Raw genomic sequence first — 54,728 nt, 5'->3', positions numbered from 1 at the left:
GCAGTCTGCGGTTCTCCGCTGCACAATCCACCGATTCAGCCGGGGTTGCCGCGCCGGATTGTTTATGAGCGCGGACCCAGCCGCGCAGAGTTTCCTTACTCATTCCGAGCTCGACAGCGATGCGGGTGATCGTACCGCGAGACGTGTCAGGGTCAGCTTGCGCGTGCAGCACCAGTTCGATGGCGCGCTGCTTCAACTTAAGGCGTGTACTTCGAGGGCATGTGTAGGGCTCCTTTTCCACATTCCCACCCTCCATTAAACCTGGGGCAAACCACCTACCAACTAGAGAGTGTCCGTTTGTTTGTGTGCGGGGGCTTGGTTTACAAGTAGTTGGCGAACCGGTCTGGGTAGGCCACGGATAGTTGGTTGATGGCTTGTTTCCACCCTGAGGTTTTCGCCCCTTCAATATAGCCGTTGCAGTCGATTGCCCGCTTCGCTTTTTTCGCGCGTTGGGCGGCGCGTTTGTCCTCGATGTTGCAGACCATCAACCACAGCGTCTTCAACGCCGCAGCATCCGTGGGGAATTGGCCACGGTTGCGGGTCGCTTTCCGCAGCTCAGCGTTAAGCGACTCGATGGCATTGGTGGTGTAGAGCACCCGGCGAGCTGCAGGCGGGAACTGCAGAAACGGTATAAACCTCTCCCACGCATCACGCCAGACCTTCACCGACTGGGGGTACTTCCGCCCCAGTTCCGAGGCTTCGAAGGCATCGAGGGCGGCGCAAGCGGCGTCCTCGTTCGGTGCGGTGTAGACCTGCCGCAGCGCGCTGGATACAGATTTGCGGTCCTTATAGGACACCCACCTGTTGGCGGCCCGGATCAGGTGCACGATGCAGGTTTGTACCATCGAGTTCGGCCAGGTCGCTTCCACGGCCTCAGGCAGGCCTTTGAGCCCGTCGCAGCAGACGATGAACACGTCATTGACTCCACGGTTCGCCAGGTCCGCGCACACGGATGCCCAGAATGCAGCCCCTTCATTGTCGGCGATCCATAGTCCCAGGATGTGTTTGGTCCCGTCGATGTCGATGCCAACAGCCATGTAGCAGGCTTTATTGACCACCCGGTGACCGTCGCGGATTTTCACCCGCAGCGCGTCGAGGAAAATGACCGGGTAGAACTCATCGAGCTGACGGTTTTGCCACACCATCACCTCATCGAGGACCGCATCGGTGATGGTACTGATGGTATCCGGGCTGATGTCCACCCCCAGGGTCGATGCCAGGTGGTGCTGGATATCGCGTACCGTCATTCCGCCGGCGTAGAGCGAGACGATCATGTCATCGAGCTCTGTCAGCCGGCGTGCCCCTTTCGGCACCATGACCGGGTGAAACGTGCCCGCTCTATCCCGAGGCACTGTGATGTCCACCGGGCCGTAGCCGGTGCCCACAGTTTTGGTGTACGACCCGTTGCGGTGATTGTCACCGTTTGAGGGGCTTACCTGGGCTTTGGCCGCGCGATCTGAGTGCCCGTACCCCAAATGGGCGTCCATCTCCGCCTGCAGACCCGCGTTGATCGAGGCTTGCAATAGACCTTTGACCAGGTCGCTGGCATCGTCGACGGAGGTTGATAGCTCGCCGATCAGTGCGGCGATTTCCGGGTTTTCCATCAGCTTCGCGCTGATCTCGTTGACCCTGCTCGGGTCATGGCCTTTCTTCGGTGACACGGTAGTCATTATCAGTGAAACTCCTTCTGGATCAGAGCCTCACACACAAACTTCCTGACACCCTCTACCAACTACGCGGATTGCCCCTACCTACTACACGGAAACGGCAGTCAACGCCGCGACCTGTTCAACAGTGGTCAGACCAAGGCTTCGCAGTGCTTGGTTCGCTCGTGAAATCGCGCGGTGCGAGCATCCGAGCTGGTGTTCAATCTGGCGGTAAGAACACTGCCGAATCAGCAGCGTCATCACCGCACGGTAATCCGTCATAAGCGGACTCCTTCCAGTACGAGCCGCACCCGAGTGGTGCGGCTACCGGAAGTATCACCTTGAGCGCTTTGAGCTGCTACCGGATACTCACTGAAGCGCTACCGGAAAGCCACGACGCTGCTACCAAATAGCCGGTCGCAACACGAAGTCCAGCACCCGAGGTAATGGAAAGGCGAGCGGCGACGCTGCTGATGAGCTCGATGCGCGGAGCTTCGCGGGTGAAGAGGAGTGAGTATGGTCGCGAACCGTCACGCTTTTGTTGCGCCTCTAGATTGGCGTCGCCGCCTTCACGGGGCTCAGTGATTGTAGCGCGCCCAGCCCAGTAGGTCTTTTGTACTCCGCGGGAGGGAGCATGCGCAGGGTAAAATGCGATCGTCGGTTGTTGTGACACTGCACCGGCGGCATAGTCGCAAGCCCGACATCCACGATCGACTCCGTCAGCGCATTGTCATAGGCATCACCCACGCTGCAGACCTGCGGCGCGATCTCCTGCACGGCTACGTTGTCGGTGAATTCCACCGCCGTGTACTTAACCGCCGGCACCCGAGTGGTGGGTTCGGTCGCATTCCCACAACGCCAGGCGCAGCGGGGCGAGCACCAGTTCCACCCCGCGAAAGGTCTGGGCATGACAGCCGACGATGAAGGCGACACACATCCGGTTGCCGGGCTTGGGCGGTGACATCCCTTTTGGGCAGACCCGGGGCACTCACCCCGGGCCCCAGGAATCGTTATGCGGGGTTTTATCCGGCGCCTGGAGATACCGTCCATCCCGGCTACTCACGTCAAACGGTTAACGGCCCAGTGCGCCACCGAGTAACCCTGTCGGCGCCGGTAGAACCCCGTCACAACCTGCGCGCCTTGCGTACGCAGGCACCACACGCTGGCTCGACGGCGAAGAAGCCGATGGCGTTTTTCAGTATCTCCTCAGCCGCCCGCAGCCGGGTCACTTCCTTATTCCTCCTCGGTGGTGACACCGGGCGCGTGGTCGGCGTCGACCTCAGCCTGCTGAACCCAATTACGCAGCGTTTCTCGGAAAAACTCCCATCTAATCACCATGGCCATTGACGCCGCAGCCAGCAAACGGGAATCAACACGGCGCTGCCGGACCAGCCGCACGGGCCGACCCGTGAACTCGAGGTCGTAAGACTTCTTCACGGCGCTGTTCCTTCCCCATTGGAAGGCGGCAAAAACCATGACGGTTCAGTTCGAGGCGTTGCCCCCGCAGGCCGTTAATCAAGCAATTGTGCGCGCCACCCCGACCGCCGCCGCTCGCTGACAAATGTCACACAGAACTCGTGACAAGCATCTCTACCGGCGGAAACGCCACACAGGCACGCTGGTAAACATGAGCAACGACATTGAAGTAGACAAACTCACGCGAAAGTACGGCGACTACACCGCCGTGGACTCGATCAGTTTCTCGGTCCACCCCGGAGAGGTCTTCGGCCTGCTAGGTACAAACGGGGCGGGCAAAACGTCAGCTCTCGAGGTAGTGGAGGGTCTGGCCAAAGCTGACGGGGGCAGAGTGCGTATCAACGGAATGGACCCCTACCAGCAGCACGCCAAGGTGCGCCCGCGCCTGGGGATCATGCTGCAATCGGGAGGGCTGCCACAGGCGCTGACGGTAAAGGAATCGCTGGCAATGTGGGCGGGCACCTGCTCTACGCCGCGACCGGTTGGCGAAGTCATGGATGAAGTGGAGCTAAGCCACCGCGACGACGTCACGGTGGGCGCGCTTTCCGGGGGAGAGCAGCGCCGCCTCGATTTGGCGTGTGCGCTGCTCGGCGAACCTAGCGTGCTCTTCCTCGACGAGCCGAACATGCTCAAGGGAGATACCTACTGTGCGCGCCCTCAGCCTATCGGATATGACTCGGCAGCGTAAGCGGTCGGAAAGCTTGACGCGATAGAGAAAGCCTTGGCCCCGCCAAGCATGCGTGAGCTGAACTGGAGCCGATCAGGAGGCAGCGACCATCCCTCGCATCCACAGTTCTGTTGATGTCGACTCCCGCGCCTGGAACTATGGTTTCTGTTGTGAGAGGCGTGGATAAGTGTTATGCGTGATAGTCGGCGGCTATACGCCGTGCGCAGCAGTCAATCCGGCTCGCGCGAGGTTCTAAGTCACAGCTCCATCTATCGCGGTGGAGCGCTTGTAGAGTGGGCCTCCCTCACCAAGCCCGTCACCGCACGTCTCGCGTCTGTATTGGCGGAAGAAGGACAGCTCCCACTGTCAACTCCGGTGAGCGATCTAGTGCCTGAACTGACCGGCCTCAATGCAACTTTGCAAGACTTGATCTTTCATCGCTCAGGACTGCCGCATATTCATCCCGGCGCGCGGTCGTGGTTGCTGCATGATCCTTATGGGGAGGTTGACGCTTCGACACTCTTAACTAGCCTGACCGCCTTGGATAGGCCGGTGAGTCCGTCGGGCTTCGCGTATTCGAACGTTGGATACGCACTGCTTGGAATCGCTATCGAGCGCGCAATGGCGACTGATTGGTTTACCCTCGTTCGTGATTTTGTGCTACTTCCTCATCGGTATCCAACGGTGACGGTCACACCGGAAAGCGGTCAGCCCCTCGCCTCCAGGCTGCTTGGGCTACCTCGTCGTCCTTGGGCAATCTCGACAAGCGCCTATCGCCCCGCGGGAGGGCTATGGTCCACGACGGACGATTTAGTGAGATTCGCAGAAGACTCGTTGGAGTTGGAATCGCGGATTGGCTGGTTTGTGCTGCGCAGGGGCGTTGTGTACCACACGGGACAGGGGCGCGATTCCGGTTCATGCATTGTCGTGGACTTCGAACGCAGAGTCTCAGGCACGGCGCATGCAATGCTTCGAGGGCCGAACGCCACCAAGGAGTATCTCGTAAAGGCGCTGTGGTCCGACATTGCTAAGGATGCGAGCAATCCCTCCAGAAGAAGGATGAGACGCGCGCCACAAGATCCATAGTTCTGTGGATGATGACGAGGGCCAGGCTCCGTAGCCTATGGGTATCGGGGTTGCTCGCAAGGCTTCCCGATAGGCCATCAGCCGACTGACGGACAAAGGAGATCGATCATGAGGAACAACATCACCAAGTTCGCTGACGAAGCGGACCTTCAGCAGGTCGGGTCGCTCTACGGTGACAGCGAGCCGGTGCTCGCAACCATCATCACCACGACGATCACGGCGACGACCGCCACCACCGCAACGACGGCCGCCGGCTACCACAGCTCCCGGCCGGACGAGGTGATGGCAGGCATCGATGAGGACGCCCCCGTCTCGGAGATGCTCGCCGCCCGCAAGGACGCGATGCTCGTCTGAGCCTCGTCCCCCAAGGGAGTCGGACCCCATATCATCAAGGGGTTCGGCTCCCTTTCCGCGTGAGATCTGAACCGTGCGTGGCGGCATCGGCAATCGGCAACGTGGGCGGTATGAAGCCGAGTTCGATAGCTTTGACAACCGCATGAGTTCGATTCCGCGCATCGAGCTTCCGCCGGAGGTTGAGCAGGTGGGTGTGGACCGTCGCGGGAGTGACGAAGAGTTCGGTGGCGATATCAGTATCCGACAGGCCCGCTGACAAGAGGGCGAGCACCTGAACCTCGCGTGGCGACAGATGAGGAGACCCGTCGGCGGCTCTTGCTGTCCGTGCCGCAGAGGCAGCGAGAATTCGCCGTGAGAGGTACCTGCCTGGTTTAGCTATCGCGTAGACAGCGCTTGTGAGTTCAGCTGCGTCCACAGGAAGACCAATGACCGCTGCCGCGCCGTCATGAAGTGCGTCGACCGCGTAGGTCGGGTCGGCGCAAGCCACAATGACGGGATGCGCGTCAACGACCCGTGAGGCTGCGGTGTGCTTCTGTCTGGTTTGGCAGAAAGTGGCGTAGTCGGCTAGGACAGCATCGATGCCAATGTACTCGTCGCCTTTTCGGACGACGATGGTCTCGCCATCAGGAAGGGCGATCCGGGATGGCAGGATGATGCTATCCGCCTCGGAGTCGAGAATCAACACGGTGATCATGGTGCTCCGTCACGTTCAGTCCGGAGTGTGTAAACCGACACGAAGTTACGGCTGTGTTCGGTGACTGGTGACCGATCGAAGTCGGCGTAACGGTGCGTGAGCTGGAGGCCGGCGGACTCGGCCACGAGATCGAGTTCGCGTGGCGTGAGCCAGTGGCTTTCCTCAGTAATGGTATCGATGCGGTCGGGCCTGGAGACGGCATGGATCTGGGTGACCCTGCACTCGCGACGGTCGGTGATCACTGTGTCGGTCAGCAGCATGGATGGCGCCAGTGGCACCGTTACGGAGAACGGCGACTGTCGTTCCAGATAGACTTGGGGGTCGTATGTCTCGATGACGAGCTTGCCTGTCTGGGTGAGGTTGTTCGCTGCCTGGGTGATGACGCGACGCTGCTCGTCGAGAGCTGGAAGCATGAAGAGCGTGTTGGTGAGGATGAGGACGATGTCGAACTGCTCTGATATCACCGTGCTGCGGAAGTCGCCGTGGACACCTGTGACGGGCAGCCCCTGAATGCGAGATGAGAGCACATCGAGCATCGCGACGGAGGAGTCGATGCCGGCCACCTCATACCCGGAACGGGCCATCGGGAGCGCGAGGCGTCCGGTTCCGATGCCGTACTCAAGCACGCGGGCTGCCGCTGGGTCGAGCTGACGACAGAAATCCGGAAGCAGATGGACGTCACTGCGACCGGCGTACATGAGATCGTAGACGTCGATGAGTTCGTCACCATAGCTCCCGGTTGACGGGTCTGCTGTGGTCATGATGCCACCTCGATTCGGTGGAGGTCGGATAAGAACAAGGGGTCAGGGATCACTGTCGGCTCGTACTCGGCGGCCCGAATGATGAGGAACTGCACCCTCCTGGCCTCTTCTGGGGCCACGACTTGATGCGTGACGACGTTCAAGAGCGCGAGGTAGGCCGGGGTGATTTTCATTGAGGCCAGGTTCTTCGCGGCTTTCGTCGTCTGGATCAGCTCGCTGACGGCATCGAAGAGGCCCTTCTCGCTTCGCCGATGGGGTGCCCAGATGAGGTGAAGCAGCGAGCGTCGTTGTGAGAAGCCGATTTCCTGCCAGGGGGTCAGTTCCTCCTCGAGTTCGTGCCGATAGAGAAGGTGATACTCATGCTCGGCCGGTGCCGGGGCGAAGAATCGCCAGTCCGGTACGTAGAGCCCGGTCGGGTCAACTCGACGCACGAGCTTCTCGCCCCTGCCGAGTTGGACGGCGATCGTCGCGGCGGCCCAGATCGTGACCGGCGCGGCGAACAAGATTGTGGATAGGCGTCCGCGCTGGCTGGCTGTTGCGGTGTTCATGACGTCTCCTTCTGCTGTGGGACCATCGACAAGATCGCGCCTGCGGTCTTGCCAGCGTGGAAGGGGTTCATGACGATGCCTTGATGGGTGGCTTCTGGGACGATGTGATGTCGACCGACAGCGCTCAGGGCCGCGAGTTCGCGCTGCAATACCCTATGTGAAGGGTCATCGTAGGCGACCGAACCAGCAGTGAGTACTGTCAGCGGAGTACCGTCCAGGCGATGGTTCGCGGCGTCAGGCGCCCATGCGCGTGTGCTCTGGTCAACCTCGGCCAATGCGGCCCGCATGCCTCGTGGGCTTGTCGCCATGCGGTATGTGAGCTCGTCGTATGGCGGGGGAAGCATCTCGACGTCCGTCCCGGCGATGTCCGGACGAGGGTGTCGGTGTGCCCGGCGGAGCTGGTGCCGCAAGTTCCTCAACGCTTCTCGCTGGCGAGATGAGCGGAGGTGCTGCTCGGGGTGAGTGCAATCGATGAACACGACTCCGGCAATCTGCTTCGGGAATCGTCCAGCGAATGACAGTGCGAGCAGTCCACCTACCGAGTGAGCTACGAGTACGACGGGAGCGGTCGTAACGGAACCGATTAGTTCGCTAAGTAGAGCTGCCTGTGCCTCGCTGTTCAGGGGGCCTCGCGCCGGTGGAGACCATCCGACGCCTGGGCGGTCGTAGGCGAGTGAGCTGACCCCGTTTCCTGCGAGGATTCTCTGTACGGTGACCCATTCGGTGCAGGGGCAGCCGAGGGCGGATTCGAAGACGACTTTCGGGGTGCTGCCGCCTGGTTCGAGGTGAGTGAGGACATGCACGGAGCGGCCTGTCACAGTTACGAATGCACCTGGAAGAGGGGAGGCCGGGGCGGTTGGATCGAGACGAGGGGTCATTGCTGGTTACTTTCGTGATTGCTCTTGCCATGCCTGGCGGAGGAACGCTGCGTTGTGTTCGACGTGGGGGTATGTGCCGAGAAACGCCCAGAAGAACCGATTGAGGCCCATGAAGCGCGCGTTGCCGACATGGAAACCTGCGGCGACGAGGAACTGTGCTCGCCGTGCGACGGGCGGCAGGGCGAGGATGATGGGGAAGATGGTCTCGGCCACGATCACGGACCACGCCAAGGTCAGCCGTGCCCACCGATGACGGTGGACGAACTGATACAGCCACTCGTCGCCGTACGTCTTGGTCCGGAAGATCCCTTCGATCGCAGAGCCGTCGCGCCATACGGGTGACCGCAACTTCGCGACGCCGGCTGAGAAGTAGGACAGCACGCTTTGGAACGCCACGAACCCCGACATCACGTCTTGCTGTTGAGGCGTCAGGCGCGGAGTCTCAGCGATGGCCGTCGATGCTGCGGAGATGAAGGACATCTGATCCGAGCCATCGGAGCCGTAGGAGGATCGGTAGCTCTTCACGAGCAAAAGGCCTGAGAGGGCGAACAATGACACGAGGCGTGACTTGGATCGACGAGGCGCGACGATCACCCCGAGTGAAGCCAGGGCACGTGCGCCAACTAACCAGCGGTATCGGGGGTGTCCAAGAGTTCTCAGCGGCTTTTCGAGCTTCGGGTGACTCAACGTTCGAAAGGCGGTGCGTCGAATAGGCCAGGAGAACAGACCTGTGTCGCTCATCTCCCGTGAGCGGGAAAACTCTTCGGCGGCGCTGATGAACGTGCCGACGGCGGTGATCCTGCTCCCCGCCGAGAAAGCGCGGGCCGTGTCTGATACGGGGTCGCGATGAGGGCTCTTGGTGAACATGTGCTTGCTCCGATCTTGAGAATTAGCGGCGGGGCTCCCAACGGAAGAGCTGACTTGCGACGACGAACGCGACGAAGACCCAGGCCAGCGTCGGCAAAAGGAGGGCGAGCATTGAGGCTGGTTCGATGCCATTCCAGGACGCGATCACCAGCTCCGTGAGCGCGCCACCGGGGATGAGCCGCTTGACCATGAGAAGGTCCTCGGTCCCGGTGAAGGCGATCCACATGGCGACACCGACGGTGATGATGAAGACCGGCAGAGAGGTCACTTGCGCGTGATCGGGCGAGTTCGTGAATCCCGACGTGGCCACGGCCAATCCGAGGAAGAGCGCTTCGATGGTCACGACGCAGAGGATGAGTCCGACGAAGTTGGCGGGCATCTGGTCGATCAGTGCCAACGCGGCAAGAATGACGGCGAGTTGGACGACGTTGATCACGACCAAAGGCACCAGTATACCGGCGACAATTCCGGCGTCCCCAGCCGCTGTGGAACGAAGCCGCTTGAGGAAGAGGGTCTGGCGTCGCGACGCCAGGGTGGTGGTCGCGGTGATGTACGTGCCCATCGCTGGGACGACGACGGTGACCAGTGCTGCCACGACGGCTGAACCTCCGAAGTTGTCTCGTGTGGCAATTAACACGACAGCGAAGAATAGGGGCACGAGCACCGCGGTGGCCGCTACAAGGCGGTTTCGGAAGAACTGGGTCAGTTCACTGAGAGCAATAGCGCGCATTCTAGGCTCCTTTGTTTCGTCGGTCAGTCGTTCAGGGCGCGGAAGACGTCGTCAAGGCTGGTGGGACCCGCTGCGAGGTCGTCGAAAGCAATGGAGCGTTCGGCGGCCCAATTGAGCAGTAGGTGGAGATCCCGTTGCAAATCCTGGGTCTCAATCACCCACGCGGATTCGCCAGCCGAGTCGCGGCGAACGGCTCCCCTCGGTGTGGCGGTGCCGGGTGGGAGGCGGAAGGTAATGGTGGCCGGCAGCATCTGCGTGAGTTCGGTGACGGTGCCTTCCATGCGCAACTGGCCTCGATGCATCACACCGATTCGGTCGGCATACTGTTGGGCTTCTTCGAGGTAGTGTGTGGTCAGGACGATCGTTGTTCCGCCGTGGCGCATCTGCGTGACGGCAGCCCACAGGGCGTCACGCGCGTGGATATCCAACGCGGTGGTCGGCTCGTCGAGAAAGATCAAGTCAGGGCTGCCGAATATCGCGGTTGCGAAATCCAATCGACGCTTTTCACCACCAGAAAGCTGAGCGACCTTCGAGGTGCGTTTCGCCGTGAGATCTGCGACAGCGAGAACGCGATCCAAATCATCGCTGCGGCGAGTGAGGCGGCCAATGAGACGGACGGTCTCACTGACAGTAAGGTCAGGAGCGAATCCGCTTTCTTGAAGCATGATCCCGACTCTCGGCCGCACACGCCGCCGATCAGTGGGATCGAGGCCGAAGACTCTCACCGTACCGCGTGAGGGTTTCCGGTGCCCCTCAATCGTTTCGAGGGTTGAGGTCTTTCCCGCCCCATTCGTTCCGAGCAGCGCGTACAATTCGCCCGGCGCGACCGACAGGGTTATGTCTCGAACTGCCTCATAAGAACCGTAGCTGACGGCGAGATCATTGATTTCAATCACTGGTTTTTCACCCATGCCACTACCTAACTTCGGAAGTCGCTAGTTCGACAGTTCTGCGGCGTCACCAATAATGAGTGACATCCGCGACTCACGGAAGTGACGCAGCGTCACTGTTGCTGCCGGGAAGATCGACATAGGGTAAAGATGCCCTAACGCCCCGGTTGTCTGAAAGGAACGTACTCATGAGAGCTATTCAGTATTTACTCGCGCTTGTAATCATTGCAGCAGGCGTCATCAGCACCATCATGTTGTTAGAGCTGATTCCCGCGACGCGGGACCTGCTACCGGGTTGGGTCGCGGACTGGCTTCCGAGTTTCGACAGCCCTGGCGCAGCCTGGCTGATTGCCGCCGCTGTGACTGTTATCGTCGCAGCCGCGTTCGCCTCATGGGCACTGCAGCAGACCATTGAGCGGCAGAAATCAGTCCAACAGTGAAGGGCAGCCATCAACGATGAGCCGTAGGGAATCGACCCCACTGGCTCGTATGCGGTCGATCGCCACCCTGACCTTTGTGGTGGCCGTGGGAATCGCGGCTGGCGTCCTGATCGTGGTTGGGTCCACGACAATATGGCAGCCGCTGATAGCCGCCCCGAGTATTGCCGTGGCAGTCTGGGAGGCGGCCAGATGGCATACCCCCCTGAATTTACGGGTGGCGATGATTGGCCTCGTCGTCACCGAAATAACCTGGCTTTTTGGCGCGCTATTCACTCTTGGGCCGGTGTTTGCCTTAGGTTTCTGCGTAGTGGGTGCCGTGACAATTTCCAAACTCCCCCGGTGGCAAGGCCCCGCCGCTGGTCTGCTCATGGTTGTCGTCCTCGCTACTGGCCTACTCACCCTTATCGGCGGGCCGGAGGTCTCCGGCCCATATTTGCTTATCGCCATCGGTGGAGCCGCTCTATTTACTGTCGTATTCTGCCTTAACGCAACCGCATGGCGGCTGTTCACCGAGCTCGACGCGAAGCGGCAGACCGAGGTTGAACTGGCTTTGATGAAAGAACGCGTCCGGTTCGCAAGCGACCTGCACGATATCCAGGGTCACACGCTACATGTGGTCAAACTGAAAACAGCACTGGCCCAGAAACTCGTCGGCGAGGATCCATCGCGAGTAGACAAGGAACTCCGACAGGTACAGGAGCTGATTTCCGAGACGATATCGCAGACGAATACGTTAGCGTACGGCAACAGACGTCTGACTCTTTCCGCCGAGATTGAAAACGCTAAAAATCTTTTCGAAGCAGCGGGTATCCGCGTAAATGTCAATCAAGTGGAAAAAATACGTGGTGAGTTCGAGGAACCAATGAGTCTAGTTCTGCGCGAGGCGACGACTAACATCTTGCGACACGCCGAAGCCCGGTCCGTAGGGATTGTGCTGAATCGGGCTTCCATCGCAATCACAAACGACGGGTGTGCCCCCGGGCCAGCACCGCAGTTGCGTGGGCTAGCGGCACTGAGAACGCGCGTTCGTGAACGGGGCGGAGAGATGGAGATAGCAAAGTGCGGGAGGTCGTTTGTCACTGCTGCTACGTTCCCCGGCACTGAGAAAGGGTGAAAAATGACCACGCGTATCGTCCTCGCCGATGATGAGAACCTACTGCGCAGCGCCCTCGCTGCCATCCTCCCGCTCGAATCGGACATAACGGTTGTCGCGGAGGCTTCTGACGGCAGCGAAGCCGTAGCCGTGACCCTGCAGCATCGACCCGATGTACTCGTCATCGACATGGAGATGCCAACGATGGACGGGCTCGACGCGACAGAAGCGATACTAGCGGAATGCCCGGAGCAGACGATCCTCATGCTGACTCGCCACGCGCGACCAGGCATCCTTCGCAAAGCACTTGCCTTGGGTGTGCGCGGATTCGTGAGCAAAGCTGCGGAACCCGCACAGATAGGCGAGGTTGTGCAAGCCCTTCATCAAGGACGCCGCTGGATAGACCCTGAAGTGTCCGCGTTAGCAGTCATGGATGACTGTCCGCTGACCGAACGGGAAATTGACGTGCTCAGAGAAACCACCGAAGGGTATTCGGTCGCTGAAATTTCCTCTCGGCTGCACCTAGCAGAAGGTACGGTGCGCAATTATCTATCCCGCGCGATGCAGAAGACACACGCGGCCACACGTCACGAGGCTGCGCGTTATGCCCGGGAGCATGATTGGCTATAACCATGGCTGCCGGTACCGAACTTCAGTAGGCTGGGTCGCCTGGTGGAGCATCCTGGCGGTGCTCGATTCGGCGTGGCCCGTTCTGTAGCACGCGATAGAGAACTTGGCTTGACAAAGCTGCCATCGCGAAGCCCAACGCGCTCGTTACGACAATTCTCATCCACGTCGTCGGACTTCCAGAGCCGCCGACAACGTACACGGAGATCGTGAACGCTACCAGACCCAGCAGCGCCACAACTAGGTGAAAGTAGCGCATTCCTCCGCCCTGCTCCTCCGGCGTGGCGTCTCGTCGATCGAGAAATATCGCAATGAAGAGCATCGGCACCACCTGGATAGTTACGACGAACAAATCCATGCGCGCTCCTCCCCGTCATGCGGCCGATTTGTCGATACGCTGGCTGTTATGGTCCAACTGATGCTCGCTGACAATCGGCATGACCCCGATGTAGACTGCGCATTGATGCCGCATGATGCGCCCGGTACTGCAGCGCCGCAGTCGTCGGCGTTCGCAGAGCACCATGGTGTCACTCCGCGGAAAAGATAACGTCGCGAAGCAACCCAACCATACACGCGGTCCTGCGCATGTCGGACTCCAGGCAGGCGGTAGAATCGGGAGAACAGCGAAATCCCAAGCGCGGCATCTAGCGCGATGTTGATGGAACCGGCACCACCGTATCGACCAGTACCTGAGATTGCCCACGCCGCGTTCTGGACATCCGGCGGGGTGAGGTCGAACTGATCCAGCACTCCGTCACGTTGAAACGGATGGACTGTGACCCGCCCATTACGATCGAGGCGCTTGATCGCGAGTACGGCGCGTGTGCAAAAACCGCACTGGCCATCGAATACCAAATCAACAGCCGTCATCTCGCCATCACCTTCGGTCCTCAGATGGTACTTGTATCGATGCTCTGATGATATCGCCGGGACGGCGGGGGCACATCCACCATCTTATGGATAGGGCGCAGCGTGCTCTGAAGGCTCACGGACACCCGACTCTTAGGGTCTTAGACTGCCCGCATCGGTCTTAAGGAGGCGGGGCGTGGCTCGGCATCGGAGAAGGAAAAGGCGTGCTCCTCCGAGGCCACGTGACCTCTGCACCGACACCGGGAAGCGGCAGTATGACGACCACGGTGACGCAGCGCATGTCGCGCTGTGGCGGTCGCGTATGCGGGCCCGTTGCGGATCTATGAGTGCCCGTCCTGCGGGTCGTGGCACCTGACTGCCGTTTCCGTGTAGTTGGTAGGGGCAATCTGCGTAGTTGGTAGGGGTTTTCCGGATAGGTGGTAGGGATCCTCTTTTTCGGTCATTTTTGTAGATGACGTCGGCTCAATCTGTGTCGGGGTGTCACCACTTTCTGACTGCAAGGAGGGCCTTTATGGCCAACTTCAGAGACATCATGGCGATGTGTTTGAGCGGAGCGAGCTATGCAGCCATCTCTGCTGCCTTGGAGTGCTCCAACAGGGATATCGCCCCAATGCCAGCTTCCCGGTCCCATACCAGCCGGTCGGGCACGGCTTTGAAGTCACGCTCGATGAGCTGTCACATCCCAGGGTTACGTCCGTTAGCGTGGTGTATCTGTGACTGTCGGTGAGGGGCCTCATGAATGTGTGAGGCGGCCACCGCAGTACCTTTCGAATCAATTCCAACATCTCCTCGAAAGGAATAACCGCGATGGCCGCTGGACCCAATCATATCGACCCGACCGCCTACCTTGATGAGCTGCTCACCCAAGCATCCCCAGATCAGACACACGTCAGATGCTGCAGGACTTCATCAACCAGATCCTTGTCCACCCAAGCAGACAGCGTCTGCGGGGCTGACTACGCCACAGTCAGCGACACCCGCACCAAGGACCTGACCCATCCCAGCTATCAGATCATCAGTTGTGCGAGTCGGAAGCAGACAGGCTGCGGCGAATCGGGAATGCGATGCCGCCATCACCAGCACCGGGAATGGCCGGTGCACACCGCTCGCATCGGGCAACCCGCCGGCGGCAAAAGTCAGGTCACACTGGATTTCACGCCCGGGAAGATGGGTAAGCGTGTCCACGGGGTCTGCGGGAAGATACTCGGGTCGGATCCGGGCAATGTTTTTGCGCAGCCACGATTCTGACCCAGTCCACCCAACGCGTTGTCCGATGACTTTTGCGTTAAGACGTGGAGTTTCAGCCAGCAACGCACGTACTTGTGGTTCAAAGGCGGCGAAACTCGTGGCTCTAGCCCGACGCGGCGGGTACTTCAAACGCGAATCCGAAGCGAGTGCCCGCTCGAAAGTCTTCTTCGCGCAACCAACCTCGTTGGCGATCTTGCGTATCGATAAACCCTGCCCACGCAGGTAACGGATCTGTGCCCATTGGTCCAAAGAAATCACCCATCCAATCTTTTTCGGATGGGCTACTTTCCGGAGAGCGTTTTGGGCTACTTTTCAAAGAGCGCTGACATCGCCCCCGGCACGACGCGCAACTACCTCTCCTCCGCAATGAGCAAGGTGGGCGCCCACAACCGCTACGAGGCCTACACCCTGGCCCGGGACAGGGGCTGGGTGTAGGCCTCGGGTGCCCACAGCATCTTGGGCCGACGGACTCCTAGGAGGACAGCGGCAGGAAGACCTTGACGGCCTTGAAGATGCCGCTGAAGATCTTCACGATGATGCCGAAGATATCCTCGAACTTCTTGGTACCGGTGGTGGACTCGTCCCAGCCGAAGAACTTGTCGGAGGAGCCGGCGGAGGAGGACTTCTTCTCCCCGGGCTTTTCGCTGCTGCCGCTGCCGGCGCCGTTGTCGGTGTCAGCGCCGGTCTCGGTGCCGGCTGTCTCGGAGGTGAGGGCGGGGTTACCGCTCTCGTCTTCCTGCGCGTTCGCGACGGCCGCGCCGCTGACTGCGATGGTGGATGCGGTGGCGATGGCCAGGAGGGCCTTCTGGATCTTCATGGTGTCTCTCCAGGAATCGGGTGGTCTCTGAAATGTCTTCGGCCCCGCATGTGCAGTGCCGGAACGGAACATTAATGCCGCCTGTGGCGCCAAGGAAGAGGGTTGAGCCCGCGGGGGTGGAGACGAAAGTAGACGATCGGGGCAACGGCGCAGCTGCCGCCGCCCCACGGACTCCGCGGTGCGGGTGTGCACCGAAGGGGAATGGGAGCCCGGAACAGGGTCGGGGGGCCTCACACCAGACACACATTTTGTCGTTTAACCCAAGAAAAATCGGCCGCCATCGTGGCGACCGATTCGGATCGTGCCCGGGGGGGGACTTGAACCCCCACGTTCTTGCGAACACTGGCACCTGAAGCCAGCGCGTCTGCCAATTCCGCCACCCGGGCGGGCGACTTGATTAATATAGCACCCGGCCAGGACGAACTACCAAATCCCATGCCCATCGCGCTTTTTTCGCCGGGGTGGGGTACCTGGTTGTGCCTCGACCCGGCGCTTTCGTCTATGTCGATGGGCGTCGCCCATCTATACTGTCTTGGTTATTGACCGCTCGCGCGGCTGTGAAGATCGTCGATCCGGGTCGTCAGGAAGTGTGGAAGGAGGTGCGGGCCAATGTCATTCATGGACAGGCTGGCCAAACTGGACAGTTCGATGCAGCGCGGCCTGGACAACAGCATGGCCGCGATCTTCGGCGGCAAGGTTGTGCCGGCGGAGATCGAAGAGCTGGTGAAGCAGGAAGCGCAAGACAGCGTCGTCCTGACGGACCAGGACGACCTTCTTGTCCCGAATGTGTACGCGGTCGGGGTGTCCTCGAAGGACCTGGAGAACCTCTCCCAAAGCCCGGACCTTCCCTCGCAGCTGGCGGACCAGCTGACGCGTTACGTGCGCAACCAAGGCTGGTTTCTGGGCGGCCCGGTGGTCGTGCGCGTCGCGGAGGAGTCCGGTCTGCGGACCGGGCAGTTGCGGGTGTCGTCGTACATCGACGCCGCCCCCGACGTCCCCAACGGCTTCGACGCGATCTTTGCGGAACCGACACATGACAACGAGATCGCGGCCGACGCCGGCCGCGAAGAGGAGGATGACATGTCCGACCCCACCACCTCTGGCGAGCCGACAGTAAGCCTGCTGCTCCAAGACGGCTCGTCGCGCACCTACCTCGTGCGCGAGGGTTCCAACATCATCGGCCGCTCCAACGACGCGGACTTCCGCCTCCCCGACACCGGCGTGTCCCGCCAGCACGCGGAGATCACGTGGGACGGCGAGTCCGCCGTTCTGGTCGACCTGCAGTCCACCAACGGCACGACCGTCAACGACGAACCGGTGGAGAACTGGCTGCTTGCCGACGGCGACGTCATCACCGTCGGCCACTCCCACATCGAGGTGCGTATCGTCGAGCCGCAGAAGGGCCTCGCCTCGGACGCGGGCCTCAACCCCGACGACGTGGCCTACCCGAGCACCGAGATGTTCCGCGGCCCGCTCCCGGGCCAGCGAGAATCGTAAGGAGACGCATGGATTCAGCGATCATCCTCGGCTCCCGCTTCGGGCTGCTCATCCTTCTCTGGCTGTTCATCCTGCTCGTCTTGTGGGGCGTGCGCCGAGACGTGTCGGCGGCGTCTGGGGCGCGTCGACAAGCAACTGCGTCTGCCCCCGTTACAAGGGACAAGGCGCGGCAGATCGTGGTGGCCGAGGGCCCGCTGCGGGGCTCGCACATGAGCATCGCCAGCGTCGAGGACATCACCCTCGGGCGCGCCGACACCAACGACTTCGTGCTCGGCGACGACTACGCCTCATCGCGACACGCCCGGCTGTTCCGCCGCGGCAGCGAATGGTTCGTCGAGGACCTCGACTCGCGCAACGGCACCTTCGTCCAGGGAACCCGCATTGACCAGCCAGAACGCGTTTCCGTGGGCACGGATATCAAGATGGGCCGCACGATTGTGAGGTTGATGCCATGAGCCTGAAGCTCAACTACACCGCCATCTCCGACCGGGGCCTGGTGCGCGGCAACAACGAGGACTCGGCCTACGCGGGCCCGCACCTTCTCGTGCTTGCCGACGGCATGGGCGGCCACGCCGCCGGGGAGGTCGCCTCGCAGCTCATGGTGGAGCACATGGAGCACCTCGACCGGGACCCCGCCGACGCCGACGTCCTCGCGCTGCTCGGCGCGGCCGCCGAGGACGCCAACGCCGCGATCGCCGGCTCCGTCGACGACAACCCCGCCCAAGAGGGCATGGGCACCACCCTGACCGCCCTCATGTTCAACGGCACCGAGGTCGGGCTCATCCACGTCGGCGACTCCCGGGGCTACATGCTTCGCGACGCCACCTTGAGCCAAATCACCGAGGACGACACCTTCGTGCAGTCCCTGGTCAACGAAGGCCGCCTCGACCCGGAGGACGTGTCCACGCACCCGCAGAAATCGCTGATCCTCAAGGCCTACACAGGTCGCCCCGTCGACCCGCACCTGGAGATGATCCCGGTGCGCGCGGGCGACCGTTTCTTGCTGTGCTCCGACGGCCTGTCCGACCCCGTGACCGCCTCCACCATCGAGGAGGCGCTGCGCCACGGCACCCCCGAGGCTGCCGCGCAGCGCCTCATCGAGCTAGCGCTGCGCTCCGGCGGGCCCGACAACATCACGGTGATCGTCGCCGACGTTGTCGATACCGCCCAGGACAACGCCCCTCAGCTCCCCACCGCGGCCGCCGTCGCCGGCGCCCTCGCGCCCGACATCGAACCGACCCACCCCGACTCGGCCGCCAGCCGCGCGGCAGCCCTCACCAGCGCGGCCGCCGCCCCCGCCCCGGCGGTGAACGCGGCCACGTACACGGGCCGGCGCACCGCGTCGGATGACGGGGGCTCGGCCAGCTCCGCCAGCGAGGACGCTGGCGACGACGAGGAGCCCCGCCGACGCCGCTCCCCCTGGCCCTGGGTCGTCGCGCTGCTCGCCGTCGCCATCGTCGGCGTCGGCGTCGTCGCCTGGCTGGACAGCCGCGCCGAAGACACCTACTACGTCGAAGCGAACGAGGACAACGAAATCACCATCACACGCGAAGAAGGCTCGCTGCTTTCCGGGCTGCGCTCCCAGGAGCACGCCGAGATACAGCTGGCCTGCATTGACGAGGACAACAAGCTCCGCGTCGCCGACGCCAATGCCGAGCCGGGCGACTGCACCGTGTTCACCACCGACGACCTGCCGCCCTCGCAGCGCTCCGCCCTCGAGGACTTCCAGGGCGGCACCTACGAGGACGCCGTCGCCCTGATGAATCGCCTCGCCGACAACGCCCTGCCGGTGTGCGTCACCGAACCCACGGAGCAGGAAGGCCAGGCCCCCAGCACACCCTGCAGGACGGTGAACTAACATGACCCGCTTCTATACCCGCGGCCGCGAGCTCCTCTTGCTCATCTGCGCGGCCGTGCTCCTGCTTCTCATGCTGTTTGGCTTGGAGATGTCGCAGGGGCGGACCCTGTCCACCGAGATGCTCTACCTCGTAGGCGGCTTCGTCCTCGTCTACGCCGTCGCCCACGTGGCCATCTGTGTCACCGCCCCCCACTCGGACCAGCTGCTGCTGCCGGTGGTGGCCACCCTCAACGCGATCGGGCTGGTGGTGATCTACCGCCTCGACCTCGCCGACAGGCCCGGCTACGGCCCCCTCGCCGAGCGCCAGGTGCTGTGGTCTCTGGCCGGGGTGATCCTCCTCGTGCTCACGCTCGTGGCGCTGCGCGACCACAAGTCGCTCTCACGCTACTCCTACCTGCTCGGCCTGGCCGGGCTCATCCTGCTGGCGCTGCCGCTCGTCTGGCCCCAACCACCGGATTACGCGGACGCCCGCATCTGGATCTGGCTCGGCCCGTTTTCCATCCAGCCGGGTGAGTTCTCCAAGATCCTGCTGCTCATCTTCTTCGCCCAGCTGCTGGCGCAGAAGCGCTCCCTGTTCACCGTGGCAGGGCGGCGCTTTTTGGGCCTGAGCTTCCCGCGCCTGCGCGATCTTGCCCCCATCCTCGTGGTGTGGGCCATCGCGATCCTCATCATGGCTGTGTCCAACGACTTCGGCCCGGCGCTGCTGCTCTTCGCCACCGTGCTCGGCATGCTGTACTTCGCCACCAGCCGGACCTCCTGGCTGCTCATCGGCGTCGGCCTCGTCGCCCTCGGCGGCTGGGCCGTGTACCAGGTTTCCGACAAGATCCAGGAACGCGTGAACAACTTCATCGACCCCCTCGCCCACTACGACACCAGCGGCTACCAGCCCTCCCAGGCGCTGTTCGGCCTGAGCTGGGGCGGGGTGACCGGCACCGGCCTGGGCTACGGGCACCCCGACATGGTGCCGGTGGCGCACTCCGATTACATCCTCGCCGCGCTCGGCGAGGAGCTCGGCTTCGCCGGCCTGGCCGCCGTGCTCATCCTCTTCGCCGTCTTCACCACGCGCGGTTTCCGCGCCGCGCTGCAGGTGCGCGACTCCTACGGCAAGCTGCTCGCGGCGGGCCTGTCCACCACAATCGTCATCCAGGTTTTCGTGGTCGCCGGCGGCGTCTCCGCGCTGCTGCCCATGACCGGGCTGACCACGCCCTTCATGTCCGCCGGCGGCTCGGCGATCATGGCCAACTACATCCTGCTCGGCCTGCTTCTGCGCATCTCCAACGCCGCGAACAGGCCCTTGAGCTCCGATTCCGCCGCGGCCGTTGAGCCGGCGCCGCAGCCCGTGGAGGTGGCCCGATGAACAAAGCGATCCGCCTCGGTGCCGTCGTCTCCCTCATCCTGACCGTGATCCTGCTCATCAACTTCACGGTGATCCAGGGATTCCGCGAGGAGCGCTACGCGCAGAACCCACTCAACGCGCGCACCTTCGTCGAGCTCAAGCAGATCAACCGCGGCAACATCAACGCCGGCGGCCAGGTCCTCGCCGAGTCCTACAAGGACGAAAACGACTTCTACCAGCGCACCTACCCCAACCTGCCCATCTCCTTCGCTCCCGTCGTGGGCTACGTCTCCGACCAGTACGGCACCGCCGGCATCGAGGCCGGCTTTAACGCCGAACTCATCGGGGAGGACACCTTGAGCGGCTCCCGCTTCGTGCGTACCGGACGCGAGGAGGACAAGGCGGGCAACAGCGTCGAGCTCACTCTCGACCCGAATCTGCAGGCTCTGGCCTACGAGCAGCTCAGTGACCCGGGCTACGAGGGTGCGGTGGCGGCCATGCGGCCGTCGACAGGCGAGGTGCTCGCCCTGGCCTCTACCCCCTCCTACGACCCGAACGCGGTAGTCAACCCCGACACCGCCGAGCAGGCGTGGGAGCAGCTCAACAACGACCCGGGCAACCCCCTGCTCAACCAGGCGACGCAGGAGCAGCTGCCGCCGGGATCGATCTTCAAGATCATCACCACCGCGGCCGCGCTGCGCAACGGCTACACGCCCGACTCGCCTGTCACCGGCGAGGCCGAGATCCCGCTGCCGGGGACCGAGGCCACGCTGCCCAACTACGGCGGGCAGGCCTGCGGCGGCGGTGGCACGGTCACCCTGCGCACCGCCTTCGCGCTGTCGTGCAACACGGCTTTCGCGGAGACGGCCATCGACATCGGCACCGAGCCGCTGCGCGAGGCCGCGGCGGCCTTCGGCGTCGGCGAGACCTACGACCTCGGGCTGCCCACCGCGGCGGGCTCTCTGGGCGACCTGCCCGGCGCGGCCGAGCTCGCCCAGTCCGCGATCGGCCAGCGCGACGTCACCATGACCGCCCTGCAGGCGGCCGTCATGACGGCGACGGTGGCCAACGACGGCCGCCGCATGGCCCCCTACGTCGTCTCCCGGATCGTGCGCCCCGACCTCACGCCCGTGCGAGAGACGCGCCCGCGCGAGATCAACGAAGCCATCACGCCGGAGGAGGCCGCGACGCTGCGGGACCTAATGTTCAGCTCCGAGCGCTCCACCTACGGCTACAACGGCAACGGCTACGCCTCGAAGACCGGCACCGCCGAGCACGGCGAGGGCGCCGCCCCGCACGCCTGGTACGTCGCCTTCGACCCGGACAAGGACGTCGCCGTCGCCGTGGTGGTCAAAGACGGCGGCAACATCGGCCTCAGCGCCACCGGCGGCCAGGTCTCCTCCCCCATCGGCCGCGCCATCCTCAACGCAGCACAGGCAGGAGGGAACTAATGCACACCGACAACAGGGAAGAACTCCAAGAACTCGTCGGGCCCGACTACCGGCTGCAATGGGTCATCGGGCACGGCGGCATGTCCACCGTGTGGCTTACCGACGACCCAGGCCACGACCGCGAGGTGGCCATCAAGGTGCTGCGCCCCGAGTTCTCCTCCAACGAGGAGTTCCTCACGCGCTTCCGCAACGAGGCCAGCGCCGCCGAGGGCATCGACTCGCCGAACGTCGTGGCCACCTACGACTACCGCGAGGTGGACACGGGCCACGGCTACGCCATGTGCTTCATCGTCATGGAGTACATCCGCGGCGAATCCCTCGCCGACCTCATCGCGCGCGAGGGTCAGCTCGACGAGGACCTCGCGCTCGACGTGCTCGAACAGGCCTCCCACGGCCTCGCCGTGATCCACCGCATGGGCCTGGTGCACCGCGACATCAAGCCCGGAAACCTCATGATTACCCAGAACGGGCGGGTCAAGATCACCGACTTCGGCATCGCCAAGGCAGCCGCCGCCGTGCCGCTGACGCGCACGGGCATGGTGGTGGGCACAGCGCAGTACGTCTCGCCCGAGCAGGCGCAGGGGCTTCGCGTGAGCTCGGCGAGCGACGTCTACTCCCTCGGCGTCGTGGGCTACGAGATGCTCTCCGGCACCCGCCCCTTCACGGGCGACAGCTCGGTGTCCGTGGCGCTCGCGCACGTGTCCAACGAGCCGCCCGCCTTATCGACGTCCATCAGCGCGCCCGCCCGCGAGCTCATCGGCATCGCCTTGCGCAAGGACGCCGCCACCCGCTTCCGCGACGGCAACGAGATGCAGCTGGCTGTGGCCCAGGTGCGCCGCGGCCAGCGCCCCACCCAGCCGGGCGGCGGCCAGACCACCCTGATCGCCGTCGAGCCCTCCCCCACGGAGTCGACGCAGATGCTCGCCTCCGTGGCCCAGCCCACCACGGTGCGCCCCGCCCAGCCGCAGGAGCGCCCCCCGCAGGGCGACCTAGCACAGGAGCAGCACACCGCTGTGGCGCAGCCGGAGCAGAAGGAGAAGAAGGGCGGTTTCGGCATCGGCGTCCTCATCGCCGTGCTTGTCCTCCTCGTCATCGGCGGGGTGGCCTGGGCGTTGACCGCCGGGCCGCTTGGCGGGCCGGGGGCGGAGACCACGACGCCGGAGACCAGCGTGGTCACGCAGACGCAGACCATCTCGCCCTCCCCGGAGCAGCAGACGCAGACGGCGACGACCACGGTGCCCCCGCGCGTGACCACGAACGAGAGCGCACCGGGGACGGTGAGCTTCGTCGAGCCGCCGGCCAACGAGCCCTCCGAGCCGGCCCCCGCTCCTGCCCCGGCGCCCACCAACCCCTCGCCGGCGCCCACGCCCCCACCGACCAACGGCGCCCCGGCGCCCGCTCCGACCCCTCCGGGTAACCAGGACGGGGCCGATGAGACGAGCACCGATAACCCGCTCAACCCCCAGAATGGCGGTACCCCATGACACTGATTGCCAACCGCTACGAGCTCGCCGAACTCATCGGCACAGGCGGCATGTCCGACGTCTACGCGGCCACCGACACCGCCCTCGGGCGGCCCGTTGCCGTGAAGATGCTCAAGGTCGACATGGCGCGGGACGAGAACTTCCGCGAGCGCTTCCGCCGCGAGGCGCAGAACTCTGCGCGCCTGAACCACCCCAACATCGTGGCGGTCTACGACACCGGCTCCATCGAGCGCGAGGGCGTCGACGTGCCGTACATCGTCATGGAAATCGTCAACGGCCGCAACCTGCGCGACATCGTCCGCGAGGACGGCCCGCTCACCCCGCGCGCGGCGGCCGAGCTGCTCCTGCCGGTCACCCACGCCCTCCAGGCCAGCCACGACGCCGGCATTATCCACCGCGACGTCAAGCCCGCCAACGTCATGGTGACCACGACCGGCACGGTCAAGGTGATGGACTTCGGCATCGCCCGGGCCCTCGACGACTCCACTTCCGCCATGACTCAGACCGCCGCCGTGATCGGCACGGCGCAGTACCTCTCGCCGGAGCAGGCGCGGGGCAAACCTGCCGACGGCCGCAGCGACGTCTACGCCCTGGGCTGCGTCATGTACGAGATGGTCACCGGCCAGCCGCCCTTCCAGGGCGAAACCCCCTTCGCCGTGGCGTACCAGCACGTGCAGGAGGACCCGGAGGCGCCGAGCACCCTCGTGAACACTCTCGCGGAAAGCGAGGCGGTCAACCTCGACGCCGTGATCCTCACCGCGATGGCGAAGCACCCCGCCGACCGCTACCAGAGCGCCTCCGAGATGGGGGCCGACCTGGAGCTTTTGGAGCGCGGCGCCGTGACCAACGCGGCGCGCAACCACCTGGCCTACCCCGCCGCGGACGCGGGAAATGACCCGGCGGACGACCCGGACGCCACCGTCGTCTCCGGCGCCGCCGTCGCTTCCCGCCCCGCCACGGGCGGGATGAGCCGCTACGAAGAGCACCGCCGCGCCAACGAAAAGGAGGAGGGCTCCGGCTGGATGAAGTGGGTCGCCATCCTGCTCGGGCTCATCTTGGTCGTCGCCGCGGGCGTTGTGGCCTACAACGTCTTCACCGACCGCACCGGCGAGGACAACGTCGAGGAGCAGATGGTGGCGGTACCCGACCTCGCCGGAAAACCCCGCGAGGAGGCGGTGGCCGAACTCGAGCGCCTGGGCCTGCAGGTAGCGGTGAGCGACGAGCCGAGCCCCGACGTGCCGCGCGGGACGGTGATTGACACCAACCCGACGGCGGGCTCGCAGCTGCGCCCGGGCACCCTCATCACCGTGTCCGTCTCCTCCGGGCGCGAGGTCACCGACGTCCCCGATTTGACCGGCCTGACCCCCCAGGACGCGGCGCAGGTGCTCGAGGACGCGGGCCTAGAGCTCAACACCGACTTCCGTACGGAGCCGAGCGACGACGTCCCCGAGGGCATCATCATGTCGCAGAACCCCGCCGGCGGCTCGCAGCTTTCCAAGGGCTCGGAGGTCTCCGTCGTGGTCTCCTCCGGCCGGGAGCAAGTCAACGTTCCCTCCATGGAGGGCATGACCGTCGAGCAGGCGACGTCGCTTTTGGATTCCCTCGGCCTGAACGCCACCGTCACCCAGGTGGACTCCGAGCTGCCGAGCGGGGAGGTCGTCGCCGCCGCTGGCCAGGGCACCCAGGTGGACCGGGGCACGACGATCGAGCTGCGCGTGTCCAACGGCATGCTGATGAAGATGATCGACATCGTGCGCATGACGCCCCAGCAGGCCGACTCCGCCCTGCGCGAGGCCGGCTGGAACGGGCGCCTCGTGGAGGGCCCGACGGTTGCCACCGGCGCCGTGGTGGACCAGGGGCGCATCGGCCACCAGGAGGTCCCGGCCGGAGAGACCATCCGGAAGGACCAGGAGATCGGCTACAACCTCTGGGAGTTCGACCCGGCGAAGCTGCTCCCGGGCCGCTAGGGCTTTTGTCGGCCGGGCGTGGTGGTAAAATTGCAGCCCACAGCACGTCGCGTCCGGCGCGGGGCCGGGCGCCTGAGAGCGAAGGGTTTTCACTATGCCTAAGGCAAAAGTTAACAAGGACGCCCAGACCCGCCCGGCCACCACCGCCTCGACGGCGGCGGGCTCGCGCACCCCGGTCAAGATCAACACCGGCGGCACGCCGGTGTGGTACAAGGTCATCATGTTCAGCCTCATGATCGTGGGGCTGGCCTGGCTGGTGCTCTTCTACGTCGCGGGCGACCAGATCCCGTTCCTCGCGGAGCTCGGCCCGTGGAACTACCTGATCGGCTTCTCCGGTCTCATCCTCGGCCTGCTCATGACCATGGGTTGGCGCTAGTAGGCAGCGCTTTTCTACTTTCGTACCAAGTTTCCCAGCTCCTGTTGAACTTCCTTCCAGGCGGCCGTAGGTTCTTTCTTCGGTAAAGATCCCGACCCCCTGGAAGAAAGGTCCGTCCATGAAGTTCAACGGATTCGCGCGCCGCGCGGTATCCCTTTTCGCCGCAGCAGGCGCCGTCGCCGCTATCGCCCCGATCGCCGGAGCGCAGACCCTCGAGGTCTCTCACCCCGAGACCCCCGCCACCAACAGCGCCCTGCCGATCATCCACACCTACCGCGGCAGCGACCACCTGAAGGCCAACATCCTCAACCCGCGCCCGGTGTGCAACTCGACGGAGGACTACCGCACCGTCGTGTACAAGGTCACCGATAACTTCCTGCCGGTGGGCACCATCTCCACCACCAACCTGAGCGACAGCACCGTCCCGCTCACGCAGGACCTCTCGCGCACCGCGTCCATCTCCGCCTCCGTGAACGGCTCGCGCACCGAGACGCTCAACATCGGCGGTTCCGGCTCCCGCAACGGCATGCAGGGCTCAATCGGTTACTCGCTGGCAAAGACCTTGGGCTTCAGCGTCTCCGGCTCCCTCGCGTGGACGGCCGGCCAGAAGATCGGCCCGTACGACGTCCCAGCCGGCAACACGGGTGAGGCGACCTACGGCTTCCGCACCGTCACCATGACCGGCACGCAGCAGCGCTGCCGCCCGAACGGCACGTGGGCCACGCCGACCGCATGGGTGGCCAACATGCCGGTCAAGAACGAGGTTCGCGTGAAGAACTACTCCACCCCGGCCGGTTCCTGGGCCCCGAACAAGGGAGCGCAGGTCACCGAGAAGGACAACCCCTCCTTCGCCGCCGACGCCGAGAAGATCACCGAGGGCGAGACGCTTAACGACGTCACGAAGGTCGCCGACTCCGAGCCCGCCGACGTGACCAACAAGGAGTTCACGGACGCGCCCGCCGCTGACTCTGTCGCCCTCGACCTCGAGCCCTACTTCACCACCTCCGCCCTGAAATCCCCCGGTTTCGCCGGCACGGTGGCGCTGCGCGTGAAGAACAACGGCTCCGAGCGCTATTGGGGAGAGTTCCCGCTGCTGACCTTCCGAGTGCACGTCAAGACCGCGGAGGGCCCGAAAGGCGTCGACCGCCTCATCACCGCCCGCGGCGCGAACGGCTCCCACGTGCGCGACCTCGGCTACAACTTTGCCACCCAGACCCGCACCTTCGAGGTCACCCTCTCCAACCCGGTCAACGCTGGCGAGGATGTCCTCCTCGGCGCCTTCGACTTCGGCGACGGCAACACCCGTGAGGGCAGGCTGCGCAACTACATGACGGTCACCCAAACCGCGCGCCTCAAGGGCGACACCTCGACGTTCAATGACCAGAACGTCGATTCCCGCAAGGCCACCGTGACGGACCTCGGCAACCCGAACTCCGGCCTGTTCTAACTGTGAGTGGAGTTATCCACAGCGTGTGGAGGAATCTGTGAGTCACAGGGTTATCCCCACCTGTGGATAACCCTGTGCACTACTTACCCACATGCGAACACCGCTCGGTTGACGCTTACTCCCCCGCTGGTCATCAGGCCGCGGGGGAGTTTTCATCGCCACGGAGTTCGAAGAATGACACCGATGTAGTTATCCACATTGTGGGGAAAAGTTGTGGGTAACTCGCCCTGGGGAAAACCGGTGAACAACGCCGCCGCCTAGAACGCCAAGAGGGAAAGCGCCACCGCCACGCCCCCGAGCAGCACCCCGCCCGCCGCGCCGGCGCCGCGTACCCGGGGGTCGGGAGAGGTCAGCGGAAACGCCAGCAGGATCCCCATCACGAGCCCGCCGACGTGGCCCCACAGGCTCACCCCGGGGGCAATGAGGGAGTACGCCAGGTTCACCGCTACGAGCGCGAAGGCCGGCCGCAGGTCGGTTTGGCGTCGATAAGCAATGCCAACGAGCAGCGCCATGAGCATGTACAAAACGCCGGAGGCGCCGGCGGTGGGGGTAGTGAAGTTCATGGCGAGCACCGCCGCCGAGGAACCGAGCAGCCCCGCGACGTAGGCCAGCGCGTAGGAGCGGGGGCCGACGAAGCGCTCCACCTCCGCGCCGATGAGCGCGAGCATAAGAACGTTGAGCACCACGTGCGGCAGGTCCAAGTGCATGAACCCGGAGGTCAGGGCACGCAGCCAACCCCACCCCTCGGCCGCGAACGGCCCGAACAGGAGCATGGACTCGCGCAGGCCGGTCCCAGCGATCGCCGCGGCGACGAAGAATATCGCGCACAGCGCGCAGGCAAGCGCGGTGACGGGCGCACCGGCAAAGATTCTCTGTGTATTCATAGGCAAAAACCCCCGGCGCGGCGAGGCGCTCGGGGGCGGGTCGGGCAGCGGTTGCTGCTACTGGACGTCGATGGACTCGATGACGACGTCCTCAACGGGGCGGTCCATGCGGCCGGTGCGCACCCGGGAGATCTCCGTAACAACCTTCTGCGAATCCGCGTCGGTGACCTCGCCGAAGATCGTGTGGCGGTTGTTCAGCCACGGCGTCGCGTCCACCGTGATGAAGAACTGCGAGCCGTTCGTGCCCGGGCCGGCGTTGGCCATGGCCAAAAGGAAGGGGCGATCGAACTGCAGCTCCGGGTGGAACTCGTCGGCGAACTGGAAGCCCGGGCCGCCAGTGCCGGTGCCCGTGGGGTCACCGCCCTGGATCATGAAACCCGGGATGATGCGGTGGAAGATGGCACCGTCGTAGAACGGGCCCTCGTTGGAGCCGGAGGCGTTCTTGGTGGTGTATTCCTGGGTGCCCTTGGCCAGGCCGGTGATGACCTCAACCGTCTTCGGCGCGTGGTTGCCGAACAGGTCCACGACGATGTCGCCGTGGTTGGTGTGCAACGTCATTGTCTGCGTCTTCTGAGTCATGTGATCCAGGATACGCGGGAACAATTCGTTTAACAGCGCTCGCGTGTGGGTCTGAACGAAGGTGCCCGCTCTTGGGTAAGCCGGGCTACCACGATCGGCTCAACACCAGCTGCGTCGATTTTTTGTGAGCGCTCGCACTGGTAAACCGTGTCTTCACAGCGCGTGCGCCGCACCGGCTGTGGGTCGGTGACATCACCTATGCAGGCACCCTGTCGGGTTTTGGCTGCACCGCGTTCGTCACGGACGCGTACTCCCGCGCGATTGTCGGCACCGCGACTTGGGCGAGTATGCGCACCGATGAATTGCTGTTGGAACTGTTTTGCGCTGGTGGCCTTTTTGTCCACCACGGTGATCATGGCTCGCGGCATGTGCCGATCGGTCACGGTGAAGCACTGGCCCAAGCTGGGATTGACCCCTCTGCCGGTACTGTCGGCGGCTCCTGCGGCAACACGGTGGCTGAAACGTTCAACGGTCTGCACACGACGGGGCGGATGTATGCCCACCGGACGTGGGCGTCATTCGGGTATGTCAGATGGAAAACGCCCGCTAGCAACAATCAGACGCTCGGCGGTTGGGCGTTCAGTAAGCGCAACGGAAACCAGGGCGCTGCATTAGAGCGATTAGCTGCGTTTCACTGGCGAACCGAGCCAACCCGCCTGACGACGCAACAACCCCCGGGGCCCGTTCACACGGCCCCGGGGGGCGTCCAGCGAGCCTAGGGCCTACAGCCCCTGCGCGACCTCGTTGCGGGCGGCGACCATGTTGGTCAGGGCCGGTTCGACCTCGGCGTAGCCGCGGGTCTTCAGGCCGCAGTCCGGGTTGACCCAGAGCCGTTCGGTCGGGACGTTGTCCAGGGCGGCCTTGATCAGCTCGACCATCTCCTCCTTGCTGGGCACGCGCGGGGAGTGGATGTCGTAGACACCGGGGCCGATCTCTGCGTGGAAGGTCTCGTCGATGTCCTCGAGCAGCTCCATCTTGGAACGCGCGGCCTCGATCGAGGTGACGTCGGCGTCCAGGCCCGCGACAGCGTCGATGATCTGGCCGAACTCGGAGTAGCAGAGGTGGGTGTGGATCTGGGTGGCCGGCTGGGCTTCCAGGGCAACGAGGCGGAAGGCGCGGACGGCCCAGTCGAGGTAGGCCGGGCGGTCGTCGGCGCGCAGCGGCAGCAGCTCGCGCAGCGCCGGCTCGTCGATCTGGATGACCTTGATGCCGGCCTCCTCGAGCTCGCGGACCTCGTCCGCGAGCGCGAGGGCGATCTGGTCGGCGGAGACGGACAGCGGGACGTCGTCACGCTTGAAGGACCAGGCCAGGATGGTCACCGGGCCGGTGAGCATGCCCTTGACCGGCTTGTCCGAAAGGGACTGCGCGTAGCGCGACCACTCGACGGTCATCGCGGCCGGGCGCGAGACGTCGCCGACGACGATCGGCGGGCGGGTGCAGCGCGAGCCGTACGACTGGACCCAGCCGTTCTCGGTGACCACGAAGCCCTCGAGGAGCTCGGCGAAGTACTGCACCATGTCGTTGCGCTCCGCCTCGCCGTGGACGAGGACGTCCAGACCGATCTCCTCCTGCAGCTCGATGACGTTTTTGATCTCGGCCCTCAGCGCCTCGCGGTACTGCTCATCCGTGAGCTCGCCAGCCTTGTGATCGGCGCGCGCCTTGCGGATCTCCGTGGTCTGCGGGAAGGAGCCGATCGTGGTGGTGGCCAGCTTGGGCAGACCGAGCTCGGTGTCCTGGGCCTTCTGGCGCTCGGCGAACTCGGGGGTGCGCTTGACTTCGCCCTCGGGCAGCTTGGCCACGCGCTGCGCCACCGCCTCGTTGTGGATCGTGGTGGACTCGCTGCGGGTGCGCACGGCGCGGTCCGACTGCGAGAAGGCCTCGACGGCGCCCTCGGGTCCGGCGACGAGCGCCTTGACCTCGCCGATCTTCTCGTCGGCGAAGGACAGCCACGGGGCGACCTCGACCGGGAGGTTGCGCTCCGCATTCAGCGTGTGGGGCACATGCTGCAGGGAGGTGGAGGTGGACACGGAGACGGAGTCGCGCTGGAGCGAGGCCAGCACCTCGCTGCGCTCGCGGAGGTTGGCGGCCCAGACGTTGCGGCCGTCGATAAGCCCGGCGACAAGGTGCACCTTCGCGGGGATAGCGGCGGCGACGCGGGCGGGGTAGCCGGGGTCGGCCTCCAGGGTCCACGGCGCGAGGTCGACGTGGAGGGCCTCCGGCGCGAGTTCGCCGAAGACGTCGAGCGCCTCGCGGGCGGAGCCGTAGGGGGTGGTCAGGTACACGTTCGGGCGGTCCTCGAGGGCGAGCAGCGCGGTCCACGCCTCGCGCAGGTAGCCGGCGAGCTCATTGTCCGGCGTGGACAGGTCGGCGACAACGGCGGGCTCCGCGACCTGCACCCACTCCACGCCGGCGTCCTTCAGGGCGCGCAGGACGGCGGAGTAGGACTCCACGAGCGAGTTGAGCAGCGACCACTCGGCGGGCTTGGACAGGGCGATGAGCGTGACCGGGCCCACGAGGTAGGGGCGCACGGTGTGGCCGGCCTCGCGGGCCTCCTCGACGATGCGCACGATGCGCTCCGGGGCGGGCGTGACATCCTGGCCGGCGGCGAGCTCGGGAACGAGGTAGTGGTAGTTGGTGTCGAACCACTTCGTCATCTCGAGCGGGACGCGGGTGTCGTTGCCGCGGGCGAGGGCGAACTCCTCATCGAGGTCGGTGCCGCCGGGCACGGCGCCGACGGTCAGGGCGGTCTCGAGGACCTGGTCGTAGTAGGCGACGTCGGCGGGGATGGAGTAGTCCTCGGTCAGGCCCAGATCGCGCAGGCGGTTGTAGGTGTCGATGCGCAGCGCGCGGGCGGTGGTGCGGAAGGTCTCGGCGTCGATACGCCCGGCCCAGTAGGACTCGAGGGCCCTCTTGAGCTCGCGGTTGGCGCCGATGCGAGGGTAGCCCTCGATCGTCGCGGCGGGGAAGGAAGTGGTCATGGGGTGTCCTTAAGAAAGTAGGTCGTGGGTAAAACTGTGGGGCGGCTACTAGGGCCGCGGGATGCCCACCCGGTCCAGCAGGTCACGGGTGACCGTGATGTCGTTATGGGTGTAGATGTGCAACCCGCCCGCTCCCGCATCCAGGATCGCTCGGGTCATTTCTGCGGAGAGCTCCATGCCGACCTCGTACTCCTCCTCCGGCGTGGAGGCGGCGGACAGGCGGTTTATCACGCGGTCGGGCACGGTGACCCCGGACAGCACGCCCATGCGCTCAACCCGCTTCAGGCTGGTCATGGGCATGATCCCCGGAATCAGCGGGATGCGCACCCCCGCCATGCGGGAGGTGGTGACGAAGCTCAGGTAGTCCTCGGCGTCGAAAAAGAGCTGCGTGATGGCGAAGTCCGCGCCGAGGCGCTGCTTGGCCAAAAGCACGTCCAGGTCCTCGTCGCGGTTGCGCGACTCGGCGTGGCCTGCCGGGTAGCAGGCGACGGAGAGCGCGAGCTTGCCCGCGGCGAGGTGGAACGCCTCCTCCTCCTCGACGTCCTGGATGAGGTTGAGCAGATCGGTCGCGTGCTGCAGGTAGCCCTCCGGCAGGCTGGTTTCGCCCTCCGGGAGGTCGCCGCGCAGCGCGAGGAAGCCGCGCACCCCGGCGTCGAGAAGCGTGCGAATCCACTCGGTGAGCTCCTCGCGCGTGCCGGCCGTGCAGGCCAGGTGGGCGATGGTGCGCAGGTTCGTCGTGCTGTCAAGCAGCGAGATGAGATCCGCCGTGCCGGACAGCCAGCCCGAGCGGCGAGAGGAGGTCACGGAGACGTAGTCGGGCCGGTAGGCGGCCAAGCCCTGGATGAGCTTGCCCAGGCGTTCGGCGTCGGCGGTATCGCGCGGCGGGATGAGCTCGAAGCTCAACGCCGTGCGCGTGTGCGGCTTCGGGGCCGGTGGTGTGTCGTCGGGGCCATCCAGCGGCGCCGAGGCTGAGACCAGCGGATGCGCGGCCCAGGCCCGGTGCGCCGGCGTGGAAAGCCGCGACGGAGGGTTATTTCCACGCATGAAAAAAGACCTTTCATCAGCGGTGATTCCTGGCCGGGCTCGGCGCTTACGGTGCAACGCTGCTTAAGGTTATTGCCCCTCAACGGCAGGCACAACGCGATCCGTACAGAGCTGTCTAATTTGCAGGTCAACGCCGCGATATAGATGAATATAATTCTTCCGGCGGCACCCCCTTATGAACAGGTCTGTTCATTTTTTCGCATGTCTTTCGCTCCGGCGGTGGCTAGGCTGGTGCGCACGTACCCAACGAAGCTAAGGAGCCCCCCATGAACCTCACCTCGGCGCGCCTGGCCCTGCGCGGAGCCAACGCCGCATACACATACTTTCGCAAGCTTGACGACGAAAAACAGCGCGACATCTACAACGCCGTCGTCGACTCCGTCAAAAACAGCTCCACCGATCCCGTCGACGCCCCCGACCTCGACGAACTGCGCGAGCTCTACGGCGCCGCGCGCGCCGAGGCCGGCGCAGTGACCCGCAACGCCCACGACCGCCTGGACCGCCGCCGCGCCTCCTTCGACGCCGCCGCCCCCGCGCGCAAGGCTCGCCGCCAGGCGCTGCTTGACGACGCCAAAACCGCCCCGTCCCGGATCAAGGCAAAGAAGAAGGAAGAACGCAAAGCCGCGGCTCGCCGCGCCGCGACCGCCCTCGGCGTCGTCGGTGCCATCGCAGCCCTCGGCGGGGTGGCCTACGCCGTCTACGAGTTCGCCCTGAAGAAGCCCTCCGACACCGAGCCTGCCTCACCGACCTCCACGGGGGCCACCGGGCACGCCACGTTGGTGTACTCCACCACGAGCGAGGACGCGCACGCCCCTGCCGAGGCGCACGGCGCGGCCGAACAACACGGCTCGGCGGGCCCCCTCGGCGAGGAGCCAGCCGAGCGCGACGAGGAGCTGCTCAGCTCGCTCGACGAGCAGCTGTCCACCCTGGACACCCGCGACGCCCTCGAAGACGAGCAGCGCGGCAACGCCGGTTAGGCCCCCGCCTCCTGGCGCCACGCGACGAGCATGTGGCGCACCATCCTCTCCCGAACGTCGGGGAACAACCGGCTGGCCGCGCGTGGCAGCGGGCGCGTGGCCACGATGAGCTCGGCGGCCAGCTCCAGGGGCCCGAGGCGCGGGTGGACCAGACCGTGCTCCGCGGCCTTGTCGAGGAGTTCCTGCACCCGCGAGAAGAACTGCGCTCGCTTGGCCACGAGCTCCGCCGGGACAGCGTCGGGGTCCTCCTGCGCCAGGGCGTCGACGAGGACGCCGACGCCGTAGTCGGCGAGGCGCCAGATGGCCCCCTCCCACGCGGCGCGCGGGGCGGCGTCGAAACGCTCGATGGTCTCGGCGAGCACCTCATCTAGGGTGTCGAAGAGGTCGATGGCGCACGCCTGGCGCAGCTGATCGCGCGTGGAAAAGTGCCGGTACAGGGTGGCAATGCCCACCCCGGCCTGCCTGGCGATGGCCTCCAGGGTCACCTCGTTGCTCGCGCGTGTGCGAAATTGCTCGGTGGCGGCGGCGATGAGCTGTTTGCGCTTGAGTTTGGCGTCGGCACGCATGCACCCCTCCTTCCGTTTCACGTGTGCGATTGTCCAACCTTCGCTGCTCACCCACGCTACCTGCGCGCCGACGCGGCCCACGGAAAGCCCCTATCCTCGGTGATGTGCGCGAGCACTGAAACGTCACTCAACAACCAAAGGAGAAACGCATGTTTAACCCCCTCAAGAAGATCCCCACCGGCATCACCTCCGCCCAGGACAAGGTGAACACCAAGTTCACCTCTGCGGCACTGCGCGGCCCGATCGGCCTGTACATCCTCAACGCCGGGCTGGGCAAGTTCAACGCCGACCAGGAGACTGCCGAGGGCCTGCAGGGCATGGCCGCCACGGGGCTGCCCTTTGTCAAGGAGATCGAGCCGAAGAACTTCGCCTCGCTGCTCGCCGCCGGGGAAACCGCGCTCGGCGCGGCGCTGCTTTTGCCGTTCATCCCGAACCGCCTCGCCGGGCTCGGCCTCACCGCCTTCTCCGCGGGCCTGCTGAGCATGTACTTCGGCAACCCGGAGAACACCGAATCCGACGGCATCCGCCCGAGCCAGTCCGGCACCGCCCTGGCCAAGGACTCCTGGCTCACCGCGGCCGGCGTGGCGCTGCTGACCCTGCCCAAGAAGTAGGGCATATTTTCCGGGCCGGGGTAAGTCGGCGCCCCGCCCGGTAAGATACTCCGAGTGAAAACTCTTTTTGGGGCCGCTGCTCTGGTCCTTTCTGTCACGATCGCAGCGCCCGCCCACGCCGGCGTCCCCGCGCGCTGCACCCCGGTCCACGTCGTGCAGGCCGCCGGGACGGGCGCTTCGCACTCCTGGGACCCCGATACCGCCCATCGCCCGCTTCTCGACGACGGTTCCTCCCCCGCCCACGACCTCATCGAGCGCCTCGGCGCCGCCAACGTCTCCGTCTTCCGCGTGCCCTACCCCTCCACCATCGCCCGGTTCAACGGCCTGACCGGTTCCAACGCCACCGGCGGCGACAACCCCCACGACGGGACCGAGCCCCGAACGTACGGGGAATCCCACCGGATCGGCCTCCAGCGCACGACCGCGCACCTGGAGGCGACGGCGGCGCAGTGCCCGCGCACCCGGTTCCTCCTGGTCGGTTTCTCGCAGGGCGCCCACATCATCGGCGACGCCGCCGCCCTCGCCGCCAGCGGCGCAATCCCCGGGGTCAGCGCCGACTCCGTCGCGGCCGTGACGCTCATCGCCGACCCCGCCCGCTCGCCACTGCGGCCCCCGGCGGAACCTGCCGCTCCGTCGCGCTTATACGGGCCCGAGCCCGCGGGGCTCCTCGCCGCGAACCACGAGATTGTCAACAGCGGCGGCAACGCGCTCCCCGCCGACCGCGTGGGCATCGCCGGGGCCCGGGCGGGCTCCTTTGCCGCCCTGCGCGGCAAGGTGCTCTCGCTGTGCAACCCCGCCGACGTCGCGTGTTCCGCCTCAGAAGGCTCGCTCGTGCGCTCGCTTACCGACGTCGCAAAGCGCGTCGAGGACCCCTCCCCCGCAACTGGTCCCACCGTGCTCACCCCGGGGCTCGTGCGGGAGGCCCTGGCGGAGCTGCACCTGTTCGCCGCCAACGCGCGCGCCACAGCGGGCCAGGGGCTCACCCCCTCGCAGATGGGCGCCCTCGTCGTGCTCCATGCGCTGCCCCGCGTCCTGCGGGAGGCCGCCTCCTACCGGGTGCTCAGCGAATCCATCGGCGGTCTGCGCGCCGCGGCCTCTCTAACCCCCCAGACCGACGCGGCCCTTACCGCCGCCCTGGACGCCGCGGAGCGGCGCGCCCCCGCGTTTCAGGACGCCGTGCACGACGCCGCCGCCCGCGCGAGCCGGGACATCGCGGCGAGCGCCGGCCTGCTGCACCTGATGGACGACCCGCGCTACGCCGACCTTGCCGCCACCGCTCGTCTCCTCGGCGACTTCGGCCCGAACCACTTCGCGTACTACAGGGACGGCTACACCGGCGGGTACCGCATCGAGGGCGAGACCGGCTACGACTACGCCGTGGGCTGGATGGAGCAGATCGCCGAAAACATCGTCGCGGAATAGGCGGGTGGGATGAAAAAACGCCCGGCCGTGCAGCCGGGCGCTTCGTTAACGTCCTGTGGAGGATAGGAGAATCGAACTCCTGACATCCTGCTTGCAAAGCAGGTGCTCTACCAACTGAGCTAATCCCCCGTGGTGGGCCTAGCAAGAATCGAACTTGCGACCTCATCGTTATCAGCGATGCGCTCTAACCGACTGAGCTATAGGCCCTGGGAACGAGATAGAACATTACCCACCGCTCCCGGCAACGCCAAATCGCCAGTTCAGGGGCATGTTCTCTCGTTAAGCCTTAGCGCGCGTTGTTGTCCATGTTGACGGACAACCCGCCCACTAGGTTCGCCACGGCGTTGTACATCACCGCGACCAAGGGGGACATGACGGCGACGAACACGACTCCGACGAGCCCCAACAAAGCCGCCGCGGAGAGGAAGAGCGGGAAGTCGATGACCTGGTCGCCGCCCACGCCGCCGATGAGCGAGTTCATCGACTCGATCACCCCGGCGCCTTGGAGACCGCCGTAGACGAGCGCCGCCGCGATCATCCACGCGACGAAGCCGACGACCGCGAGGATCGACCCGATCTTGAACGCCGTGATCGCGTTCACATGAGTAATGGTCACTGTACGAGCGGCCATGATTACTCCTCACCTTCTGGCTTGCCGGGGGCCGAGGAGGTGATCTCCATCGCCTCCTGGAGCGTCTTTTCACCCTTTGCCACCGCCGTGGCCTCTTCTTCGCCTTCGTCCTCGACGTTCTTGTCCACGGCCAAAAGCTCCACGCCGTCGGACAGGTCCACGAGCCGCACGCCCATGGTGGCGCGCGACGACGGGCGGATCTGGTTGACCTCGGTGCGGATGACCCCGCCGGCGGTGGTGATGGCGAAGATTTGGTCTTCCTCCTCCACCGCGAGCGCACCGATGAGCTTACCGCGCTTCGGCGTGTACTTGAAGGTCATCACGCCCATGCCGCCGCGGCCCTGCGCGTTGTACTCCTCGATCGGGGTGCGCTTGCCGTAGCCGCCGGTGGTGGCCACGAGCAGGTACTGCCCGTCCGCGACCACCGTCATGGCGAGCAGTTGGTCGTCGCCGCGGAAGCGCATGCCCTTCACGCCGGCGGTGGCGCGGCCCATCGGGCGCAGCTGCTCGTCGTCGGCGGTGAAGCGAATCGCCTGGCCCTGCTCGGAGACGAGAAGGATGTCCTCCTCCTCGTTGACCAGCACGGCACCGATGAGCGAGTCGCCCTCGTTGAGGTTGATGGCGATGAGCCCGGACGAGCGCGCGGATTCGTAGTCCGTCAGGCGCGACTTCTTCACCCGGCCCTCGCGGGTGGCTAGGACGAGGTAGGGGGCGTCCTCGTAGGACTGGATCTGGATGACCTGGGCGATCTTCTCCTCGGGCTGAAACTCCAGCAGGTTGGCCACGTGCTGTCCGCGGGCGGTGCGCCCGGCCTCGGGCAGCTCGTAGGCCTTGAGGCGGTAGACGCGGCCGAAGTTGGTGAAGAAGAGGATCCAGTCGTGGGTCGAGCAGATGAAGAAGTTCTTCACCACGTCGTCCTGCTTCAGCTCGGCGCCGCGCACGCCCTTGCCGCCGCGCTTCTGGGACTTGTAGGAGTCGACCTTGGTGCGCTTGGCGTAGCCGGTAGAGGTGATGGTGACCACCACGTTTTCGCGGGCGATGAGGTCTTCCTCGGTGACGTCGCCCGTCGCGGCGACGAGCTGGGTGCGGCGCTCGTCGCCGTACTTGTCCACGATCTCGCGGAGCTCCTCTGCCACGAGCGCGCGCTGGCGCTCGGGGTTGGCCAGGATCTCTTTGTAATCGGCGATCTCGCGCTCGATGGCGGCGAGGTCGTCGACGATCTTCTGGCGTTCCAGGGCCGCCAGGCGGCGCAGCTGCATCGCGAGGATGGCGTCGGCCTGCACCTCGTCGACGTCGAGAAGCTCAATTAGCCCGGCGCGGGCCTCGTCCACCGTCGGCGAGCGGCGGATCAGGGCAATGACCTCGTCGAGCATGTCGAGGGCCTTGACCAGGCCGCGCAAGATGTGGGCGCGCTTTTCCGCCTCCTCGAGGCGGTAGCGGGTGCGCCGGACGATGACGTCGATCTGGTGCTGGACGTAGTAGCGCAGCATCTGGTCGAGGCGCAGCGTGCGCGGCACCCCGTCGACGATGGAGAGCATGTTCGCGGCGAAGTTCGTCTCCAGCTGCGAGTGCTTGTACAGGTTGTTCAGCACCACGCGCGGGACCGCGTCGCGGCGCAGCGTGACCACGATGCGCATGCCCACGCGGTCGGAGGATTCGTCCTCGATGCGGGCCGCGCCCGGCATCTTGCCGTTGTTGATCTGGTCCGCAATGCCGGCGATGAAGTTATCCGGGTTGACCTGGTAGGGCAGCTCCGTGATGACGATGACCTGGCGGTTGCCGATCTCCTCGATCTCCGTCACCCCGCGCATGCGGATCGAGCCGCGGCCGGTGGTGTAGGCGTCCTTGATGCCCTGGTCGCCGACGATGAGGCCGGCCGTGGGGAAATCCGGGCCCTTGACGCGTTCCATGACGGCGTCCAGCGTGGTCTTTTCGTCGGACTCGGGGTTATCCAAGATCCAGTAGATGGCCTCCGCCAGCTCCCGCAGGTTGTGCGGCGGAATGTTCGTGGCCATACCGACGGCGATGCCGCCGGAGCCGTTCATGAGCAGGTTGGGCACGCGCGAGGGCAGCACGTCCGGCTCGCGGGTCTTGCCGTCGAAGTTGGAGGAGAACTCCACCGCGTCCTCGCGGATGTCGCGGACCATCTCCATCGCAATCGGAGTGAGCTTGCACTCGGTGTAGCGCATGGCCGCCGGGCCGTCGTTGCCGGGGGAACCGAAGTTTCCTTGGCCGTCGACAAGCGGGTAGCGCATCGCCCACGGCTGCGCCATGCGCACGAGGGTGTCGTAGATGGCGGAATCGCCGTGCGGGTGGTAGTTACTCATCGTCTCGCCGACGGCCTTCACGCTCTTGACGTAGGAGCGCTCGGGCCGGAATCCGGCGTCGTACATTGCGTACAGGACGCGGCGGTGAACCGGCTTCATGCCGTCGCGGACGTCGGGAAGCGCGCGGCCCACGATCACGCTCATTGCGTAGTCGATGTAGCTGGTCTGCATCTCCTCATTGATGTCAATGGGTTTGATGCGGTCGTATTCGTCACCGCCGAGGGTGTCGTCGCTCATGGGTTACCTTTCTTTTGCCTGCGGTCATTCTAGCCGCCCTCGCGCGCTTTTCCCCCGGTGGTGGTATCACAGTGGTATGGCTATGACGCTGCGGTTGACCACGGAGGAGGACAAGGCGCTCGTCCTCCTCGCCTCCGCGTGGGGCTGCTCCAAGCAGGAGGCCGCGCGCCGCGCCATCGCCACCGCCGCCGCGCGCATGCTTGACGACGCCACCGTCACCGCCCTGGCCCGCGCCCGCGCTCAGGAATACGCCGCCACCGAGGCACGCATCCGCCGCGCCCGGGAGGCCTGAGTCGCGTGAAGGGGTTGAGCGCCGAGCAGATGCTCGCCATTGCCGACGAGGTCTGCCGCATATATAAGGTGCGCGTGCGCTCTTTCGCAGCCCTCGCCGCCTGCGCCGCCGTGCCCGGGGCGCGCATCCACGGCGCCCCGGTGTTCGATTCGGGCGACGCCGCGGCCTCGCAGCTGCGCCGGACGATCTTCGCGCTCGGCCCGCTGACAGGGCACAACGACGTTTTGGCCGAGGTCGCCGCGGGGGTGTACAGGGACTGGGTGGACGCGGGCTGAGGGCGCGGCTGGCGCGACCCCGGGCCCCGTGTTAGGTTTGTTGCTGTTGTGGTTGCAGTGGCGGATGTGACATACGGTCGCGTTACGACCCTGTGGCGGAAGAGCCCCAACGAAAAGCGGCCCCTGTGAGCGGGGGCCGCTTTCTGAATATCAACTGCTGATTTCCTACGCGGAGCCTTGCCGTTCTGTAGCATAGTTCTCGTCCCCGCCACACTACGTACAAAGGTGCTCCCATGAACATCAAGAAGACCCTGATCGCGGCCGCCGCAACCGCCACGATCCTCGCTCCCCTCGCCCCCGCCGCCAACGCACAGATCGTGGCGCCTGAGCCCAGCTCCCGCCTCCACATCCCCGCCAGCATCGTAGACTTCTTCGAGGGCCTGTCCCCGCTCAACCGCCACGACACGGAGCAAGCGCTGAAGGTCGGCACCGCCGCGATCTTGATCAACTCTTCCCTCGGCATCCTCTCCAGCGCCATCGCCATCCCCCTCCGGCTCTCCAGCGGCGCTAGCTAAGTCCTCCGCCCCCTGGTAGGGGCCTTTTCTTGCTGGCTTGTTCGATTGTATGTTCGAACGTGTGGAGGTGGTGTCGGGGACGAGTTTTAGGCTAGGCGGCACAGTACTAGGGAAAGGGGGTGCCCGTGTCCACGCCGCTGAGCTCGCTTGTCGACGCCATCTCGAACGCCACCGGAGAACTCTCCGCGCTCTTCTCTGCGCCCGAGCGCCTCGCCTTCGCCGACGTGCGCGCCGATATGGAACGCCTCTACTCCTGTCTCGACGCCCTTGCGGGCATTGACGCCTCCTTTGCCTTCCTCGCCGACCGCGACGGCGCTGGCGCGGCCGTCGGCGCCAACCACGCGACGCAGTACCTCACCGACGTCCTAGGTCTCTCCCGCGCCGAAGCGCGCAGCCGCATCAAACGCGGCCAAGATCTCTTCGGCGAGCCGGAGGTGCCCTCCCTGCCGGCCGACCCCGACCCGGACCCGCAACGCGAGCGAGCCCGCGCGCAGGAGGCCCGGCGCCTCAAGCACGCCCGCCGCGCCCGCGCCGCTGCCCGCACCCGCGCCGGCGCAGTAAACGGGGAAAAACAGCGGATCATCCAGCTCTGCCTGCGCGACCTTAACGAACACGCCAACCCCGGCTACGACGAACTGCACGCCGCCGCCCTCGAGGAAGCGACCACCCGCGGCCCGGAGGACCTACGCCGCTGGCTGCGCGACAAGGTCCGCCGCGCCAACCTCGCCGGCCGCGACTACGACGGCGAAAAGGACCCCTACGCGGCGTGGAAGAAGCGCTCCATCAGCTTCGGCCGCCTCGACGGCGACGGACTCGGCCGGGTGACCCTGCAGCTCCCCCGCGCGGAAATGGCCCTGCTCAAGGCACTCATCCAGCCCGGCTACGCGCCCGGCACAAACGTCTCAACCGCCCCGGCGGAGGACCGCCGCACCCGCGCCCAGCGCGGCGCCGACCAGTTCGTCTCCATCCTCCGCAGCTACGAGCACGGCAAACAGGAGCGCGGGCGCGGCGCTGCGTCCATCATCCTCTCGCTGACCGCCGACGACCTCACTGCCGCCGACCGCGACACCCTCTTTTCCACCAACACCGGCATCGACCTCGACGCCCACGACATTCTCCGGCTCGGCCTCAGCGGCTCCGACTTCGTCCTCGAACTCGACCCCGTCACGGCACTTCCCCTCGCCCTGGGCCGCACCCGCTTTGCCAACATCGGGCTCAAGCTCGCCCTCTTCGCCGCCCAGGGCGTCTGCGCCTGGGCCGGGTGCGACCGCCCCGGCATGGAGCTCGAAGCGCACCACGTCCTGGCCTGGAAGAACGGCGGCCTCACCGACATCTCAAACCTCGCCGGGCTCTGCCGCGAACACCACCGCTGCGTCAACGACGACAGGGACGGGTACCGCAACAAGGGCTTCGTGGACATCAACTGCACCACCGGCCGCGTCGAACACCACCCCGCCGACGGCTCCCCGCCCCGAACGAACGAGACCCACGGGTACCACGCCTCAGCCGGTGCGCGCATCCGCAACCGGGCGGGGCCCGCGGCCTAGGCCAGCTTCTCCTCGTAGAAGCGAACAAACCGGCGCCCCACGACCTCCGGGTCACGCGCCCACCTGTTGTGCCCGAGGCCCCCGTCGAGCTGTTCCACCGCAGCCTCGGCGGCGGGCACGTGCTGCGCGAGCGCCTCCGCCGAAGCGACCGTGCAGTCCTCGTCGTTGGCGAAGCGCGTCAACAGCACCGGGACCTGTACCGACGCCACCGCCGCGGGGTAATCCGCCCCAGCGATGTGGCCAATCTCGTTCGTGCGCGATAACCGCGCCCACTCTCGGACGTGTCGGCCGGCCTGACGGCCGTAGCCGGCGAGGTCAAGCCTGCCCGCCGGCCAAAAACCCAGGGTGCGCGACACACCCGACATGACCGGCGCGCCCCAGCCGATGCGGCGCCTGCTGCGCCCCGTAAACGACTTCCAGTACGGGCTGCCCGTGCCCACGCCCATCATCCCGATCGCGTTCTGCTCCCCCGCGAGGGCGCTGGAGAGATAGAGGATTCCGACCTGGCCGCCCATGGAGTGCGTCAGCAGCACGACAGGGTGATCGGCGGGTAACCCGAGGACGTCCTTGGCGGCGCTGATGGTCAGCGGGTAATCCTCCGTGACCAGATTGTGGTAACCCCACGTGCTCGAGCGCGTCGCCCGCGCCGTGCTTGTGCCCTGCCCGCGCAGCTCTCCGATGGCCACCGGAAACCCGCGCCCGCTGAGCCATTCGGCGATTGGGGTGTAGTAGCGGGCGCCCATCCCGAAGCCCGGCCAGACCACCACCAGGGGCTTTTCCTTACCCTGCGCCGGAAAGAGCGAAACGGTGCTGGTAGAGCTGTCGGGCAGCGTGATATCGACGGAAGCCATGTCAGGTGAGTGTAGTCAGCGGAATGTGATCCCGCTCTCAAACAAAAGACGTAGCAGCGGCCGAGCTGATCGCTTCCTTCACCTCGCGCCGCAGCGCGCGGAACTCCGGCAGATCGCTCACAGCGCCGAGGTCGCGCTCCTCGGCGTAGAAGTCAGGCACGTCGTACACGCCCACGATGCGCCCAGGCTTCGCGGCCATCACCACCACACGCTGGCCGAGCAGCAGCGCCTCGTCCACCGAGTGGGTGACAAACACGATGCTCGGCTGACCCGCCGCCCAGATGTCCAGCAGGTCGGCTTGCAGCTGTTCGCGGGTGAAGGGGTCCAGCGCCCCGAAAGGCTCGTCCATGAGGACCACGCGGGGTGATTGCGCCAGCACGCGGGCGATCTGGGCCCGCTGCTGCATCCCGCCGGACAGCTCGTGGGGGAACCGCTCCCGCGCCTCGGTGAGCCCGACGACTTCAGTGAGCCGGTCGGCGGCCTTCTCCTGCTCGGCGTCGCCGCTAAGTGACGCCCCGAAGCGGATGTTGTCCTTCACCCGCAGCCACGGGAACAACGTCGGCTGCTGGAACACCACCCCACAGTGGTTGCCTGGGCCCTTTACCTGCTTGCCCGCCACCGAGATGGTTCCGGTGCTCGGCAGCAGGAAACCCGCGATCAGGCGCAGCAGCGTCGACTTGCCGCAGCCGGAGGGCCCGACGACGCAGACGCGCTCGCCGGCCGCGATGTCGAGGCTGAAGCGCTGCAGGCTGGGCACCTCCTCGCCGTCCTCGGTGGTGTAGACGTGGGAGATGTTGTCAAGCGTGATCATTGTGCGTTTCCTTCCTCCGTGAACACCACCGCGTCGCGCGCCTGTTCGCTGGACAGTGGCGCGGCAACCTCGCCCTCGCCGGCGAGGAAGGCGGACGTCCTCTCCAGCGCCTCGGGCACGCCCGCGAGCTGCTCGCGCTGCTCCTCGTCGCCCACGATGTGCAGGCCGTCGAGCTGGTACAGGATCTCCTCGACGCTAAGCTGCGCCTCGTTGGCATTGCCCTGGGCGAACTCCTCTGGCTCGTCTTGCCTCACCCGCGCCGCCCAGTCCTGCAGGTCGAGCCAGGTTGCCAACAGCTCGGGGTTGTCGTCGGTCCAACTGCGCGCAGCCAGCGTGAAGTTGTACGTCGGCGCCCCGGCTTCAGCGACGTCCGTGCTGGTGAGCACGATGTGCCCCGAGTCCGCGAGGTAGGCCAGGACTGGGTCCCACACGTAGGCCGCGTCGATGTCGTCGGACTGCCACGCCGCGGGCAGCGCATCCGGGGAGAGGTTGACCAGCTCCACGTCGTGGGTGGGGTCCAGTCCGGCCGTGCGCAGGGCGTTGAGGAGGCTGTAGTGTGCCGTTGAGGAGAAGGGCACCGCGATCCTCGCGCCGCGCAGGTCGGTGATGCTCGTGATCGAGTCGTCCTTGGCCACGAGCGCCTCGGTGTCGCCGATGACGGCGCTCACGCGCGGGATGACAACGTCGAGGTTCAGCGGCTCGCTGAGGGCTTTGGCCGAAGGGGTTGAGCCCAGGAAACCGACGTCAATGGAGTCGGACGCGAGGCCCTTCACCACGTCCTGGCCGGTGGGGAAACGGATCCAGCGCAGGTCCGCGTTGGGCATGCACGCCTCCGCCAGGCCGCGGTCACGGACGTAGAGCTCGGTGCCCAGGATCACCTGGTAGCCAAGCCGGATCTCCCCCTCTGCGGCAGAGGGCTCGACGGGGCACTCGGCGTTGACGCGCTGCTCGTATTCGCTCGCCGGGGTGCCCACGCACCCGCACAAAACCTGCGCCGCGGCCACAAGGAGCACGGCGGCCGAAATCTTGGATGTCATCGAAGGCTTATCCCTTTCCGCGCCAGGGGGCCCAGCGCCGTTCGGCGTAGAGGAAAAGCTGATCCATTCCCACGGCCACCACGCCGATAACGATGATGGAGGCAATGGTCAGAGAGGTATTCAGCTGGGTTCCGGAGATGAAGGCCAGCGCACCGATCCCGGGGATCCCGTCGTTGAGCTCCGCGGCGATGATCGCCGACCACGCCATGCCGTTGGCCAGGCGCATGCCACTGAGGATCTCGGGCAGCGCCCCAGGGATGGTCACGCGCTGGAGCACCTGGGCGCGGTTCGCTCCCATCGACTGCGCAGCGCGCACCCAGTCGTGGCGCACCCCGATGACACCCGAGGTGGTGGCGACGGTGACAGCGGGGAAGGTGGCCAAAAACAGAAGGATGACCTTCGAGGTGTCGCCGATGCCGAACCAGACGATGAGCAGGCCGATGTAGCCCAGCGGGGGCAGCGCCCGCATGAAGCTGACGTAGGGCTCGATGATCGCTCGTACGACGCGGTTCGACGCCAACAGCCAGCCGAGCACGACGCCGAAGATGATGCCCGCGCCGAAGCCGACTGCGACGCGTTGCACGGTGGCCAGCAGGTGCTGCCACAGGAAGTAGCCCTGAACGCCACAGGTGCGGCGGGCGCTGCCCTCGCCGTGTTCCTGGCAGAGGTTCGTCTCCACCAGCTGCCTGGCCACGTCCACCGGGGACGGCAGGATCACCGGGCTGATCTGTGAAAAGTGGGTGATAGCCCACCAAATGGCGATGAGCGCGACGAGCACGGATAGTTGCACGCCGCGCAGACGCCACCGGTTGTCCGCCAGCATTCGTTCTCCTCGGTAGGTACTCAGGTAGCGCGGCCCGCGTGCGGGGCCGGCGGGGTTAGATGGTGGTGGTGACCGCGGAGCGGTGGAAGACGAGCGGCCGGTGCCCTTCTCCGTCCTCGGTGGCGGTGATGTGCGCGCGTTCGATCTGCGCGATGGCGAGGATGTGGTCGCCCACCTCGATCTCCTCGACGAGCCTTGCGGTGGCGTTGAACGCGGCGCCGGGCAGGAGGATAGCGCTGCCGTCCGTCTCGTACTCGAGGCCGTCGAAGCGCTCCGCGGAGGGGCGGGAGAAGTTCGCCACAGCGTCCCGGTTGGCCTCCGAGAGGATGCTCAGCCCGATGAGCGGAGCCCGCCGCAGGCGCGGCCACGTCGTGGAGGTCTTTTGAATGCTCACGCTCACCAGGGCGGGCTCGAGGCTGTGGCCGACGAAGCTGCCGATGATCATGCCGGCCGGGGAGCCGTCGACAATCGCTCCCGCGGTGGTCAACGGGGTCGGCGCGAGCGCGAGGGCGGTGCGCAGCGCGCGGGTGTCCGTGAGGTTGACTGCGGTTCGGGTCAGGGCCGGCGTGCTGGTCGTCATTGCATCTCCTTCTGTGGGTTTTCTCCGCGGCATAAGCATCCAATCGTTCTGGCCACTGGCGGCTTCGCCTCCCTTGAGTGGCATGAGGGCGAGTAAACCACACGGTCTATTTTCACCCCAGGGTTCCACTCACCGTGGATAAAACTATGGTCAAAGGCCATGACTGCCCTGCGGTCACCCCGGCCCCCGGATAGACCGCTTAGTCTTTATGCCGTATCATCGACCTATGGCTGTACCCCCGATCACACAGGCGACACCCCGGCCGGTTCACTTCCACCTGCCGTCGGATACCGCCGGGCGCTGCCTCCAGCAGGTGCGCGTCCACCCGGGGATTACCCGCCGCGAACTGCAGGAAGACCTCGGCCTGACGCAGGCCACTACGTCGCGGCTGATCACCCGGCTGGAAAAGGCCGGCCTGGTGCGCCTCGGAGAACCGCAGGACATCGGCCCGGGGCGCCCGAGCGCCGGGCTCTACGTCGACGGCGCCGACCTCATCGCGGTGGGCGCCCACGTGGGCAAGCGCGAAACCCACCTCGCGCTCACCGACCTGCAGGGGCAGGTCCTCGCCCAGGACCGCATCGCCCTCGATGTCAGCTCGGCGCGCCCCGCGGACGCCCTCGAAACGCTGGCCTGGCGCATGGCGCACCTCGCCGAGCGGTCCGCCCACCCCGTGCGCCACGCGGGCGTCGCCTTCTCCGCGGACATCAGCGATGACGGCACCATCACCAGCCCGACGTACGGCTGGGACCGCGTGCCCGCCCTTGCCCTGACCCACGAGGCGCTCGGCCGGGTCGCGGCGAACTCGAACTTCGCACCCGACGTGGAGGTCGAGGTATGCACGGGCGTATCCGCGATGGCCGCCGCCGAGCTGGCCTACATGGACCTGCGCACACACGACGGCGGCGCTCACACTCGCTCCGCGCTGTACGTCTATGCGCGCGAGGTGGTGAGCTACGCGTGGATCGTCCACGGCGGCATTCACCGGCCGCGGCTCAGGCACAAAAACCCGTTGCTCTCCAGGTTCCTCCACGACTCCCCCCTTGCCGGGGCCTCCACCCCGCATGGCACGGATCCACTGAGCGTGTCGGCCCTCTTGGCCTGCGCGGCCGACCGCGGGTTTCAGGCTCGAACCCTGCCAGAGCTAGTCCAAGCAGCGCGTTTCGACGCCCAACTGGCCTCCCTCCTCGACCACAGGGCGAACATCCTCGGCGGCGTCGTCGACGTCGCGGTGCAGGTGGTCGACCCCGCCGCAGTCGTCCTCGCGGGCGAGACCTTCTCGGCGGACCCGCTGCGCACCCGCCGCATCGCGGGGCACGTGATGTCGGCTCTCGGCAACGACTACGCTTTAAAGGCCTACCCGGCGGGCACGGACGTCATCCTGGAGGCGGCGAAGATGATCGCGCTCAACGCACCCTGGCAGCGCCCGCTCACCGGACAGGACAACTAGACGTCGAGGAAGCGCACGTCCTTGGCCTTGCGGGTGATGAAGGAGCGCCTGGCCGCAACGTCGTCGCCCATGAGGACGGAAAACAGCTCGTCGGCGCGCTGCGCGTCCTCGAGGTCGACGCGGCGCAGAATCCGGTGCTCCGGGTCCAGCGTGGTCTCCCACAGCTCGCCGGCGTTCATCTCGCCGAGGCCCTTGTAGCGCTGAATGCCGTCGTCGGTGTTGATCTTACGCCCGGCCTCGAGACCAGCCGCGAGCTCCGCGTCGCGCTCGGCGTCGGAGAAGGCGTAGCCCGGCTCGCCCTTCGCCCACTTGAGCTTGTACAACGGCGGGTTGGCCAGGTACACGTGGCCGTTTTCGATGAGTTCCGGCATGAAGCGGAACAGCAGGGTCAGAAGCAATGTCGCAATATGCTGGCCGTCGACGTCGGCGTCGGCCATGAGCACGATCTTGTGGTAGCGCAGCTTGTTCAGGTCGAACTCGTCGTGGATGCCGGTGCCGAGGGCGGTGATGATGGCCTGCACCTCGGCGTTTTTGAGCACCCTGTCCATGCGGGCCTTTTCCACGTTGAGGATCTTGCCGCGCAGCGGCAGGATCGCCTGGTACATGGAGTCGCGGCCCTGCTTCGCGGAGCCGCCTGCGGAGTCGCCCTCGACGATGAACAGCTCGGAATTCTTCGGGTCCTTGGAGCGGCAGTCGGCGAGCTTGCCAGGCAGGCCGCCCATGTCGTTGGCGGACTTGCGGCGCACGAGGTCGCGCGCCTTGCGCGCGGCCTGCCGGGCCTGGGAGGAGGCGACGGCCTTGTTGATGATGGCCTTCGCTTCCGCCGGGTTGGCGTCGAACCAGTCGGACAGGTGCTCGCCCACGGCGCGCTGGACAAAGCCCTTGATCTCCGTGTTGCCCAGCTTCGTCTTGGTCTGGCCCTCGAACTGCGGGTCGGTCACGCGCACGGAGACGACGGCGGAGATGCCCTCGCGGCAGTCCTCGCCGGTGAGGTTCGCGTCCTTGTCTTTGAGCAGCTTGTGCTCGCGGGCGTAGCGGTTCATCAGCGTGGTCAGCGCGGCGCGGAAGCCCTCTTCGTGGCTGCCGCCCTCGTGCGTGTTGATGGTGTTGGCGAAGGTGTGGACGGACTCCTTGAACCCGGCGTTCCACTGCATAGCCACTTCCGCCTCGTGCTCCTTGGCCTTCGCCTCGAAGCCGATCACGGAGGGGTGGATGGCGTTCTTGTTGCGGTTGAGGTAGTCGACGTAGTCGATCAGCCCGTTCGGGTAGTGGTAGGTGACCTTCTTCTCGCGCTTTTTCTTCGCGGCGGGGGCGACGTCCAAGTCGGAGACCGCGGCGTCGTCGAAGGAATCCCCCTCCACCAGCGCTGCGGATTCGCCCTCTTCGACTATGGCCTCAAGCTCGAGCTCCTCCTCGGAGACGCGCTCGTCCTTCAGCGTGATGGTCAGGCCCTTGTTCAGGAAGGCCATTTCCTGGAGGCGGCGCGCGATCGTGTCGTAGTCGAACTCGACGGTCTCGAAGATCTCCGCGTCGGGCCAGAAGCGGATGGTGGTTCCGGTGCCGCGGGCATTGCCGCCCTCTTCCAGCTCCTCCGGGACGGCGTTGGTGAAGCGCTGGTACCAGTGCTTGCCGCCGCGCTTGATGTCTGCCTCGACGCGGGTGGAGAGGGCGTTGACCACGGAGATGCCCACACCGTGTAGGCCGCCGGAGACGGCGTAGGACTCGGAGTCGAACTTGCCGCCCGCGTGCAGCTGGGTCATGACCACCTGCACGGTCGGGGCACCGGAGGGGTGCATCTCAACGGGGATGCCGCGGCCGTTGTCCACGACCTCGACTCCGCCGTCGGCAAGCAGCGTCACGTCGACGTGGTCCGCATACCCCGCCATCGCCTCGTCGACGGAGTTGTCTACGACCTCCCAGACCAGGTGGTGCAGGCCGCGCGTACCGGTAGACCCGATGTACATGCCGGGGCGCTTGCGCACGGCCTCGAGTCCCTCGAGAATGGTGATCGAAGACGCGTCATAGTGCGGTTCGTTGCTAGCCACGTTTGATGGACTCTCCTATTGCGCTATCGGGACCTTAACCCGTCCTATCTTACACCGTGTGATCCCACCCACGGTACGCGCGAGTTAGCCGTAGGTATCGCGCGGCCCACGCCCCTTGACGTGCAGCGGGCCGTAGCGCCAGCTCTTCGTTTTCGGCGGGTAGACGTGCAGTTTCGTCACCACGCCGGGCCCGACCTTGCGGGCGATCTCGGCGAGGACCGTACCCTGCATGTACTTCAGCTGGGTTGCCCACGCGGTCTGGTCGCAGGAGATGAACACCTCCCCGTCTTTGACCATCTCCACCTTCGTGTGCTGGGCGATCTTCTCCCCGACCAGCCCCTCCCAGTTGCCCATGACCCAGCCGTAGGCGATGTTGTGGGTCCAGTCGCGCTCGCGGATCTCTTTGCTCACCAGCACCCCGAAGCCCTGCACTGTGGTGCGGCGCCCGAGAGGGCGCCCGTCGGGCCCGGTGGGTCGGCCCCGTCCCCGCCACGCCGGCGCGCCCTCGTGCCCGAGGTTGAGCCCGGGCACCGTCACCTGCGGGGCTGTGTCCCCGCGCCGCGCGCTGCGCCGGGGGATCACGCTCGTGCCCTGGCGTTTCAGGTCGGGTAGCTTCCCGCCCCGCCGCCGCGCGGTGGAGCGCAAGGTGTCGAAGGTGTTCTTGATCAGGTCACTCAATGCGGGACCTCCCCTCCTCCATGAGCACGCTGAAGCGCCCGCTGACTGCGTCGTGGAGGTTGTCCGGCAGGTCGTCGCCCACGGCGGCGGTGATGAGGACCTGCTCGGCGGTGGCGGCCACGTTGACCAGCCGCTCCCGGCGGGCGGAGTCGAGCTCCGCGAAGACGTCGTCGAGGATGAGCACGGGTTCGGCCCCCTCGGCGGCGAGCAGGGTGTACTCGGCGAGGTGGAGCGAAAGCGCCAGCGACCAGGTCTCACCGTGGCTGGCGTACCCCTTCGCCGGCTGGTCGCCGAGCAGCAGGAGCAGGTCATCGCGGTGCGGCCCCACGAGCGTGGCGCCGCGCTCGATTTCCTCCGTGCGCCTGCGGCCGAGCTCGCTGAGCATGGCGGCCTCGATGACCTCCGGGTCGCGGGTGTCCTCCCCGAGCAGGGTGTGCACGGCGTCGTCGACGGTGGAGCGGTAGCGCGCCGCCGCGGGGCGCGACTCCGGGGCCACGGCGGAGTAGGCCTCGGTGATGGGCGCCTCGAGGGCGTCGAGAAGCGAAAGCCTTCCCGCGATGACCTGCGCGCCGGCGTGCGCGAGCTGGGAATCCCACGCATCGAGGGTGCTCAGCGCGGCGGCGCCCGCGGGGTCGTCGTAGCCGCGGCGTAGGTTCAGCGCCGAGCTGCGCAGAAGGGCGTTGCGTTGGCGCAGGATCTTGTCGTAATCCGCCTTCACCCCGCCGAGGCGGGGCGTGCGCAGCGCCGCGAGGTCGTCGAGGAAGCGGCGGCGCTCCGCCGGCTCGCCGCCCACAAGGCGCAGGTCCTCCGGGGAAAAAAGCACCGTCCGCAGCACGCCGAGCATCTCGCGGGGGGACTTTAAGCGGGTGCGGTTGATCTGCGCCTGGTTCGCCCCGTTGGACCTGATGAGCAGGTGGGTGGTCAGCTCGCGTCCCTCGTTGACGGTGGTCACCGAGACGCGCGCGTCGCTCGCGCCGGCCCGGATCAGCGGGGCGTCGGTGGGCACGCGGTGGCTGCGCAGCACGGAGCTGTAGTACGCCGCTTCGACGACGTTTGTTTTGCCGTGGCCATTGCGCCCCGAAAGCACGGTGACTCCCGGTTCGAGCGTGAGCGAAAGCGCCGGCCAGGAGCGAAAGTCCCGTAGGTCGAGTTCGCGGATGTACACGGTTTAACCCGGCAGGCGCACCGGCATGAGCAGGTAGGTGAAGTCCGTCTGCGGGGTGGCAAACGTGCCGTCGGCCCCGGGGGCGGGCAGTTCGTCGGATGCCGGGATCATGATCGCGGGGCGGGAGGCTTCGGTGAAGCCGAAGACCACGTCGTCGGTGGGGATGACCGCGAGACCGTCCTTGAGGTAACCGGAGTTGAAGGCGATGAGCAGGCCCTCGGCACCCTCGAACTCCGCCTCGACCGTTTCCGTGGCCTCGCCGGAATCAGCGCCGGAGGCGAACAGGGTGACTTCGCCCGAGCGGAACTGCATGCGGATCTGTGCGTTGCGGTCGGCGACAAGGCTGACGCGGCGGATGGCCTCGACCAGGGGCGCGATGGCCACGCGCGCCATGGAGGTGTGGGACTTCGGCAGGAGCGGCTGGACGTTCGGGAAGTCGGCGTCGAGCATGCGGGTCGTGGTTTCGCGGTTGCTCGAGTGCAGGCCGAAGAGCCCGTCTCCGCCGATGTTCTCGGTGTCGCCGACGGCGATCTCGACGGGGGTGTCGATGTGCGTGTCCAGGGTGCGCGCGTTGTCCAGCAGCGTCTTCGCGGGCACGAGCAGCTTCGCCTGGACGGACTCGGCGACCGGCTCCCACGAAATGGTGCGCAGCGCCAGGCGGAAGCGGTCGGTGGCGGTGAGCTGCATGGTGGAGCCGGTGACCTCGAGGTGGATGCCGGTGAGCATGGGCAGGGTGTCGTCGCGCCCGGCGGCGGAGGCGACCTGGGTGACGGCGCCGACGAAGTCCGCGGGAGACAGCGTGCCCGTCACCTCGGGCAGGGTGGGCAGCTGCGGGTAGTCGTCAAGCGGCATGAGCGGCAGCTCGAAGCGCGCGGATCCGCCCTGGAGCAGCAGCTTCGATCCGTCGGAGGAGACCTCGACGGGCTTGGCGGGCATGTTGCCCACGATGTCCGCGAGGAGCTTGCCCGCGACGGCGACGCGGCCCGGCTCGCCCACCTCGGCGCCGATGCGCACGCGGGAGGACACCTCGTAGTCGAAACCGGCGAACTCCAGGCCGTCGTCGTCGACGGTGATGACGACGGCGCGGAGGATCGGTTGCGTGTTCTTCGTTGGCAAGCTTCGTGCGACCCAGGCTACGGCGTCGGAGAGGTCTTCCTTGTGAACGCGAAATGACACGCGGTTGTCGTCCATAGCGGCGAGCGGCTCCTTGCACGTTGGCCCGCGCCCGAAAGCAGCGGACAGAATGACGGAATTTCACTCCACCTTAGGCGCAGCGCCCACCCGTGTCATTTACCGGGGTCGCGGATTTCGCTTGCTTGTCGATGTCCCGAGCGGCGTGACTCACAGGTCCTCTTTCCCTCGGGAGAATGACAAAAGTGAGGAGTCGGTAACAGCAATAAGTCCTGTGCATTCTGTGGATGAACCAGGGTTTGGTGTGGTCGCGCCGGAAAAACGGGGTGTGCCGTCCGGTGTGGATAACCTGTGGATAAACCGGGGCCGATGTGGATAACTTTCCAGGCGTCGCGTCCTTCCACAGCGCGTGGGGGCTTGTCCACTGGGCTTTCACACGAACCCGCGAGTTATCCACACCCACGCTGCGTCGTGGTCTGGGTCAGAGTGTGCGTGAAATCATGGAATCACATCGGTGGAATTACACAGCTGTGCACAAACCTGTGGAGAAGGCTCTGCGCGTACGAAAAAACCGCGGGCGCTGCCGAAACAGCGCTCGCGGCGAGGGAGAAGAGAAGCCGGGTTACAGCATCCGGGCCCTGTTCTTGATCATCTGGGTCAGCTCTTGGATCTCGTCGTAGGTCCCGCGGTTTTCCGTCATTTCCTTGCGGATCTTTCGGTCGGCGTACATGACGGTCGTGTGGTCCTTGCCGCCGAATTCGTCGCCGATCCTCGGTAGGGAGAGCTCGGTGAGCTCGCGGCACAGGTACATCGCCAGCTGGCGGGCGTGGGCAACCTGCCGGGTCTTGCCCGCGCCGGTGATCTGCTCGAGGGTGACGCCGAAGTACTCGGCGGCGGCGTCCTTGATGGCGGCGGCGGTGATGTTGATGTCGTTTTCGTCCGGCAGGATGTCGCGCAGCGCGACCTGGGCCACCTCGAGCGTGATGGGCTCTTCAATGAGTGAGGAGTAGGCGGAGACCCTGATCAGCGCGCCCTCGAGCTCGCGGATGGAGGACTGGAACTGGCTGGCGATGAGCTCGAGCACCGCGTGGTCGACATGGGTGCCGTCGGCCGCCGCCTTCTTCATCAGGATGGCGATGCGCGTTTCCAGGTCGGGCGGCTGCACGTCGGTGATGAGCCCGCCTTCGAAGCGGGTGCGCAGCCGGTCTTCCAGGGTGGTCAGCTGCTTCGGGGGCCGGTCCGAGGACAGGATGATCTGCTTGTTGGCCTGGTGGAGGGCGTTAAAGGTGTGGAAGAACTCTTCCTGGGTGCCCTCCTTGCCCTCGAGGAACTGGATGTCGTCGACCATGAGGATGTCGAGGTTGCGGTAGCGCCGTTTGAAGGATTCCTGCCGGTCGTCGCGCACGGAGTTGATGTAGTCGTTGGTGAACTCCTCGGAGGAGACGTATTTGATCCTTAAGCCCGGCTGGAGCACGTGCGCGTAGTTGCCGGCGGCGTGCAGCAGGTGGGTCTTGCCCAGCCCGGAGCCGCCCCAGATGAATAGGGGGTTGTAGGCGCGGGCGGGGTTTTCGGACACGGCCACGGCGGCGCCGTTGGCGAAGCGGTTCGAGGAGCCGATGACGAAGTTCTCGAAGGTGTATTTCGGGTTGAGCGAGGTCTCGCGGTCCGGGTCGTGCGCCGGCTTCTCGCGGGGAATGCGCTGGGCTGGTGCCGACGGCTGCGAGGCGGCCTGCTGCTGAGAGTGCATGCGGGCGAGCTCGTCGAGGCCCATGGGGATCTGCTCTCCCGGCTGGTGGGGGCGCTCGGTGCGAAAGGACTCGGACGTCGTCGGGTACCACTCCTGCCCCGCGGGCTCGGGTTCCGGCGCAGGTGGCGCGGGCGGCGCGGGCTGGTGGACGGAGACGGCGAGGCTGCACGGGGTGCCCAGGTGGCGCGTGAGCAGCGCAACGATGTGGGGGGCCAGGTTGTCCTCGATGACGGACTTGGCTGCGGCGTGCGGGGTGGACAGGATGGCGTAGCCGTCGACAAGCATGACGGGGCGCACCAGCTGGAGGTAGGCGCGCTCCTGTGGCGTGAGGGTCGGAATCGCTGAGCTCGGGCGCTCCGACAGAGTCAGCAGTTCTGCGACGATGTCGCGCCACAGCGCTTCGATGGGTTGTTCCGCCAC

54 protein-coding genes, 3 tRNA genes and 4 pseudogenes (1 of these 61 running past the window's edge) are annotated in these 54,728 nt (G+C 65.7%); 25 read left to right on the top strand and 36 right to left on the bottom strand.

Annotation, left to right across the window (positions count from 1 at the left end):
• From CAURIS_RS00290 to CAURIS_RS00270, 5 genes are all read right to left on the bottom strand, one after another.
• Positions 1 to 196, bottom strand: partial view of a transposase gene (locus CAURIS_RS00290; protein WP_290342096.1) — the 5' portion only. It extends 92 nt beyond the left edge of the window; the window shows 196 of its 288 coding nt (coding positions 1-196); the start codon lies at positions 194 to 196; the stop codon falls past the left edge of the window.
• A 124-nt stretch (positions 197 to 320) separates the two neighbouring features.
• A complete protein-coding gene (locus tag CAURIS_RS00285) occupies positions 321 to 1,670 on the bottom strand; it encodes an IS256 family transposase (protein WP_290342120.1) in 1,350 nt (449 codons plus the stop codon).
• Positions 1,671 to 1,754: 84 nt separating this feature from the next.
• The gene (locus CAURIS_RS00280; protein ID WP_290342095.1) at positions 1,755 to 1,928 is read right to left on the bottom strand and encodes a hypothetical protein; all 174 of its coding nucleotides are present in this window, start codon (positions 1,926 to 1,928) and stop codon (positions 1,755 to 1,757) included.
• Between the two features lie 267 nt (positions 1,929 to 2,195).
• Entirely contained in the window at positions 2,196 to 2,447 is a 252-nt protein-coding gene (locus CAURIS_RS00275) for a hypothetical protein (RefSeq protein ID WP_155860796.1), read from the bottom strand.
• Positions 2,448 to 2,879: 432 nt separating this feature from the next.
• Positions 2,880 to 3,083, bottom strand: coding sequence for a hypothetical protein (locus CAURIS_RS00270; protein WP_019193631.1), 204 nt, complete (start codon positions 3,081 to 3,083; stop codon positions 2,880 to 2,882).
• 190 nt (positions 3,084 to 3,273) lie between these two features.
• Here CAURIS_RS00270 and CAURIS_RS00265 point away from each other — a divergent pair.
• The 3 genes and pseudogenes from CAURIS_RS00265 to CAURIS_RS00260 all read left to right on the top strand — a co-directional run.
• Positions 3,274 to 3,744, top strand: a pseudogene (locus tag CAURIS_RS00265) (ABC transporter ATP-binding protein); the annotation flags it as partial.
• Between the two features lie 237 nt (positions 3,745 to 3,981).
• The gene (locus CAURIS_RS11545) at positions 3,982 to 4,875 is read left to right on the top strand and encodes a serine hydrolase domain-containing protein (protein WP_353959241.1); all 894 of its coding nucleotides are present in this window, start codon (positions 3,982 to 3,984) and stop codon (positions 4,873 to 4,875) included.
• A 108-nt stretch (positions 4,876 to 4,983) separates the two neighbouring features.
• Complete coding sequence (locus CAURIS_RS00260; RefSeq protein WP_019193629.1) at positions 4,984 to 5,229, top strand: hypothetical protein; 246 nt, start codon at positions 4,984 to 4,986, stop codon at positions 5,227 to 5,229.
• 34 nt (positions 5,230 to 5,263) lie between these two features.
• On the opposite strand, the gene CAURIS_RS00255 is transcribed toward CAURIS_RS00260, so the two are convergent.
• The 7 genes from CAURIS_RS00255 to CAURIS_RS00230 all read right to left on the bottom strand — a co-directional run bounded on the left by CAURIS_RS00255 (position 5,264) and on the right by CAURIS_RS00230 (position 10,618).
• Positions 5,264 to 5,923: a helix-turn-helix transcriptional regulator gene (locus CAURIS_RS00255; protein WP_290342244.1), complete on the bottom strand. Its 660-nt coding sequence runs from the start codon at positions 5,921 to 5,923 to the stop codon at positions 5,264 to 5,266.
• A complete protein-coding gene (locus CAURIS_RS00250; protein ID WP_019193627.1) occupies positions 5,920 to 6,684 on the bottom strand; it encodes a class I SAM-dependent methyltransferase in 765 nt (254 codons plus the stop codon). The genes CAURIS_RS00255 and CAURIS_RS00250 overlap by 4 nt, the downstream gene beginning before the upstream one ends.
• On the bottom strand, positions 6,681 to 7,232 hold the full coding sequence (locus tag CAURIS_RS00245) for a hypothetical protein (protein ID WP_290342243.1): 552 nt from the start codon (positions 7,230 to 7,232) through the stop codon (positions 6,681 to 6,683). The genes CAURIS_RS00250 and CAURIS_RS00245 overlap by 4 nt, the downstream gene beginning before the upstream one ends.
• Entirely contained in the window at positions 7,229 to 8,110 is an 882-nt protein-coding gene (locus CAURIS_RS11540) for an alpha/beta fold hydrolase (RefSeq protein WP_081582865.1), read from the bottom strand. The genes CAURIS_RS00245 and CAURIS_RS11540 overlap by 4 nt, the downstream gene beginning before the upstream one ends.
• Positions 8,111 to 8,116: 6 nt before the next feature.
• Positions 8,117 to 8,977, bottom strand: coding sequence for an HTTM domain-containing protein (locus CAURIS_RS00240; RefSeq protein WP_290342242.1), 861 nt, complete (start codon positions 8,975 to 8,977; stop codon positions 8,117 to 8,119).
• A 22-nt stretch (positions 8,978 to 8,999) separates the two neighbouring features.
• A complete protein-coding gene (locus CAURIS_RS00235; RefSeq protein WP_290342241.1) occupies positions 9,000 to 9,614 on the bottom strand; it encodes an ABC transporter permease in 615 nt (204 codons plus the stop codon).
• 116 nt (positions 9,615 to 9,730) lie between these two features.
• A complete protein-coding gene (locus CAURIS_RS00230) occupies positions 9,731 to 10,618 on the bottom strand; it encodes an ABC transporter ATP-binding protein (protein WP_290342240.1) in 888 nt (295 codons plus the stop codon).
• A 167-nt stretch (positions 10,619 to 10,785) separates the two neighbouring features.
• Here CAURIS_RS00230 and CAURIS_RS00225 point away from each other — a divergent pair, with 167 nt between their 5' ends.
• Genes CAURIS_RS00225 through CAURIS_RS00215 form a run of 3 tightly spaced genes read left to right on the top strand, consistent with a single transcriptional unit; the run spans position 10,786 to position 12,760 of the window.
• Entirely contained in the window at positions 10,786 to 11,037 is a 252-nt protein-coding gene (locus CAURIS_RS00225) for a hypothetical protein (protein WP_019193621.1), read from the top strand.
• A 49-nt stretch (positions 11,038 to 11,086) separates the two neighbouring features.
• Positions 11,087 to 12,151, top strand: coding sequence for a sensor histidine kinase (locus tag CAURIS_RS00220; RefSeq protein ID WP_019193620.1), 1,065 nt, complete (start codon positions 11,087 to 11,089; stop codon positions 12,149 to 12,151).
• Positions 12,152 to 12,154: 3 nt separating this feature from the next.
• Positions 12,155 to 12,760, top strand: a complete 606-nt coding sequence (locus CAURIS_RS00215) for a response regulator (protein WP_019193619.1) — start codon at positions 12,155 to 12,157, stop codon at positions 12,758 to 12,760.
• Positions 12,761 to 12,782: 22 nt separating this feature from the next.
• Here CAURIS_RS00215 and CAURIS_RS00210 read toward each other — a convergent pair whose 3' ends face one another.
• Both CAURIS_RS00210 and CAURIS_RS00205 read right to left on the bottom strand, forming a co-directional pair.
• Entirely contained in the window at positions 12,783 to 13,115 is a 333-nt protein-coding gene (locus CAURIS_RS00210) for a hypothetical protein (protein WP_290342239.1), read from the bottom strand.
• Positions 13,097 to 13,627, bottom strand: coding sequence for a thiol-disulfide oxidoreductase DCC family protein (locus CAURIS_RS00205; protein WP_290342238.1), 531 nt, complete (start codon positions 13,625 to 13,627; stop codon positions 13,097 to 13,099). Before CAURIS_RS00205 ends, CAURIS_RS00210 begins: the two co-directional genes overlap by 19 nt.
• A gap of 807 nt (positions 13,628 to 14,434) precedes the next feature.
• Here CAURIS_RS00205 and CAURIS_RS00200 point away from each other — a divergent pair.
• Positions 14,435 to 14,611: pseudogene (locus CAURIS_RS00200) on the top strand (IS256 family transposase); the annotation flags it as partial.
• 456 nt (positions 14,612 to 15,067) lie between these two features.
• On the opposite strand, the pseudogene CAURIS_RS11535 reads toward CAURIS_RS00200, so the two are convergent.
• Positions 15,068 to 15,133 (bottom strand): annotated as a pseudogene (locus CAURIS_RS11535) (hypothetical protein); the annotation flags it as partial.
• Positions 15,134 to 15,193: 60 nt separating this feature from the next.
• Here CAURIS_RS11535 and CAURIS_RS00195 point away from each other — a divergent pair.
• Positions 15,194 to 15,310: pseudogene (locus CAURIS_RS00195) on the top strand (DNA-binding response regulator); the annotation flags it as partial.
• Positions 15,311 to 15,347: 37 nt separating this feature from the next.
• Here the strand turns inward: CAURIS_RS00195 and CAURIS_RS00190 are convergent.
• A complete protein-coding gene (locus CAURIS_RS00190; protein WP_290342237.1) occupies positions 15,348 to 15,692 on the bottom strand; it encodes a hypothetical protein in 345 nt (114 codons plus the stop codon).
• Between the two features lie 302 nt (positions 15,693 to 15,994).
• Positions 15,995 to 16,078 (bottom strand) — tRNA-Leu (locus tag CAURIS_RS00185).
• Between the two features lie 223 nt (positions 16,079 to 16,301).
• Between CAURIS_RS00185 and CAURIS_RS00180 the strand changes: the two genes are divergently transcribed.
• The 9 genes from CAURIS_RS00180 to CAURIS_RS00140 all read left to right on the top strand — a co-directional run bounded on the left by CAURIS_RS00180 (position 16,302) and on the right by CAURIS_RS00140 (position 27,108).
• A complete protein-coding gene (locus CAURIS_RS00180; protein WP_040420973.1) occupies positions 16,302 to 17,189 on the top strand; it encodes an FHA domain-containing protein in 888 nt (295 codons plus the stop codon).
• An 8-nt stretch (positions 17,190 to 17,197) separates the two neighbouring features.
• Complete coding sequence (locus CAURIS_RS00175) at positions 17,198 to 17,644, top strand: FHA domain-containing protein FhaB/FipA (protein WP_290342236.1); 447 nt, start codon at positions 17,198 to 17,200, stop codon at positions 17,642 to 17,644.
• Entirely contained in the window at positions 17,641 to 19,047 is a 1,407-nt protein-coding gene (locus CAURIS_RS00170) for a PP2C family protein-serine/threonine phosphatase (RefSeq protein WP_290342235.1), read from the top strand. Before CAURIS_RS00175 ends, CAURIS_RS00170 begins: the two co-directional genes overlap by 4 nt.
• A gap of 1 nt (position 19,048) precedes the next feature.
• Positions 19,049 to 20,404, top strand: coding sequence for an FtsW/RodA/SpoVE family cell cycle protein (locus CAURIS_RS00165; protein ID WP_290342234.1), 1,356 nt, complete (start codon positions 19,049 to 19,051; stop codon positions 20,402 to 20,404).
• Positions 20,401 to 21,834, top strand: coding sequence for a penicillin-binding transpeptidase domain-containing protein (locus CAURIS_RS00160; protein ID WP_290342232.1), 1,434 nt, complete (start codon positions 20,401 to 20,403; stop codon positions 21,832 to 21,834). Before CAURIS_RS00165 ends, CAURIS_RS00160 begins: the two co-directional genes overlap by 4 nt.
• Positions 21,834 to 23,318 carry a serine/threonine-protein kinase gene (locus CAURIS_RS00155; protein WP_290342231.1) on the top strand — a complete coding sequence of 495 codons (1,485 nt, stop codon included), beginning with the start codon at positions 21,834 to 21,836 and terminating at the stop codon, positions 23,316 to 23,318. The genes CAURIS_RS00160 and CAURIS_RS00155 overlap by 1 nt, the downstream gene beginning before the upstream one ends.
• Entirely contained in the window at positions 23,315 to 25,285 is a 1,971-nt protein-coding gene (gene pknB / locus CAURIS_RS00150) for a Stk1 family PASTA domain-containing Ser/Thr kinase (RefSeq protein ID WP_290342230.1), read from the top strand. Before CAURIS_RS00155 ends, pknB begins: the two co-directional genes overlap by 4 nt.
• A 94-nt stretch (positions 25,286 to 25,379) precedes the next feature.
• Positions 25,380 to 25,661 carry a cell division protein CrgA gene (gene crgA, locus CAURIS_RS00145; protein ID WP_290342229.1) on the top strand — a complete coding sequence of 94 codons (282 nt, stop codon included), beginning with the start codon at positions 25,380 to 25,382 and terminating at the stop codon, positions 25,659 to 25,661.
• 118 nt (positions 25,662 to 25,779) lie between these two features.
• Positions 25,780 to 27,108 (top strand): hypothetical protein, encoded by a 1,329-nt coding sequence (locus CAURIS_RS00140; RefSeq protein ID WP_290342228.1) that lies wholly within the window; start codon positions 25,780 to 25,782, stop codon positions 27,106 to 27,108.
• A 257-nt stretch (positions 27,109 to 27,365) separates the two neighbouring features.
• Here CAURIS_RS00140 and CAURIS_RS00135 read toward each other — a convergent pair whose 3' ends face one another.
• The 4 genes from CAURIS_RS00135 to CAURIS_RS00120 all read right to left on the bottom strand — a co-directional run bounded on the left by CAURIS_RS00135 (position 27,366) and on the right by CAURIS_RS00120 (position 32,593).
• Positions 27,366 to 27,992, bottom strand: coding sequence for a rhomboid family intramembrane serine protease (locus tag CAURIS_RS00135; protein WP_290342225.1), 627 nt, complete (start codon positions 27,990 to 27,992; stop codon positions 27,366 to 27,368).
• A 57-nt stretch (positions 27,993 to 28,049) separates the two neighbouring features.
• The gene (locus tag CAURIS_RS00130; protein ID WP_290342224.1) at positions 28,050 to 28,571 is read right to left on the bottom strand and encodes a peptidylprolyl isomerase; all 522 of its coding nucleotides are present in this window, start codon (positions 28,569 to 28,571) and stop codon (positions 28,050 to 28,052) included.
• Between the two features lie 722 nt (positions 28,572 to 29,293).
• Positions 29,294 to 31,549, bottom strand: coding sequence for a 5-methyltetrahydropteroyltriglutamate--homocysteine S-methyltransferase (gene metE / locus CAURIS_RS00125; protein WP_290342223.1), 2,256 nt, complete (start codon positions 31,547 to 31,549; stop codon positions 29,294 to 29,296).
• A gap of 48 nt (positions 31,550 to 31,597) precedes the next feature.
• Positions 31,598 to 32,593, bottom strand: a complete 996-nt coding sequence (locus CAURIS_RS00120) for a methylenetetrahydrofolate reductase (protein WP_290342222.1) — start codon at positions 32,591 to 32,593, stop codon at positions 31,598 to 31,600.
• A 266-nt stretch (positions 32,594 to 32,859) separates the two neighbouring features.
• Between CAURIS_RS00120 and CAURIS_RS00115 the strand changes: the two genes are divergently transcribed.
• Entirely contained in the window at positions 32,860 to 33,570 is a 711-nt protein-coding gene (locus CAURIS_RS00115) for a hypothetical protein (RefSeq protein WP_290342221.1), read from the top strand.
• Here CAURIS_RS00115 and CAURIS_RS00110 read toward each other — a convergent pair.
• Positions 33,567 to 34,136, bottom strand: coding sequence for a TetR/AcrR family transcriptional regulator (locus CAURIS_RS00110; protein ID WP_290342219.1), 570 nt, complete (start codon positions 34,134 to 34,136; stop codon positions 33,567 to 33,569). The genes CAURIS_RS00115 and CAURIS_RS00110 overlap by 4 nt on opposite strands.
• A 149-nt stretch (positions 34,137 to 34,285) precedes the next feature.
• Between CAURIS_RS00110 and CAURIS_RS00105 the strand changes: the two genes are divergently transcribed.
• Together CAURIS_RS00105 and CAURIS_RS00100 are read left to right on the top strand one after the other, a co-directional pair.
• Entirely contained in the window at positions 34,286 to 34,747 is a 462-nt protein-coding gene (locus CAURIS_RS00105; protein ID WP_290342218.1) for a hypothetical protein, read from the top strand.
• A gap of 54 nt (positions 34,748 to 34,801) precedes the next feature.
• Positions 34,802 to 36,169: a cutinase family protein gene (locus CAURIS_RS00100; protein WP_290342217.1), complete on the top strand. Its 1,368-nt coding sequence runs from the start codon at positions 34,802 to 34,804 to the stop codon at positions 36,167 to 36,169.
• A 56-nt stretch (positions 36,170 to 36,225) separates the two neighbouring features.
• Here the strand turns inward: CAURIS_RS00100 and CAURIS_RS00095 are convergent.
• The 4 genes from CAURIS_RS00095 to gyrA all read right to left on the bottom strand — a co-directional run bounded on the left by CAURIS_RS00095 (position 36,226) and on the right by gyrA (position 39,364).
• Positions 36,226 to 36,298 (bottom strand) — tRNA-Ala (locus tag CAURIS_RS00095).
• 1 nt (position 36,299) lies between these two features.
• A tRNA-Ile gene (locus CAURIS_RS00090) sits at positions 36,300 to 36,376 on the bottom strand.
• 79 nt (positions 36,377 to 36,455) lie between these two features.
• Positions 36,456 to 36,800, bottom strand: a complete 345-nt coding sequence (locus CAURIS_RS00085; protein WP_290342215.1) for a DUF3566 domain-containing protein — start codon at positions 36,798 to 36,800, stop codon at positions 36,456 to 36,458.
• Between the two features lie 2 nt (positions 36,801 to 36,802).
• Positions 36,803 to 39,364, bottom strand: a complete 2,562-nt coding sequence (gyrA, locus tag CAURIS_RS00080; protein WP_290342214.1) for a DNA gyrase subunit A — start codon at positions 39,362 to 39,364, stop codon at positions 36,803 to 36,805.
• A 76-nt stretch (positions 39,365 to 39,440) separates the two neighbouring features.
• On the opposite strand from gyrA, the gene CAURIS_RS00075 reads away from it, so the two are divergent.
• The 4 genes from CAURIS_RS00075 (at position 39,441) to CAURIS_RS00060 (ending at position 41,993) form a co-directional block, all read left to right on the top strand.
• A complete protein-coding gene (locus tag CAURIS_RS00075) occupies positions 39,441 to 39,656 on the top strand; it encodes a CopG family transcriptional regulator (RefSeq protein WP_290342212.1) in 216 nt (71 codons plus the stop codon).
• Between the two features lie 5 nt (positions 39,657 to 39,661).
• Positions 39,662 to 39,931, top strand: a complete 270-nt coding sequence (locus tag CAURIS_RS00070) for a TetR family transcriptional regulator (protein ID WP_290342211.1) — start codon at positions 39,662 to 39,664, stop codon at positions 39,929 to 39,931.
• A 233-nt stretch (positions 39,932 to 40,164) separates the two neighbouring features.
• Positions 40,165 to 40,446: a hypothetical protein gene (locus tag CAURIS_RS00065; RefSeq protein ID WP_290342210.1), complete on the top strand. Its 282-nt coding sequence runs from the start codon at positions 40,165 to 40,167 to the stop codon at positions 40,444 to 40,446.
• A 125-nt stretch (positions 40,447 to 40,571) separates the two neighbouring features.
• A complete protein-coding gene (locus CAURIS_RS00060) occupies positions 40,572 to 41,993 on the top strand; it encodes an HNH endonuclease signature motif containing protein (protein WP_290342209.1) in 1,422 nt (473 codons plus the stop codon).
• Here CAURIS_RS00060 and CAURIS_RS00055 read toward each other — a convergent pair.
• Genes CAURIS_RS00055 through CAURIS_RS00035 form a run of 5 tightly spaced genes read right to left on the bottom strand, consistent with a single transcriptional unit; the run spans position 41,990 to position 46,095 of the window.
• Positions 41,990 to 42,844, bottom strand: a complete 855-nt coding sequence (locus CAURIS_RS00055; protein WP_290342208.1) for an alpha/beta fold hydrolase — start codon at positions 42,842 to 42,844, stop codon at positions 41,990 to 41,992. The genes CAURIS_RS00060 and CAURIS_RS00055 overlap by 4 nt on opposite strands.
• A 37-nt stretch (positions 42,845 to 42,881) precedes the next feature.
• On the bottom strand, positions 42,882 to 43,655 hold the full coding sequence (locus CAURIS_RS00050) for an ABC transporter ATP-binding protein (protein ID WP_290342207.1): 774 nt from the start codon (positions 43,653 to 43,655) through the stop codon (positions 42,882 to 42,884).
• Positions 43,652 to 44,692, bottom strand: coding sequence for a taurine ABC transporter substrate-binding protein (locus CAURIS_RS00045; RefSeq protein WP_290342206.1), 1,041 nt, complete (start codon positions 44,690 to 44,692; stop codon positions 43,652 to 43,654). The genes CAURIS_RS00050 and CAURIS_RS00045 overlap by 4 nt, the downstream gene beginning before the upstream one ends.
• A 7-nt stretch (positions 44,693 to 44,699) precedes the next feature.
• A complete protein-coding gene (locus CAURIS_RS00040) occupies positions 44,700 to 45,515 on the bottom strand; it encodes an ABC transporter permease (RefSeq protein WP_290342205.1) in 816 nt (271 codons plus the stop codon).
• 55 nt (positions 45,516 to 45,570) lie between these two features.
• Positions 45,571 to 46,095: a flavin reductase family protein gene (locus CAURIS_RS00035; protein WP_290342204.1), complete on the bottom strand. Its 525-nt coding sequence runs from the start codon at positions 46,093 to 46,095 to the stop codon at positions 45,571 to 45,573.
• A gap of 226 nt (positions 46,096 to 46,321) precedes the next feature.
• On the opposite strand from CAURIS_RS00035, the gene CAURIS_RS00030 reads away from it, so the two are divergent.
• Entirely contained in the window at positions 46,322 to 47,542 is a 1,221-nt protein-coding gene (locus CAURIS_RS00030) for a MarR family transcriptional regulator (protein WP_290342203.1), read from the top strand.
• Here the strand turns inward: CAURIS_RS00030 and gyrB are convergent.
• The 5 genes from gyrB to dnaA form a co-directional block, all read right to left on the bottom strand.
• On the bottom strand, positions 47,539 to 49,587 hold the full coding sequence (gene gyrB, locus CAURIS_RS00025) for a DNA topoisomerase (ATP-hydrolyzing) subunit B (protein WP_290342202.1): 2,049 nt from the start codon (positions 49,585 to 49,587) through the stop codon (positions 47,539 to 47,541). The two genes, CAURIS_RS00030 and gyrB, sit on opposite strands and share 4 nt — an antisense overlap.
• An 84-nt stretch (positions 49,588 to 49,671) precedes the next feature.
• Complete coding sequence (locus CAURIS_RS00020; protein WP_290342200.1) at positions 49,672 to 50,265, bottom strand: DciA family protein; 594 nt, start codon at positions 50,263 to 50,265, stop codon at positions 49,672 to 49,674.
• Positions 50,258 to 51,430, bottom strand: coding sequence for a DNA replication/repair protein RecF (gene recF, locus CAURIS_RS00015; RefSeq protein ID WP_290342199.1), 1,173 nt, complete (start codon positions 51,428 to 51,430; stop codon positions 50,258 to 50,260). Before recF ends, CAURIS_RS00020 begins: the two co-directional genes overlap by 8 nt.
• 3 nt (positions 51,431 to 51,433) lie before the next feature.
• Positions 51,434 to 52,621, bottom strand: coding sequence for a DNA polymerase III subunit beta (dnaN, locus tag CAURIS_RS00010; protein ID WP_290342198.1), 1,188 nt, complete (start codon positions 52,619 to 52,621; stop codon positions 51,434 to 51,436).
• A 562-nt stretch (positions 52,622 to 53,183) separates the two neighbouring features.
• A complete protein-coding gene (dnaA, locus tag CAURIS_RS00005; protein ID WP_019193582.1) occupies positions 53,184 to 54,728 on the bottom strand; it encodes a chromosomal replication initiator protein DnaA in 1,545 nt (514 codons plus the stop codon).

This window comes from Corynebacterium auris (assembly GCF_030408575.1).
GTDB classification, from domain to species: Bacteria; Actinomycetota; Actinomycetes; order Mycobacteriales; family Mycobacteriaceae; genus Corynebacterium; species Corynebacterium auris.
The sequence above is the reverse complement of the archived record's forward strand: the minus strand, read 5'-3'. Positions and strand labels throughout refer to the sequence as shown.

What these genes read in the sequence shown, in the direction of transcription:
- CAURIS_RS00285 (WP_290342120.1), bottom strand. Translation starts at nt 1,670, where the DNA reads ATGACTACCGTGTCACCGAAGAAAGGCCATGACCCGAGCAGGGTCAAC.
- CAURIS_RS00280 (WP_290342095.1), bottom strand. Translation starts at nt 1,928, where the DNA reads ATGACGGATTACCGTGCGGTGATGACGCTGCTGATTCGGCAGTGTTCT.
- CAURIS_RS11545 (WP_353959241.1), top strand. Translation starts at nt 3,982, where the DNA reads ATGCGTGATAGTCGGCGGCTATACGCCGTGCGCAGCAGTCAATCCGGC.
- CAURIS_RS00260 (WP_019193629.1), top strand. Translation starts at nt 4,984, where the DNA reads ATGAGGAACAACATCACCAAGTTCGCTGACGAAGCGGACCTTCAGCAG.
- CAURIS_RS00255 (WP_290342244.1), bottom strand. Translation starts at nt 5,923, where the DNA reads ATGATCACCGTGTTGATTCTCGACTCCGAGGCGGATAGCATCATCCTG.
- CAURIS_RS00250 (WP_019193627.1), bottom strand. Translation starts at nt 6,684, where the DNA reads ATGACCACAGCAGACCCGTCAACCGGGAGCTATGGTGACGAACTCATC.
- CAURIS_RS00245 (WP_290342243.1), bottom strand. Translation starts at nt 7,232, where the DNA reads ATGAACACCGCAACAGCCAGCCAGCGCGGACGCCTATCCACAATCTTG.
- CAURIS_RS11540 (WP_081582865.1), bottom strand. Translation starts at nt 8,110, where the DNA reads ATGACCCCTCGTCTCGATCCAACCGCCCCGGCCTCCCCTCTTCCAGGT.
- CAURIS_RS00240 (WP_290342242.1), bottom strand. Translation starts at nt 8,977, where the DNA reads ATGTTCACCAAGAGCCCTCATCGCGACCCCGTATCAGACACGGCCCGC.
- CAURIS_RS00230 (WP_290342240.1), bottom strand. Translation starts at nt 10,618, where the DNA reads ATGGGTGAAAAACCAGTGATTGAAATCAATGATCTCGCCGTCAGCTAC.
- CAURIS_RS00225 (WP_019193621.1), top strand. Translation starts at nt 10,786, where the DNA reads ATGAGAGCTATTCAGTATTTACTCGCGCTTGTAATCATTGCAGCAGGC.
- CAURIS_RS00220 (WP_019193620.1), top strand. Translation starts at nt 11,087, where the DNA reads ATGCGGTCGATCGCCACCCTGACCTTTGTGGTGGCCGTGGGAATCGCG.
- CAURIS_RS00215 (WP_019193619.1), top strand. Translation starts at nt 12,155, where the DNA reads ATGACCACGCGTATCGTCCTCGCCGATGATGAGAACCTACTGCGCAGC.
- CAURIS_RS00210 (WP_290342239.1), bottom strand. Translation starts at nt 13,115, where the DNA reads ATGGATTTGTTCGTCGTAACTATCCAGGTGGTGCCGATGCTCTTCATT.
- CAURIS_RS00205 (WP_290342238.1), bottom strand. Translation starts at nt 13,627, where the DNA reads ATGACGGCTGTTGATTTGGTATTCGATGGCCAGTGCGGTTTTTGCACA.
- CAURIS_RS00190 (WP_290342237.1), bottom strand. Translation starts at nt 15,692, where the DNA reads ATGAAGATCCAGAAGGCCCTCCTGGCCATCGCCACCGCATCCACCATC.
- CAURIS_RS00180 (WP_040420973.1), top strand. Translation starts at nt 16,302, where the DNA reads ATGTCATTCATGGACAGGCTGGCCAAACTGGACAGTTCGATGCAGCGC.
- CAURIS_RS00175 (WP_290342236.1), top strand. Translation starts at nt 17,198, where the DNA reads ATGGATTCAGCGATCATCCTCGGCTCCCGCTTCGGGCTGCTCATCCTT.
- CAURIS_RS00170 (WP_290342235.1), top strand. Translation starts at nt 17,641, where the DNA reads ATGAGCCTGAAGCTCAACTACACCGCCATCTCCGACCGGGGCCTGGTG.
- CAURIS_RS00165 (WP_290342234.1), top strand. Translation starts at nt 19,049, where the DNA reads ATGACCCGCTTCTATACCCGCGGCCGCGAGCTCCTCTTGCTCATCTGC.
- CAURIS_RS00160 (WP_290342232.1), top strand. Translation starts at nt 20,401, where the DNA reads ATGAACAAAGCGATCCGCCTCGGTGCCGTCGTCTCCCTCATCCTGACC.
- CAURIS_RS00155 (WP_290342231.1), top strand. Translation starts at nt 21,834, where the DNA reads ATGCACACCGACAACAGGGAAGAACTCCAAGAACTCGTCGGGCCCGAC.
- pknB (WP_290342230.1), top strand. Translation starts at nt 23,315, where the DNA reads ATGACACTGATTGCCAACCGCTACGAGCTCGCCGAACTCATCGGCACA.
- crgA (WP_290342229.1), top strand. Translation starts at nt 25,380, where the DNA reads ATGCCTAAGGCAAAAGTTAACAAGGACGCCCAGACCCGCCCGGCCACC.
- CAURIS_RS00140 (WP_290342228.1), top strand. Translation starts at nt 25,780, where the DNA reads ATGAAGTTCAACGGATTCGCGCGCCGCGCGGTATCCCTTTTCGCCGCA.
- CAURIS_RS00135 (WP_290342225.1), bottom strand. Translation starts at nt 27,992, where the DNA reads ATGAATACACAGAGAATCTTTGCCGGTGCGCCCGTCACCGCGCTTGCC.
- CAURIS_RS00130 (WP_290342224.1), bottom strand. Translation starts at nt 28,571, where the DNA reads ATGACTCAGAAGACGCAGACAATGACGTTGCACACCAACCACGGCGAC.
- metE (WP_290342223.1), bottom strand. Translation starts at nt 31,549, where the DNA reads ATGACCACTTCCTTCCCCGCCGCGACGATCGAGGGCTACCCTCGCATC.
- CAURIS_RS00120 (WP_290342222.1), bottom strand. Translation starts at nt 32,593, where the DNA reads ATGCGTGGAAATAACCCTCCGTCGCGGCTTTCCACGCCGGCGCACCGG.
- CAURIS_RS00115 (WP_290342221.1), top strand. Translation starts at nt 32,860, where the DNA reads ATGAACCTCACCTCGGCGCGCCTGGCCCTGCGCGGAGCCAACGCCGCA.
- CAURIS_RS00110 (WP_290342219.1), bottom strand. Translation starts at nt 34,136, where the DNA reads ATGCGTGCCGACGCCAAACTCAAGCGCAAACAGCTCATCGCCGCCGCC.
- CAURIS_RS00105 (WP_290342218.1), top strand. Translation starts at nt 34,286, where the DNA reads ATGTTTAACCCCCTCAAGAAGATCCCCACCGGCATCACCTCCGCCCAG.
- CAURIS_RS00085 (WP_290342215.1), bottom strand. Translation starts at nt 36,800, where the DNA reads ATGGCCGCTCGTACAGTGACCATTACTCATGTGAACGCGATCACGGCG.
- gyrA (WP_290342214.1), bottom strand. Translation starts at nt 39,364, where the DNA reads ATGAGCGACGACACCCTCGGCGGTGACGAATACGACCGCATCAAACCC.
- CAURIS_RS00075 (WP_290342212.1), top strand. Translation starts at nt 39,441, where the DNA reads ATGGCTATGACGCTGCGGTTGACCACGGAGGAGGACAAGGCGCTCGTC.
- CAURIS_RS00065 (WP_290342210.1), top strand. Translation starts at nt 40,165, where the DNA reads ATGAACATCAAGAAGACCCTGATCGCGGCCGCCGCAACCGCCACGATC.
- CAURIS_RS00055 (WP_290342208.1), bottom strand. Translation starts at nt 42,844, where the DNA reads ATGGCTTCCGTCGATATCACGCTGCCCGACAGCTCTACCAGCACCGTT.
- CAURIS_RS00050 (WP_290342207.1), bottom strand. Translation starts at nt 43,655, where the DNA reads ATGATCACGCTTGACAACATCTCCCACGTCTACACCACCGAGGACGGC.
- CAURIS_RS00045 (WP_290342206.1), bottom strand. Translation starts at nt 44,692, where the DNA reads ATGACATCCAAGATTTCGGCCGCCGTGCTCCTTGTGGCCGCGGCGCAG.
- CAURIS_RS00040 (WP_290342205.1), bottom strand. Translation starts at nt 45,515, where the DNA reads ATGCTGGCGGACAACCGGTGGCGTCTGCGCGGCGTGCAACTATCCGTG.
- CAURIS_RS00035 (WP_290342204.1), bottom strand. Translation starts at nt 46,095, where the DNA reads ATGACGACCAGCACGCCGGCCCTGACCCGAACCGCAGTCAACCTCACG.
- CAURIS_RS00030 (WP_290342203.1), top strand. Translation starts at nt 46,322, where the DNA reads ATGGCTGTACCCCCGATCACACAGGCGACACCCCGGCCGGTTCACTTC.
- dnaN (WP_290342198.1), bottom strand. Translation starts at nt 52,621, where the DNA reads ATGGACGACAACCGCGTGTCATTTCGCGTTCACAAGGAAGACCTCTCC.